Origin of the sequence: Deinococcus arboris (assembly GCF_009755355.1) — a bacterium.
Lineage (GTDB): Bacteria > Deinococcota > Deinococci > Deinococcales > Deinococcaceae > Deinococcus > Deinococcus betulae.
Genome location: NZ_WQLB01000029.1, coordinates 1 through 56,425, shown reverse-complemented (window position 1 = coordinate 56,425; position 56,425 = coordinate 1). Strand labels below are relative to the sequence as shown.

Below are 56,425 nucleotides of genomic sequence, written 5' to 3'. Positions count from 1 at the left end.
TGAACACCCGGAACTCGGGCTTCGGCGCGAGGCCTGCGCCGTCCATTACGAGGAGGGCATTGGTCCAGGTCGGGACGTCGCCGGAGAACTCCAGGTTCCATCCGCCGGCTTGCCGCTGCCGGTAACCTACCCTGACCGGTTGCCACCGGGGGCCGCTGTGGTCTTTCGACTCTGCCATTACTGCCGCACTCTTCATGCCGCTTTTCACCGCGCGGCGTGGCCCGCAGGGTCCGCCGCGCGCGGCAGGGTGCAGCTGGGCCCACGCGGCCGAGTTCAAGTGCCCCTCGGTCCGGGCGCCGCGCGCCGGTCACGCCAATGCCTTTGGGTGGGAGTCACCAGGGACCTCAGGTGTTCGCCTGCCCACGCGGCCCAAGTTCAACCCCACGACTGGTCTGGTGCGGCGTGGCCCCGTAGGGGTCCGCTGCGCCGTGTAGTCAGCGCGCGCTGCGCCTCGGCGGCCGCTGCTTTGAAGAGTTTTGGGCTTGAAAGGACCCGCGGGGGGGGTCGCACCACCACCCCTGGCAGCCGCAAGAGGCTGTGTGGCAACAAAGGCGTCTGGCCAGGCATATAGGCCTTTTCAAAACCCGTCACGCATGCCTAGGACTGGAGGAATTCTGAAGAATCTTCATCACCAACCTCACCACGCTTCTCGGTCTTCTTCCGTGAAAGGTGAGAGCCACTTTCTGGGGTACCTGAGGGTTATTTGACGCTTTGAATGGCCCTCTCGTCTTCTGATGCTGTGCCTTCAGAGGTGTCAGTAGCTGATCCTGATTGCTAAAGGGTCGAGGGGACAGACGGGTGGTGGGGTGCACTCGCCCCTGGCTGAGCACTACGCCACGTTACAGGAATAGTCTACACTTCTGCGCGCGGGCCGGCGGTCGGGTGGTGGTGTACCAGCGGCGTGCCCCCGTTACCTGTGGCAAGAGTAGGTCAGTGTCACTGGTGAACCACTCAAGGAGAGCTGGTTCAAGTGACGGTCACCTGTGGTTCGGGTCTTGCCGTCGGGTGGTGAAGTGCCAGCAGCGTGACTGCTGGTTGCTTGCCGTGCGGCTGGGTCAAGAGATGTGAAGCCAGTGGTGTGACGCTTGGTCGGTACGACTGGCAGAGTCATCGTTGCCAGGGCCGCGCCGGTCTAGGACTCCGCCGAGCAGTGTCGCCCGGAGCTTAGGGGAGCTGCGCTGTCAAGTTGGGGCAGTAGGAGAGGGCCAGCTTGATGATGTCGCTGCCCGTGTGACTGGCTGATTCTGTGGAGAAGTCTAAAGTCTCAGGGCCAGAGTCCACCTGCATCCAGAGACTGGGCTGTTCACTTCAGAGCTGGGCGGGCGACGAAGGAACAGGGGCTTCCCGAGTCAGGGCAGTGCATCTCCTCAGACAAGGTCGGGTTATGGTCAGTGACAGAAGAGGACGGACTCTTGACCAAGAGTACAGGTGACACGGCGCGGGCCTGACCACCAAGCGCTGCTGACATGACTGAGCATCCAGACTGACCAATACACCGACGCACGGTTCTGCTGTTGACGTTCGGGGAGAGCGCCACCGCCGGGAGTGTCCAACGGCCAGGCTGCTCTGCGGGTGCAGGTATTGGAAAGAAGAGATGCTGCGCTCGGTTCGGTATGAGCGGTTTGGCTTGGTCACCGAGCCGAGTTCGATGCTCGCAGGTTTGGGATCTGAAGAACTGCATGCCCCAGTGACGCGAGAACTCGGCAAGCGAGAGCCTGCTCGGGTTGTGGACTCAGTCCAGCAGGCGGGGTCAGTGTGGAGCTGAACGCACAGTGTTGACCACAGCTCTCTGGGGTTGCGGCTTCGAGCAAAGCCCCTAGTTCAGGCGACCGCTCTGGCGCTTCGGTCACGTCAGTGGTCTGGTGTCATGACGTGAATGGAGGCGCCGCAGCTCTGAGTTGACTGTGGTGAGCCAAGTGGCGTTAGGTGGTGTGGGTGTACCGGCTGGGTACAGTGACATTCGGATGTCGGTGACTACACTGCTGAGGTGACACCTCCTGAGCAGTGACTTGGCTGCTCAAATTGCTCGGGTCGAGACACAGGGCGTAGGGTGAGGCGCAAGCGAGTCGTCTTGAGAATGCTCAGCTTCATCTAGTCTGAGGTGCTGCCCCACTGTTCAGGTTGGGCGAGGTTCTGCCTCAACTCAGCCCGCCTCTTCCTGACTCAGCAATGCGGGCCTTCTGCACGACCGGCGTTCTAAGCTGCGCGTTCCATAGGTGCGCGCGTACACTGGCCGCTGATAGGAACCCTTGAAAGTGAATTCGACCTGCGGAATTGATCCCGCTGATTATGCCGACAGAGGAGCGGTGCGAGGTCCACCGCACCACGGCCAGCAGGGGCGTCACAACGTTCAGTCGCGTGTTGGGCCAGACCGGTCAGTCACTCCAGTGCATAGGTCGGCAAAGTAGGTTCGTGGGGTGGGCGCAGATTAAGGCGGTGGTCAATGCGTTTAACGACAGTGGTGAGCAGAGTCTGCAAGAGCATCTCCGGACGGCCCTGCTGAGTTAGCCGGCGGTCAGCATGCCGCTTGAGCAGCTCTCGGCTCAACTTTTGGAAGTGTTAGGAGCCCTGCGCGGCAACCTGACTGACCTGCCGACGTAGGTCAGTGGCCTAGGAGAGCGGCGGCTCACTGCAGAAACGCAGTGGCCTCAGATTCAGCGTGAGGTACTGACCAAGACGGGTGAAGTGCTACGGCTTGTGACGACTCTGAAGCGTGAGCTGGCACAGGCCAGAACACCGTCTGCTTGCTACAGGAACATCTTTAGCTAGGGCCTGTGCGGCTGAACTCACAGCGCCTTCTCGGATAGGCTGACATCATGGCGCAGCCGAGAAAACGTCGTGGCTACCGCTCCATCACGGTCGACGGGCGACACTACACGTGGCGTTTTCAACCTGAGCAAGATGCAGGTGTATTGACGGTGCTCGGTCCTGAGAAACGGGCAAGCCGCTTCATCGTGCATCTTCCTGACGCTCCGGATCCCTGGCTTTCCAAGTCCCCACCTGAAGTGATGCTCGCTGTTACGCCAGCTGTTGTCGCTGTCATTCTCCGAGCGGCGATCCAAGGCGGTTTGACTATCGGCCAGTCAAACGCAGCGCACAGGATGGAGTGGCGCGATGGGCTTCTTCATAGGCGCTTCCTGGATATCCCAGCCACAGCGTGATACAGGCCAAGAGCACAACCGCGTAGAACGATCGACCTCGCTTCTCATACCGGGTCGCGACCGCACGAAAATCTTTGAGCCGATTGATGCATCGCTCGACAACGTTCCGTCCTTTATAGGCTTGAACATCGAAGCTTGGTGGCCGTCCGCCATTTGAGCCTCGGTTGAGTCGCCATTTCTTGGCATCTTCCCGCTCTGGACACACGCACTGCGTACCACGCTGCCACAACTGACGACGGTACTTTGAAGCACCGTAGGCTCGATCAACTCGAACCAAAAGCAGTCGCTTTCGTGGTCGGCCGCGTCCACTGCGTGGCACTCGAATGGCATCGAGAACGGGGAGGAGAAAAGGCCCATCGGCCCGTTGACCCTCACTGATGACTATTGAAAGCGGCCGGGCGTCACCATCCGCGCAGAGATGGATTTTGGTGGTTTGGCCTCCTCGGGAATGGCCGAGCCATTCCCCTGTGATCCATGGCCGCTGATCGTTCTTGAGGCAGTGCTTGCGTGCTCCTGTTGAGCTTCGGTGGGCCCGAATGTGGGTACTGTCAATCGCTGCACCGTGCCAATCAATGTCTCCAAGGGCATCTGCTTCTCCCTGGAGCTGCTGAAGGATGCGCAGCCAGGTACCATCACGTTCCCATCGGGTTAAGCGGTCATGGCATGTTCGCCATGGTCCGTACTGCGGTGGAATATCCCGCCAGGGTGTACCCAACTTGAGGCGCCACAGGATGCCATTGATCACGCGTCGATGGTCGGCATACCGGTGACCTCGCAGCGGATCACTTGGAAGGAGCGGTTGCAGGGCCAACCACTGGCGGTCACTCAAATCTGTTCGTGTACACGCTGACTGACCCTACACTCCGTCTCTGAGTTCAGTCGCACAGACCCTAGAACATCGAACCAAATGATCGCCCCGCGCCATCGACCTCGTCTTCACTGCAGCGTCTGGGAACCACGCACAGGGCCGCCATCTTGACCATACCAAGACGTTGATTGAAGAGACGAGCGTGCTCTGCATCCGCTTCCACGATCTGCGGTACACCGCAGCCATCTTGCTCATTCGCCGGGGCGTGCCGACCAAGATGATGGCTGATCGCCTCGGGCACGCGAACGCCATTTCCACTCTAAAGGCTCATACCTATGTCTAGGACGATCGGCACGCCGCTGCCGCACTGTCTTTGAAGGAACTCTTGGGCGAGGTTGGGGGGGCGAGTCCACAGCTTCTCCAGCCGACATTGCTTTGTGGCGGCAAGAGCTTGGTTACGCAGCAGTGCGCGCGGCCCTGACGAGCCGAGCCTGTCAGGTGAGCAGCGTGACCCTGACCGAACTGGAGGGCAAGTTGATCGGGAAAGGGGACTACACTCATGGGCAAGGGCAAGCTGCGTGGGGCCATCTGGCACCCCTGGTGTCCGAGCTGGCATTTGATCGGGCACGGGCCACCTTATTATTACGAGCGCAAAAATCCGTGCAGCCTGAGTCTTGGTGACGCGGCCTGTCTAGGGACGGCCGAAGCACATGGGCTGACCGTGCTGACGGCGGAGCAGAACTGGGCCCGGCTGCCGGACCTTCCCTTCACGGTGGAGTTGATCCGGTGACGCTTGATCTCTAGAGGCACGGACAACTTGCGCCGTCCCGAGCCTGGGTGGCTTTGGCGCCTAAGGAACGCCGTCGCCGGGCCGGGGCCGCTGTGGCGGAGCAGGACGTGTCTACGTTGCTGGCCCTGCTGGAAGCGCACCCTGTCCGCACGCATGGACACGTGAGTCTAGGTCGTGTCGGCCAAGGGTACGCGTGAACGCAGGTTGTTCTGAGCCAAACTGAAGTATGGGTCCGTACGACTTTGATCTGATCTTGCGAGGCGGCGAGCCTCCCTTCACAGGGAAGGTGCTGGAACAGTTAATGGGGCTCGAATACCGTTTTGGGGACCACGTGACGTTCCCCGACCAAGTCTTCGCCCTGGTGGAAGGCCAGTGGTGGCGAATGATGATTGATGGACCCATGCTTTATCTCCAACACTGGGACCAGGCGCCTGAAGCCTGCGAGATTCCAGAAGAAGACATGTTCTGGCTCCTGCGCGACTTGGGCGAAGAGTTGTCCCTCCGTGGTGAGACACTCACTGGCTGGTCTTACGGTGAACGCAACCATGTCCCGTCCCTTTCCCTGAATTTCCAGAATGGCCGGCAAGTGACCTTTCTCAGTATTGATGGGGACGGCTGGTCATCGCTTGAAGTCACGCGATGGGAAATCTCGCATCTGAAGTGATTCGCTGCTCATCGAGCACCCTTATGCCTGGGTGGTGCTCAAGACTCATAACCACAGCAGCACGGCAGCGACGGTCACCCACCCTTGAAAATTTACCGCGCGCTTGTCATAGCGGTTGGCGACTCGCCGATAGTTCTTGAGGCGGCCCACCAAGGGCTCGATCTTGTTGCGCTCCTTGTACACGGCAGGATCGAATCAGAGATCCAGCCCTTGGTCCTTCCGCCTAGGAATGGTGATTCGAATGCTGCGGCGGTGGAGATACGTTCGAGTCGTCGTGTAGCTGTCGCCTGTATCACCCATCACGCGCTCAGGACGGATGCGCGGGCGTCCTCGTCCCGAACGAACCACAGCACCCGTTTCCAGCAGTGGTTGCAGGAACTTCGACTCGTGCCGTTCGCCGCCGCTCAGGACGAACGCCATTGGCTTGCCGTGTCCTTCAGCACGCAGATGAATCTTGGTACTGAATCCACCGCAGTATCGCCCCAACCCTTCTTCTTTCTGGCCTCCACGTGCGCCAGCAGCGCAGTGATGTGCTCGAACCACGGTGCCGTCCACGCAGTGCATCGACCAGTTGAGCTGTCCTTTCAGGTCAGCTTCACGCTGTCACTGCGCCCAGATGGCCTGCCAGAGGCCGTTCGTGGTCCAGCGACGGAAGCGGCTGGACACGGTGGTCCATTTTCCGAATCGGTCGGGAACGTCACGCCAAGGCGCGCCGGTCCGAAGCACCCGGACGATGCCACTGATAATCGGCCGATGGGCCAGATACGGCCGTCCCAAACCGACCAAGGGTGGCAGAAGGGGTTCGAGACGTGTCCACTGTTCATCGCTGATTTCTTCGCGCCACAGCAGCAAAAGATAAGCCTATAACGCTGTTTACTCCCTTTACCCACACGCCGTAGCCGGAAGATTGGTGACCGCCGCAGCCGACGTGGGCGTGCTAGATAGGTCATATCCACACTCATCGCAAAATGCGATACCGGACAGGTTGCTGTGGCCGCAGTCAGGGCAGGTTGCCATAGCTCTTATTGTCTTGAGAAAACTCTTACGGTCTACTCAGAGACAACGATACGCCCACATTGTTAAACGACCTTTACGTCAGGCGGCGCGCTGCCCAAACATCCAAAAGTGCCCGCGCAAGTGACCGTACATTGAAGTCCTCACCCACTCCGTTCGCATCTTCAGCGGCATTCTCGATGGCCGGCAAGAATACTGGATCCATCGAAAATGTTGCTGCTAGCATCGCGGCTTTCCGCTGCTCCGCCGGTGCAAAATTCAAATGACCGTCAATGAAGCTCCGCTTCCACGACGGATTCACTGTTGCTGCTGTGATGCCCAATTGAAGCAGCGCCTCATTTAGTTCCGCCCCCAGGGTCGCGTGTTCCGCCACTTCGCGGAGCTCATCCTCCGTATATACGCCCTCCAGCAAGCCTATACCTCGGTTAATTTCGTCTTCGTCATCCCCGTGGAAGTCCACGAAAGTCAAGCCCAGTGTCTGGATGACCTCGGCCCATATGTTAGGGTCGCCGGCGCTGACGTACACGTAGCGCGCGGCTAATGTTTGGTCGCCCTCCTCGCTCTCCCAGTCCATGACAGCCCAATCACCCGCTCGCAGAAACAAACTGGCGCTCCACGCCTCGGTCTTCAGAAGTACACGACGACGGGGCCGTCTCCAGGCGTTCGCCTGTTGGCTCTCAGCTGTCCCCTTGACCAGCGGACTGACCCAGAACGCCGCCTCTTCCACAGGTGCGGTCAGCGCGGCTTGAATCAGAGCGCGGCGGCGCTGGGTCAACGTCTCGGCAGAGGGAGGCTCCCCTCGCTGTTCTGCTCCCGCTATGTCTTCAGAAGCGGGCGCACTGGCTGGCCCTCGCAATGGGTCTCCGCCGGAGTTTAGGACCCTCAGGAGTCCTGCACTGTACGCCTGAATCTCAGGGTCTTCGTCCTGTGAAGCCGCCTGCATGGAGGGGAGGAACACAGGGTTGACCGCGAGGGTAGCGGCCAGGAGCGCGGCGAGACGTGTCTCTCTAGGGCCCTGCCGAATGTGCCCTTCAATGAAGGCCTGCTTCCAGGCGGAGTTATGGGTGAGCGCCGTCACACCCAGCTTGAGGAGCAGGGCCTGAAGCTCGCCCGGCGTCTGCGCTTGCTCAGCAGCATTTTGCAACTCTGTTTCGGTATACCCCTCAAGTTGCTCGGCGGCCGCTTCAATCACGTCAGCGCTCTTGCCGTAGAAATCTACGAAATCCAGCCCTAATGTCTGATCTTCTGTCGCCACAGCAACCAAGGCTTCATTTCCATTAAAGACGTGGATGAGCCTGGTAACGGTCGTACGTCCATCAGACTCTTCGTATTTTGCATCGACAAGCTGCCAGTCCATGCCTTCAAGAACGAGATGTGCATTGAAGTAGTCCATATCCCGTAGAAGAACTCGCTGACCAGGTTTTGGGAATTGTGGTGCGATCATTTTTTCAACCTATCCGTTTCGAGAGCCAGGACACGAAATCTTGATTAGAGGCGAACATCTGTTTTTTCGAGGCCACCAACCATTGACGCGCCAGGCCAGCCGTCCTCCGCTCAAATTCAAGGGCCTGAGGCGTGGCTTTCGGTTGGGCTGCGGTCCCGTCTGCATTGGGTGGTATGCCCTTCAGAATCGCACTGAGGCGCTGCTCGAAGACCCGCGCGCCACTTTCCCCACTCTGCATGGAGAAGGGATAGGCCCCGCCTCCGAAGCGTGTAAACTGCCTTCCTTCAAATGCTTCCCTAAACGTCATTTTTCCAGCGCCGATCAAGGCCAGGACCATGCCCTGTGCTGCAAGGTTAGTCACTCCACGCGAAGACTCGGCGCCAGACAGCACACTCATCAGGGCAGTAACCTGACTGCGGAATGGTTGAAGGGCCGGCGACAAAACGCGTGTCCGTGAAAAGATACTCAGGCTCTGGCTGAGTTGCTTCTCGGTGATTCCAGCGCTTTGACAGATTTGCCCGATCTCCTGGCACATCAGGTCCGTCGGCTTGTGATGCCCGCCTGAGTTCTTGACGGAGTACGAGCCGCCCTTGGTCACGAACAGGGCGATCCGCTTCGCGAAGATCTTGCGGGCATTCGAGATCACGAGATCCATTGCCGGCGTCTCTGCCTGCGCCGTCGGTTGATGATGAACGGTGACCTGTACCTTCAGGTTGAACTTCGCGGGCAGCTCCTTGGCAGCTTTGTAAATCCCCTCGAACGACTCGCCCGGGCCCAGATGAACGGTCACCGTGGCCATGCCTTGGTTTTGTCCTGAATTGGCCGGCAGCTGCCCCTGGATCTGACTGGTATGCCGAGCCGTGTCCGCCTGAAGTTTGGCGTACGCCTTCGAACTGTGAACGGCCTGCAGGATCAGCTGGTTCAGCACGCCGTCCGACACTGGCGTCCCGGCAATCGTCACTCCCCCTGTCCGGTGCTGTGCCTGCTCAATTGCCTCGTATACAGTGATTAGAGCTTGACGTACCCGCTGCACGACGCTGTTGGCTTGTTTCTTGGGATCAGCTGCACCTGTACCCATATGTGAGGCTGCCCCAGCCTGACCTATGGCCTGAGCGATGCGCCGTTTCTCCTGATTGATGACCGCAGCCGTATTGGCCAGACCCTGACGGACCCCCGGTTGGGCATGCACGCCCAACCGGATGCACTTCTGACGCAATCCCAGAAGGTGCCTCATCGCATCAGCTGGGGTAGACGCCACCATGATCACTGGCTGGCGGCCTTTCATCTCGACCCAGACGCTATGCTTCTCCTTGCCAACTTGAAATTTCGCAACCGGCGTGATGATTCCTTTAAGCTTTGCTACCACCGTGCTCGCCGCGGCTCTTCCCTGCTGAATGCCATTGGCCGCCAGGGTTCTGCCGGTTCCCACCAGCTTTTTGAGGCGGACCATGACAGTATTGATGAGCCGGTCAATGCCCAGCTTCTGTCGCATGCCCCTCACCAGCTTCCTGATGCGCGCCCCGATGTTCCCAATCCCCAGGAAGTTCGCCGCGAAGCTGAACATCACCGGCAGGGCCTTGCCGACCGTCTGTTCGACGTACCGCGCCGCGCCCGCTACATTCCCGCTGGCAATCTCGCGGACGCTGCTCAGCGCGTTCATGATGACGCCCATAATCTGCTGCCCTTTGTCAATGACGGTCTGAATGGTGCTCCAGGCCGTCATGATCGCCCCGATCGCCGCGCCTGCCGGATTGAACATCAGGGCCACCCGCTGAATACCCTTCTTCACCAGCGTTTCCGTCACCTCGGTCTTGATGCCGCCGATGACCTGACCGCCCAGCTGGGTGGCCACGGCTTTGAGTTCCGGGGCCTTGCCGACGTTGCCTCTAAGCTGGCCCAGCGCTTCACCACTTTTTTCCAGAAAGGCGATCTTCTTCTCCGAGCCCGGCCCCAGCTCCTTGACGAGGCGGGCGCGTAGGGCGTCGTAGCCCAGGTCCATGATGCTCAGAGCCGTCATGAGCACGCCCTCGACATTCAGATTCTTGGGGAATTGGACATTGGCGCTGCCCAGTAGCCAGTCGCCCAGCCCTTTCTGAATCCACTGTCCAGACCGGGCCACGAAGCCCATGAAGCCCTGCTTGAGGGCATTCATCAGGTTTTTGGCGAACTGGCCAGGGTTCTTCAGCACCTGGGTGATGACGTCGCCTGCCTGGCGCAGGCTGGCCATGATGCGTTTCCCTGCTGGACCAAGCCCGGCGGTGATGGCCGTCAGGGCAATGTCGGCCAGCTTGCGGGCGGATTGCGCTACTAAGGCTCTGACCCTGTCAGTGGCAGTCACCAGGATGCCCTTGGCCTTGCCCAGGTTAGGCAGGCCACTCAGGGCAGCCTTAACGTCAGTGACCACCTTGCCGAGCTGGAGTCTGGTCAGTTCACCCTTGAACCACGTCCAGGCCTTGCCCAGCAGGTTCTGCTCGCGCACAACCTTGACCATGTCTTTGAAAGGGCCAGGGATGAACTGCCCCAGAGCGGTCAGTAAGGCGTTGGGATCGGCTCTGACAGCCTTGCCAGCCACGGGATCGAAGCCCAAGGCCATCGTCAGCGGCCGGTAGCCGGGGATAGTGCCGGCCAGTTCGCTGAGCTTGTCACCGACCAGGCTGCGCTGGATGGTCAGGTCCGGGTGGCGTTGCAGGGCGCGCAGCGGCGTCAGAAGGGCGTGACTGGCGGCTGCGTCCTGCACGCGGGCCAGGGCAGCGCGTGGACTATAGATGCCAGGGGCATGGGAGCTGGGCAGCATCAGGCTTTTCGGGCTGGGCATGGCCTGGGCCAGCTTGGCGCCCATCGTGCGGGCTTCGCTTTCCAGCCCGGCGTCGGGGTCAATCCCTTTGCCCACTCGGCCCTGAGACTGCTGGACAGTATGGGTGACCTCATGTGCCAGGAGTTCCAGGCCGCTCTTCGTGTTGGGGCTGAATTTTCCGCTCTGGAAAAAGATGTCGGTGCCCGTCGTAAAGGCGATGGCATTGACACCTTTGGCGAGCGTGTGGGCTTCGCCGTCGTCGTGAATCCGCACCTTGCTCAGGTCGTGGTTGAGGCCCTGTTCTAAGTGGCGCTGGACGGCTTCCGGGAGAGGATTGCCGCTTCCACGTCTGGCCTGAATGCGTTGCAACACGGGCTGCGTCGCCTCTGCGTCCAGTTCCGCCAACTGCCGCTGAAGGGCGAGTGCCCGCAGCGCTTGGGCGTCCTGTGTGGCCTGGGCCTCATGGCGCTGCACAGCCGTGTCCACAGCGCGTTGCAGGGCCAGTCGCTCCCCACTGGGGACCAGGCCCAGCACCGCCCGCGAGACCGGCGCGCTGACGGGATGCCGCTGCAAGGTCGCCAGATGCTCGCCGTACGTCTCACAGCGGGCTGTCGCTGGGCCACGGTCTGCCCTAAAGCCCTGAGCCAGCGTCTGCGCCACCTGCCGCTGGAGGGCGGTGAACTGGGCCGCCGCACGGGTGTCCAGCGCCACGCCGTCCACCTCTTCGGCCCGCGCGCGCATGACCGTCACCCACTCGCCGGGGGTCTGGGGCTTCGTGGGGACCGGTGCAGACGGCTGCACTTGACGCTGAAGGGCCGCCTCCGCCCCACGTGCCGAAAGGGGCAGGGCGGCCAGCTGGGTCTGGGCGGCCTGGCGCTGTCCCTGAAGGTATGCAGCCTCCTGACATTCCAACGCGGCGGCGCGCAGCGGGGCCTGAACAATCTGGCACTGGGCTGTCACCGGCCGGACGGTATGCCGCTGAAGGGCTTGTTGCGCCTGCTTCAGTTCGGCTTCGGAGAGGTGCGGCAAAGAAGGTAACAAGACGGACCGCTGGGCCAGCTTGGGAGTGAATTTTCGGCGCTGCACAAATGTCATGAACGACCTCCCGAATCTCGGCTCAGTCTACCGAGAGGACGGAGTGCTTCGGGAGGCAAATGGAGCGTTTTTTGAGTGAAGGGAGCCGCTTCCCCCAGTCAGCGCACCGGCGTCAGGGTTGCGGTGCAGACGAAGCTCGTCCCCTGCGGCGTGCAGCGGGTCAGACTGAGAGTGAAGCCGGTCGGCACGCCAGACGCCACGGGCAGGGGGGCCGGGGCCGGCGCCACCGACCTGACGGGCACGTTCTGGAACGAGATCAGGGTGTTGAGGTTTAGTGCTACGCCCCGAAAGGTGGTCACTGAAGTAGGCACCGCTTCAAAGCGGTAAGTCAACTGCACGGGGATGCCCGTGGGCAGCGCCACCCATTCTGGACCCGTCCCGGCCTGCCCGCCGCCCTGAAACGACACACTGACGTAGGTCGCGCCTGCAGCGTCATAGGCTTTGGTCTCCCCTGCCCGAATCAAGACACTTTGAGCCGCCTCCCGACCGGTGTAAGTCATGGTTAGTCGGCAGTCCACTGTCCCCCGGCTGACCACCGTGCAGGCGGGTGGCGTATAGGTGTAATCACCCTTTTTGACTGTCTGGGCGAGCGAAAAGGAAGGGGGCAGGAGAACCAGACTGGCAGCCATGAACCGCAGCAGTGTTTTCATACTCTTGTTATAGCAAGACTTGTCTTAGCAAGTCGCTCAATTGTGTGCCTCCGGTCAGCCTGAACGGGATGTCAGGACCCACCGAGCACACGGCGACGCTGCAGGCCATCGGGCATCGTCTCCGGGCGGCGCGCGAGCAACTAGGACTCAATCAAGATGATTTCGCCGACCGGGCCGGCGTCCACCGCTCTTACGTCGGCATGCTCGAACATGGGCGCAGGGACTTCCGCATCAGCATGCTGTACCGCCTGGCCGAGGCGGCCAACCTGTCGGTGGCGGCGCTGCTGGGCCTGGAGGGCGATGACGAGTCCATTGGTCTGCCTGCCTCTACACAGCCGCGCTGAACTGTCGGGACTCACTCTGGCGTCCAGTCGCCTCTCCCCTGTGCGCTCCTTGCCTTGAGCAGGGCGGCCCTGGTGAACAGTTGGACCGTGCGCCCCTCTACCTGCACCGTCACGTGGCCCGCTTCTGGATCGTCCAACAGCGCGAGGACGGCGGCCTGGCCCTCCGCGGTGGCCCACAACACCTCGGTCACCGGATTGACCGAGGTGTGTCCACCAGGGCGCCTGGAAGCTGACAGCAGCAGGTCAGCCGTTCGGCCGAGCACCTCAGCGCCCAACCTGGCGAGCCACCTGACCAACGTCCAGCTCACCGGCTCTCCAACACGACGAGTTCACAGTTGTCACCGCGGGTGTCGCCAGCTCTCAGGGCACACAGCTGGAGTTGCCCTTCGACCCACCCGGCCAGGAGCAGGGGGCAATCACGGGTGACGAGGTGCAGCGCCTCCGCACGCTTGAACCAGGCGAGGCGGGCCGCCTGGTCGGGACACTGGTCTTCGGGCACCGTGATCCAGTGGCCGACCCAGTCCAAAGTCGCGTCGAGGTGCCCAAAGGCGTCGGCCAGCCCCAGAACGTACGCGGGCTGGAGGGCGAATGGGGCAATCGTGTCGGGACTGCCGAGCGTGACGGCATGGACACGCAACAGGTCGCCCTGCCGGGTGCCGAAGAGCAGGCCGGTGCGTATCCCAGGCACCGTAAGGAAACGGCGCAGGGTGCGCTGCGCGGATGGACTGAGCTCAAGCTGCTGCAGGTCAGTCACGTCACTGGCCTGAGCGAGCGGCAGAACGTTCAGGAAACGCAGATGGGCGCGGGTGAGGGGCGGGACGTACGCAAGTGGAAGGGACATCGACACCTCAGAAAAGAATGGGACAGGCGCCGGAACGCCAGGAGGAGACTCTCCCCTGTGCTGCTCTCCCAGCAGGCCGCGGGCCTCAGGCTGCCCAAGGACCTGAGGCAGCTCAAACTCGAATTTCCACTGGCCTTGAATGTGCCGGAGCACGCGCCGCAGTACGACGCGGGCCTGCTGCTCCCGTACCAACTCAAGGAGTGAGTTGTCCAACCGCCAACTGCCTTCAAATCCATCGTGGAAGCGCTCGTCCCGCCGTTTAGCTTTCAGACGCTGGTCCCGGACACGTACTGGCGAGATGAGGCTTCCTCTCTCATCCTGAGGATGCACAGTCAGGCAGGCAATGCCTACGACAGCCTGGCCTACATAGGAGCGGCCATCCTGTATGACGAGAGCCAGGATGATCCGCTGCGCCCGTTTAAAGCCTTGCAGACAGGAACTATTCTGGGCCACCGTCAATGCGGGCGTTGTGCTGCGTCCTGCCCTGTATGACGCTATCGGCCTGGCCGAACGCCGTGCTTTCCGTCCAAGCACGGCGGCCTTGCACTGGAATACAGTGGTCCGTTGACCTCACAGGTAAGCTGACCAAGGCTGCACAACGAATCGCAATTTACCCAACCGCACTTCAGCACTATTAGGATCAGAACAAACATCTACACTCTCAATTCTCAGATTGAGCTTGATCGGCGAGTGTTTAGCCCCCGTTCACGGCGTAACTCATCCGCCAGTGGCCTTGATACTTCATGGCTTGTTCGAGCCTCTCAAGTCGTGCTTCCGTCACCCAGCGTGCCAGCACACTCCGGTCAAGGCCGACAGTGACCTCCAAACCCGGCCTGAGATACGCCCGAACGCTTTCCGGCAATCGCAGCAGATCAAAAAAAACATTCACGGCGTCGTCGAGCGTTGTCGCATGAACGACCCCAAGCTCTTCGCGCCAGCCCTCACCCGTTGCGGAGTAGTTGAAAGACACCGTATAAACCGTCATTTTCTGCTCCTCAAAATTTGCCGAGGCCGCGCCTGTTTCGGTGCATCCCAGAGCCAAGAGACCGGGCCACTTCGTCCAATTGATTCTGGCGAGGCGCCTCAGTCCAGAACATTGGTTGATGAATGTGCCTGCTCGTCAGGCGGGAAGGTCAACAGTTCAGCGGGGCTGAGTTCAAAAGCGGCGGCGAGACGCAGCAACGTGCTGTAGCGCAGGTCAATGAGTCCCACTTCGATCTTGTGTGGGTACGACCGGTTGAGCCCCGCCTGGTGGGCCAATGTGTCCTGACTCCAGCCCCGGGCGGTGCGGAGTGCTCGAATGCGGGCACCGAGGTGCTGCTGATGACGGTCAAGGGCGTCTGGCGAGAGGGGCTGACCCATCGCCTCAGCCTGGAGAACCTCCTTCCCATGTTGTCACCCACTAGGGTGTCACCTGATAAGGTGAGATTAGATGATGTCACCATCCAGCGATTCATTCAAGTCGGCGGATTCCACTCACCGAGTGCGGAGCGTCCGGGTATGCTTTGAAACCGACACCTTAGCTCCGGTGTCATCGGTTCTCTGGAGGCCTGGCCTTACTCGACGGATGTTTGATCAAGTGAGCCTCCATCTGGGACAGCCACTGCCCACCCGATGGGCGCCGGAAGCCCCCCGAAGAGGGCGGTTGAAAGGCCTCATCTCTGACAAGACGGCCAGAGACCCCGCTCTGCGTGAGCCGGTCCATTCAGGCGCGAACACTCAACGTGCAAGGTAATTCAGCTCCAGTCACTCGGTGTGCCGTGAGTGTGAAAGCCGCCCTCCTCCTGGTCCAGCAGTCAGCGCTGACCACACCGCGTCTGCGAGGCCTGCTGTTCGGGTACCAAAGCGGCACCACCATGCATGTTCTGCTGGCTTCCTCACTGGGCTCACCCACTTGGTATGGACGCTCATACCAACGGCCGACCGACATAGACCTCCGGTTTGCCGCGGGATGGAGTGAGGCGCTGTTTGAGCTGTTTGACGAGCGCCTGACGTGCATCGGCACCTGGGCGATGCACCCGGATGGCGACTTGCAGGATCAGGTAAGGGATTTACGACTGTTCGGCTCGGGGCGTGCGCCAGGACTTCTGAATGAGGCTCACCTCTTACTCGCTGTCGGCCTGTATGAAGGCAGCACCGCCGCCCGTGCCTATATCTGCCGGCGGGGCCATGACTACCAAGAGATTTCCTGCGATTTCGGCCTTCAGAACTACGGGAACATTTTGAAGCAGTGGCTCTGAATCGGAGACGACAGTGACCGCATGCTGTTTAAGCAGGTTGAAATTCAGCGTTGATTTACCTATCCGGAGAGCTCCACCTTCCTGGTTTCAGCTCTCTTGTCATCATCCTGTAAGGTGTCGCCTTATAAGGTGAGAACGAGGTGTGAGTGGTAGCACCCGAGGAACGCGTCGAAGTCACCAGGGCACCCACTGCACACAGCCAAGCAACGCCTTTTGACACGCCAAAGGAACCCATGAAGAAAAGCAGCTCCTCCCTCCTCCTGGCCGCCGCCCTTACTTTGACCTCTTGCAGCAGTGGTGGTGGAGGGACCGTTCCTCCCACAGTGGAGGCCCCGCCCCCACCACCTTCTATCCCTACGCCTGCGCCAAACCAGCTTTCCGTCCAGTTTGAGCCTGGCACGGTGACGCTGGCCCCTGGACAGTCGGCCACCGTGCAGGTCAAGTTGGACGGTGGAAGTCCAAGCGACATCCTGAACTACAGTTGGAGTAGTGGCTTGACGCTGGCTTTCGGCAATCGGCAGTTCACCGTGACCAATGTTGCCGCTCCACGAGGGACGTCCTCCGTCAAGGTCACCTATGGGCGTGAGGCGACGGCGACTCTGAAGGTCATAGTGCCGCCCACGGGGCGAATTCCAGTGTCAAGTCTGGCGGTCATCGTCGATCCGGCACTTCCTGACGTAGATACGCGAACCAGTACTATCCCTGAGATCACACGGCGGCTTTATGCCGAGTACCGCGATGAAGCCGACTTCATTTTCCTGGTGATGAACCGCACGACCAAGCCAGACTCAGCGCCTTACGGGATGTATTTCCCAGTCAAGAATGACACCGAGGGCCTCGGCATCACGACCTTCGACCAGACTGCTGACTACGGCAGCGCTGGAACCTTGCAGGGTGTCATGTATTTTCCGTACCGGGCGGGCATTGAGAGTGGGCCGAGTTTGCATGAGCTGGCCCACCGCTGGGCGAACGACGCCGTCGAATCCGACCTGCCCAGCCATTTCGGCTTCAGCAGTGCGGGGCGTCAACTGGGAGGCTTTGACGATGCCACCTTCAACGATTTGGGTAACGGGCAGTATCAGGCCAGCATCACGGGCCGCAAAACTTTCGGCACGGTGGCCAACGGCGGCAATTCAGTGGCCTACAGTGACGTCGAGCTCTACCTGATGGGTTTGCTGGCTCCTTCCGAGGTCAATCCTTTCCGGGTGGCCAGAAACGCGGCCTGGGTTGACGCCGCCAACGGCGTCTTTCGTGCCGACGCCGTCATTGGCCAGAGGGTGCAGGACATCATCAGCCAGCATGGAGCGCGGTCCCCTGCATTTGGTGACGCCCAGAAAACGTTCCGCCTGCTTACGGTGATGGTATCGAAGACCACCCCTTCTGAGGCCGAACTGCTGGACGTTGCAGAAGGGCTAGGCACGCTGACATACGTCGGTGACGATGGGAACCCCAACAACTTCACCTTCAACGAAGCCACCCGTGGCCGTGGTGTGCTCCGAGTGCTGGCGGCCCCAACCCTGCGGAAGTAACGCAGGCAGATCGCTAGCGCCAAGAGATGGAGCGCCACGGCGCAGATGAAGGGGCGTTGGAAGGATCCAGCCAGTACTGACGACGAGTCAAACCTCGTGAGGCAGCAAAAATTCGGCGCCTGTAGCGTGTTTACGTGCTGAAGACACAGATACGTCAGGGCCGATAATCGCACGATCGCCTGCAGACCGCGCTGAAAGAGCCGCAATTCCTATTGAGGCGCGCCCGCTCGTGGCACCGATCCTGGTCATAGGGCAGGCACGCAGCGTCGCGCTGTAGACATTCAAGCCTTCCAACTTGTTTGAGACGTGATACCAGCGATTGCCTCGCTTCGTCCACTTTGCGTTCCCTGACCACTTGTTTGCGCGCTTCACCGCTCCTCCCGAACGGCGAGCTGCACCCGATCCTCGGCCGCACCAACTGGAAGCTGGGCCAGTGGGTCATCGATATTCTTCTGCTCTCTGCGGTCTGGGATGGTGTCTGCGGCTGATGTGGACTCTGCTCCCTCACGGGGGAGCAAGCTCGCAACAGGTGCGACTTGCTTTCTCCAGCGGTCAATGGGCGGCCTGTTGGCAGACCGCAAATTTATCAGCAAAACATGGTTTACTTCCTCTACCAGCACGGCACTGCGCCCTGTGTTCGTCTCCCCACTAAGGCCACCATTGGGACTGACAAACTACCAGTCTGGCCATGCTTCAAAAAGCTGCAGACGGGCAAGATTCGCCGCCGTCACCGTTCTGTGGCCGTCTACGGCGTATCCCTGCGTCTGTGCGCGGCCAAGAACGCGGCGGGCGAAGTGCTACACCTGGCCTACCGCGGCCACGCTTCAAAGAATGTGCGCCGCTCTGCGCAGCACTAGCAGGCAGAAAATCCGCACGCCGCCTTCAAGACCCAGGAGTTCAATCTGGAAGGCACTGAGCTGACGCCAGCAGAGCGCGTGTCGACCTTGCTTAACTCCGTGTTCGCCGCCCTACCTTGCCCTGCGTCACGGGCCAGCTCCTGGCCGCCAAGCAGCCCGTGAAACGTCAAGAAACACGGACACCGTACAGTATCCGTGTTCCGACTCACAGCAGAATCCAGAGCGGTTGAGGGGTCGGGTGAGGGATGCGGAGTGATAGCCCCAATCTGCGGGAACGGAGTGTGCAGGCCGTTCGTGACGGGGTGCCACAGGCTGAGGTCGCCCGACAATTTCGGGTGAGTCTGGCGACGGTGGAACGGTACTGGGCGCGCAACCCAACCGGGGGCGCCCTCCCCGGGTCCTTGGCCCGCAGCAGCACGCGGTGCTGTTGCGGCAACTCCCGGCACACCCCGATTTGACCCTCGCGGAACACGCCGCAGTGTGGCGCGACGCGCAGGGTGTGGTGTCGATTCCGATGATCGCGCGCCGCATCCGCGCGCTGGGATGGACGAGCAAAAAAGACGATTCAAGCCGCTGAACGCGACGAGGCGTGGCGCACCTTGTTTGCCCGTGACCTGCTGGAGGTCGCTCCAGGCGACCTCCTCTACCTCGACGAACGTGGTTCCAGATCAACATGACCCGAAGCCACGGGCACGGTGCCCCGCAACCGAGGTCGCAATCTGACCCTGCTCTGTGGGGTGACGCTTCAGGGTCCCTCTGTGACGTGGGTCGTTGACGGCAGCGTCGGCGATGTGTTCGTCACCTATGTCCAACAGCTTCTGGCGCTGCCCATCCACCTGTCTCAGGTGGTCGTCATGGACAACCTTGGTACGCACCGCCGCGCAACAGTGACCGTGCTGATTGAAGTTCATGGCGCTGAGTTGATCTTTTTGCCGCCCTATTCGCCGGATCGCAATCCCATTGAGCTGATGTTCTCGAAACTCAAAGCGGTCGTCCGAAGGTTGGAAGCCCGCACCAAGACTGGCGTCCTGACAGCGATCCGCACGGCGCTCAATGGCGTCACGCTCGCCGATTGTCAAGGGTGGTTCCAACATGCCCTGTTCCCTCAATGCCTCTGATTCCTGCTGTCAGTCTTGATCATCTTCAGGACACATACTCCTGTATCCATCTGGCGTGTCCTGGCTTGGTCACACTTGTGCCGCGTTTTGAAGGGTAGTCAGGCACCACCTGAGGGACAGTGGTTTACCTCACCGGCCACAGTCAAGCGGGCAGCCTGCCTACTCGCGGCGTTTGCTGTGGGTCCGGGCGTGGGCCTGACTGACGGCCCGCTTGCGAGACAGCGCGCCGTCACCGGCGTCCATCGCGGCGCTCAGGGCCCCGAAGTCCTCTACCTCCTGAAGTCTCACCCCGGGAGCCATGGGCGCGGCCATAACCGCCTGATATGCCTCGTCGACCCGGCGGCGGGCCGAGGCCTGATCGCCGCGGTCCAGAGCGTCGACCGCTTCGCGCTTGAGCCGGGCCGCTGTCAGCAGGGCCTGAACTTCCAGAACCACCGGATCGTCGCTCAGCGTGCGGTCCTCTTCAGCCGACACCACCGGCAGATTCAACTGCGTCCGGAGCGTGTGGCGCTGGCTATCCTGGCCGGTCCAGGCCAGCCGCACCCGGGTCACCCCCAGCGCCTGGCCCACCTGCGCCTGAGCTGGGATGTTCAGCGTGACCACGACGTCAATCGCCTGACCACCGACCAGGTTCGGCACCTGGAAACGGCCGTAGGCATTCTGGTCAAACGCGTTCAGGAGACCCATGACGGTGACCCCGTGGGCTGGGTTGGGTTCAAGGCCCAAACTGACCAGCCGCCCGGTCGTGCGGGTCAGACCCAGAAGTTCCTCCTCGAACAAGGTGGGCAGCCGGGAAGGGTCTTCCACGTGTTCGAAATTCCCATCGCCGGCGGTGGCCACTGCGAGCAGCAGCTCCTCGTCGTAATGGGCCCCGAGCCCGATAGCGGAGGTGCTGATGCCCCGTTCGGTCAGGCCACGGACCTGCGCCGCCACATCATCACGGTCCGTGAGGCCGACATTGGCCTGCCCATCACTCAGCAGGATGACGCGGTTGAGTGCCCCTGACGTAAGGTACTGGGCGACCTGGGTAGCGCCTTCCAGCCAGCCACCGTGCAGGTTGGTCGAGCCCCGGTCCTCAATGGCGCGGATAGCCTGGATAATGGCCTCGCGGTTCACTACTGGCTGGCTGGGCACCACGACGTCCACCTGGTCGTCAAAGGCCACGACGCTGACACGGTCAGCCGGTCGCAGCTGGCGAACGGCGGCGAGAGCGGCCTGCCGGGCCATGTCCAGTGGCATCCCGCTCATGGAGCCGCTGCGGTCGATGACAAAGGCGAGATTGAGCGGTGGTCGGGTAGCGACCTGCGGAGCGACCGGAGCGGGATGAAGGCGAATCAGCAGCGGGAGGTGTATGGCCTGGTTGACCACCAAGCCGGAGCGGAGAGGACGGAGTTCAATACGGGGAGTGGTCATTTGGGCCTCCTGAGGCGGTCGAGGGCGTCGAGGAAGAGCTGGGTCAGGCGCTGCTGTTCCACCTGGCTTCTGGGCAGGTGAGCATCCGTGCGGACATGCAGCTCCAGGCCCGGCTGGAGAGTGAGGCGGGTGTAGGCCTCCGGCAGTGACGGGGCAGGAGAAGCGGAACGGGGCGCAGCGGGGACCGGTGAGGGTGAGCCAGCAGCGGCCGCTGGGCGCTTGAGCTGCTGCAGGTAGTCGAGGGCTGGATTACCCGGCTGGACCCTGAGCTGAGACTCGCCCATGATCAGGGCTTCCAGGTCAAGGTCGGTGCGGGCTTGCAATGTGTTCTGAAGGGCGGCCGTTCCAAAGCCGTCAGCCATGAGTTTGCGCAGGGCCAGCAGTTGCAGGAGGTGCCGGCGGGTATAGCGGGCTTCACGACCCTGCCGGAGAGATTCATCAAGGAGCCGCTCAGTGGTGTAGTGCCGGACGAGGCGGGCGTTGACTTCGTCTTTGGAACGGCCTGTTCTGGCCAGAGGCAAAATGAAAGGCAGAAGCTGGTTGGCGGTATCGACAAGGGCGTCGAGAGGGCCACTCCAGTCTTCAGGGAGGGTAAGCACGGACATGACCTACTGTAATGACAACAAACTAGATTGTCAATAACAAAATATTTTGTAGTTGTAGATCAACTCTGAGCAAGATGGCCTGCGGTGTGCAGGAGTTTCCCTTGGAATCCAGCACCTGTTTGGGGAACAGACGGCTTGGCCGGGCGATCAAGGCAGTATTCCAGGAGGTGGGATGGCATGATCCCGCTTTGGTGACCCAGCTTCAACTCCGCAATCTGAAGCGGCAACTGTCTCATACATCAAACTTCACGCTTCCTGAGGTGCAGCGAGAAGGGTAGCCAGCCTGGCTCTCAGGCGTATAGGGTATATACAGTGCAGCATGCTCGGTTGGATGATCTTCGTCTATCAGGCCCCGCCCGACCAGGTGGCCCGCAACAGCCCTGATCCAGAGCCCTTTCTGCTGGCCCATTGGGAAGCCGGACTCGGTGGACTGGCATGGCTTGATGACCTGGTCAAACTTGGAAAGGCCACGCAGTTGCGCTTTGACGGCTATCCCGCGCGGTATACCGCTCAGACTGCAGATGTGCTGCCCCAGATCACCAGTGGAAAGATTCGGCCCGCCAACTCGGGCCTGTGGGTCTTCGGGATTGACGAAGGGGAGGAGTACGTTCAACCGCCAGCCTGGCTCAAGGTGGTTCAGACCTCTCATGACCGAATAGCGGCCTGTCCACCCGACGCCCTCTTGACCATTGAAGCCTGGGATCAGAGCTAAATGGCAGTTGGCAACCTGTGCCCGGACAGGCAGTGCGGTCCAGCAGCCTCAGTCCCGGCGATGAGCGCAGCCCCACTGCCTGACGTCTGAGAACGCACACTTGATCTCAGCCAAATACCCTTCCTAAAACTTTGCCGTTTGCGACGTCACCTCTGACGCCCCTCGCGACTCCTGTCGCGTCGCCGAAGAGATAGCGCACTCGTCTACAACCCGGGACCTAGCTGAGTTCTCCTCGAATAATGGCGTAGAAGGGAGCTAATACCTGGTCTTCCCTATTTACGGAGATATGCAGCGCACACGGCCAGGTTGCCTCTCTATCTTGTCAGTGATTTGGACACCTCTTCCCAACTTGACCGCCCAGTGCCTGCATCGTCCCCACTGCCCTCCAAGTTGCGCTGGTCGTCGGCCTGGTTGTTTCCAGTGGCTACGCCGCAGGCACGGGCTGGCGTTCTCACGGGCGCCCTGGCCCTCCTGACGCTGCTGCCGGGGTGGGTGCTGAATCTGGGCTACCGCTGGGAGGTGGCTACGCGGCTCTACACTGGCCAGTCACCTGCGTTTCCTCCCCTCCACTGGTCGCATTCTGTGATGCGGCAAGGGTTGATCGTCTGTCAGGTGATTGCCCTGAGCGTGAGTCCTGGCACCGCATTGGCCCTCCTGGGTGCCAGCGCCTGGCGGCTGGGTGCCGACCTGCTTGCCCTGATCTGCTGGCTGGCAGCGGGCGTATTGGTGCTGGCCGCAGTACTCCTGGTCCCTGCTGGCATGACCCGCTTGGGCTGTGAAGGTGACCGGATGGTCTTCACTGCACCGTGGCGCCTGTGGCGAACGGTCCGCCAACGCTTGGGCGTCTATGCCTGTGCCTGGTGGATCACCGGCAGTGCGATCGGCGTCTCCTTGGGTGTCCCAGTCCTGTTGGGCAGCACTTGGTGGCCTGCCGTGCAGCGCTGGGCACACGCCTCGCCATTTGCTGGGCCAGGCCCCTTTTTAGAAGGATTCCCACTCATCGCTTTTCTGATCATTCCACTGAACCTGGTCTTTTTTTTCGTGCTGAGTGTCTGGGCCTGGCAAGTGGCGGGCTACGCATTCACCGTGGCGCTGTATGGCGCTCAGCCGCAAAGGGGCCAGACCACTGCTCCGCACGCCTGAGGCCAGAGCCTTGTCAAAAAGGCCCCTGCACATGCAGAGGCCGCCGAACTCGAGACGTTATTTACCTCGAATAGGGGTTGACAGTCAGGGCATCAGCCGCTGAGATCAATGAATTTCAGATTGTGTGCGAGGACGTTCAGGGCCACCTTCAGCCGCAGGCTCAGGGATGTCTTGACCTGGCCCCAGCGCAGTCCGGCTCCACCAAGACGGAGGACGCGGACTCCACGCACTTCCTTGCCGCCCCATATTCTGGTTTCCAGCGTGGGTCGACCTGTTTTGCATTGACTTTTGGAGGCGTCAAGCACGTTGCCGACTGGTAGCCCTTGTCGCCGATCTGTTTTGGCCCGCCATAAGCGGGCCAATCTCGGTTCATCTCGCAGAGCACGGTGAAATCGTGTTCATTCGCGGGTCGAAGCGCATACCTGACGATTTTGCCGTTCAGGGCGCTCCAGGCATGAAGTTTGAACCCATAGACCGGCCCAGCCGTGCTCAACCCGTGTCGTGCCCCTCGGAATTTGCAGCGTGGCGCGCGTTTGAAGGTCGAGACGGGCAGCGGTTGGGAATCTACAGCGACGAAGTCCAGGAACTGGACTTCGGTCGCGAGCTGCTCGACGACCGGCGTCAACCGAGCCAGCCGGATACGGGCCTGAGGCTCTGACGGGAAGTGAGGACAGGTATTGAGTTTGAGCAGTCGCCACCAGCGTCTAGACCGTCTCGTTGCGCCGCGCCAGCGCGTCACCTTGATCGCGAGTGCCACGTCCTGGCACGGACGGTGCCTCCGGCTCAGCGCCGTGAAGTCAGGCGTGGGCCGGGGGACCAACCACGTCCGCGTTTCCCCCGCGCTGGTCGGTCACTGCGGGAGGTGCACGTGGAAGCTGTACCGGAGCGCGCCACGGAACTCACTCGTGATCAGGCACGACAGGCGGCTGGTGGCCGTCCAGGTCTGCGTGTACACCTTCGAACCGTTTTCGATGCAGGCGTCGTCGAAGTCGAGCAGGTTCCCGGGTGTGGGCGTTTTGCCGGTCAGTGTGCCCACGAGCAGGGCAATCATCCGTGTGTCGAAACCGCCCGGGTAGAGCACGGTGTCCTGTGCGCCGGTGACCCAGTTGGCCGACACGACGCGGTCGCTCTGCCGAATGACGCTCACGACCCGGATCGGCGCCTCGTCGTCGATCTGGGGGCCGACGAAGTACCGCCACTCGGTGAGTTTCGGCCCCAGGACGTCCTTGCCGGCGAGGCGGCACGAGAAGCTCCTGCAGAATGTGGACTCAGCGAACGAGGACGTAGTGCCCAGCAGGGGTGCGGCGCCCGCGACACTCCAGGTGAGGGCCGCGATCAGCATGAGGGAACGCATGGGCTCAGCTTAGGCGGCGGCGCGCTCCGGGTCGTGCTTACATGCCCGTGATGAGCGAGCGACCGGACCGCAGGGAGGCTGCTGCCACACGGCTCCGCGGCAGGCACGCGCTGTCCGCACATGACGGTCAGCCGCGGCCGGCAGTCGCGGTCGTCCTGATCGGGCTCGCCAGTACGGCGGCCATCCTGGGCCTGCACCGGCTGGACCTGCTGTCAGGTCGCCTCGACACCCTGGTGGCCGGCCTCCTCCTGACGCCCGTCTGGATCATGTGGCGGGTCCGCCGGCTCGCGCCGTCCTCAGACACCACGCCTCCGGTCCGGCTTCCGAGGCGTGTGCGGCGGCGGCGGGGTCTGCCCCGCGACCAGGGCACGCTCGCCCCGGCGGATCCTGCCGAGTACTGGCGGCAGAAGCGCGCCCGGCAGGAACAGGACCGTCAGGCCCTGGAGGCGCGGGCCCGGCAGCTGGCGGCGCGGTACGCCCCGTGTCCCTGGCGCCAGTGGCACGCCCCGGCCCCGCTCGACGAACTGATGGAAGTGCCTGGACGGCCGGGGCACTACGGCGTCCCTCACGCCCGGGACCTGTGGAGCTGGGTGGACGGGGATTGGCAGCCCCTGGCGGAGGAGGCCGGCGGCATCCTGTCGCCGCCCGAGCGCGGCGCGCTGGTCAGGGTGTACGGAGCGCGGTTCGACTGGGATGAACGCCACGCCCCGGTCCACTGGGTGGAGATCGGCGCGGACGGGGTTCTGTTCCCGGCCGGTGACGCGCGCCCCGACGAGGACCACTGATCCGGATTTCGGGTAGGCCGTGACCGATCCGGGACCCGGTTGGCTGCTCACCTCTGCTCGGACGGACCGGTTTTCGCACACCGTTCAACCGGAGTTCGAACGACGCCGGGGAGGCCGGTGGCGGCAGGTGTGTGCCGCGCGGACCGGTCCGCGTGGCACAGTGGAGGACATGTCAGACCGCGTTCGCCGCTTCTTCCTCGTGTGGGCGCTCAGCGCCGCGAGTGCGCAGGCGGCCAGGCTGGAACTGCCGTCGTTCCTGCAGACCGCGCGGCAGATGCACAGCGTGGACCTGATCGGCGACACCGTTGATCTGTGGTTCAACCCGCTCATCCTGATGCCACCCACCGGGACTCCCACTGTGCAGGACAACGCCAACGCGTACGTCCGCTGGGGTGACCACACCGGCTCCTTCGTGGAGGTCGCCATCTGGCGGACGGTCGGCGGGCGGGCCATCGTCGGCGTCAACGCCGTGAAACCGCACGTTCAGCTGTGCGCGGACTTCCCCTGCGGACCAGCTGCGGCGTTCATCGGGTACGACGGGCGGGCATACGTGCCGCCGAGCGCCGCCACGCTGGGCCTCGAAGTGGGCTGCAATGGCCTCCTCCCACTCCCGAGCAGGACGGACTCACCTGCCCTCAGGGCGGCGCTGCACGCCGCTCAGGCGCGACTCAGGAGTTACCGGGTGGCACTTAAGGACCGCAATCTGGCGTCCGTCATGTGTGTCTTCCCACGGTACGGCACGACCGTCACGGTCGCTGTGCACACGACGGACCTCGCGGCGGCTCGGGGCCGGATCTTTCCGCTGTACTACTTCAGGTTCGACCAGGTCCGTGGGACCTTCACGCCCAGCGCCGAGCCGTGACCGTCGTGTCCAGTTCGTTCTGCGGCGCGCCACGGCAGGTGCGGCCGCGCGGGCGGTCGGGTCACGCTTCGGCACCCAGGGCGCGCTACTGCACCCGCATCTCACCGACGAGCCGGTCGAACAGTCCTGCGCCCCGGGTGCCGAACAGTTGCTCCGAGTCCGCCGGGTCGAGCGCCTTGCGCAGCCGCGTGGCGTAGTTCTGCACGAGCGCCGCTCGGTAGTGCACCGCGTCGTAGGCGCGCCCCCGCACGGGCGTACAGGTCAATGCGTTCGCCCACCCGGAAGTCCAGTTCGGCCTGCCACGCCACGTCCAGGTACGCTTCCTTGCGCTGGGCGCGCGTCTGAGCGTAGTCGGAGTGCGCCTTGCCGATGCGAACGCGGGTACCCACGTCGACGTTCGTGAAGTCGCTGGGAGGTCTCTGCAAAGGCCGCCTGCACGCCAGGCACGTCCCCTGGAGCAGGGCCCGCAGCGCCGTTCGCAGGAAGGCCGTGCCGTACCGCTCGGACCGGCTGGACTCGAAGGACGCCCCGCTGAGGTCCAGCGTGCCGTCGTAGCGCAGCAGCGCGTTGATGGCTCAGCATGGCCTGCGCGCGGCCGTCGAACTCCAGCGTGATGCCCTCCGGCTCTCCCACCGCTTCCCGCTCAGCCAGCGGGACGTGCAGGAACTGCTCCACAAGCGCGGCATCCAGGTTAGTCACGAAACCCTGCGCCAGTGGAACATCACATTTGCGCCGCTGCTCACTGAGGAACTACGCCACCGAGAACCCCGCCCTGGTTCCCGGTGGTTTTTGGACGAGGTGTGCACGAAGGTCGGAGGGGTGAAGCACTGGTTGCGGCTGGAGCAGGATGTCGAGCACGGCGCCGTGCTCGACATCCTGCTCCAGCCGCAACGGGACACCACGGCCGCCCGGACCTTCTTCACCCAGCAGCTGGGTGAGTCCGAGGTCCCAGAGGTCATCTACACCAACAAGCTCTGGAGCGACGGGGCGGCCATCCGGGAACTTCCCGTGCTGCACGGCGTGCAGCACGTCCAAGTCGTGTCTACAGGCCGTTGCAACAATCTTGTCGAGCAAGCGCATTGACCAACACGGCAGCAGCAGCGAAGTCAGCTCGGCTTTAAATGACGACGGCGAACGCAAGAATTTCTCGCCCTGCATGCCCGAGTCTCGAACCTGTACCATCACACCCGCACAACCGTTCCTGCCGACCTTCGACGACGCAACCAAACCAGGGGCCCTGCGCCTCTGGCAAGAGGCCATGGAGCAGGCGGCTTGATTTTCAAGCCGCCTGCTGCGCTCCGCTGGCCCCGCTGAAGTTAAGTTGCCAGAACCTCCCTAACTGATCTTCAGAACGTCTCTGACCGGCGTATGAGCTTACAGCCCCGGGCCTTCTCCGCTAAATCTCAAGCTGCGCTTATCACGCCGGCTCCAGCTGATAGTCGATCAGATCGGCCTCGTCGGTTGGAGCCCGGAATTTCTCGATGGCGACCAGTCTGGCTCGACTGAAGGAAAACACCTCGCCGTCGAAGTGCTCAATGCCACCATCGGGGTCAGAGTGGTAGACCGAGAAGATACGGTACTGGCCCGAGCGTTTCCCGTATAGAAACACCTCGGCGTATGAGTCTGAGCCGAGGTAATTCGATCCGGTGTACGCAGCATAGACTGGCTCGTCGCCCACCAGGTACTGCTCAATCTTGAACAGGGGGCGCTCAATGGTCGCCGCCAGATACTCTTTGGCTTCTTCCAACCAGCCGGCCGAGATCTTCTTCGGTCGGGTGATAGAGGGCACCGCCTCAAAGGTAAAGAACTCCCGGACAAACCCTGTCACGGCTGCCTCGTACTTTGTGGTGTCGAGTTCCCGGTATGCCAGTTCCCAGCAGGCGAACTCTTTGTTCAGAAACTTCTGAATAAAGCGGGTGGCGTCCTGTTCCACAGCATGCTTGTTCATCTCTCATTCTCCCAGTTACTCAGGTTCTGAGCCATTGATCCGCTCCAGTACTCAGAGGGGGCATGGTCTTCTTCGTACCGCCAGTATCCTGGCCGCTGGCCCGGTAAACCACGTCTTCGACGGCTTTGAGCACCGGCTTAAAGCGCGCAACTGCGTTGGCGAGTCTCCGTTCGGTCTTGTTAAGGGCCGTTCCCGTGAGCCCGTAGAGCCCCTTGATCTGATTCATAATCGTGATGATCACGGCTTCCTCAGACACCTGACCCCAGTCCACGTCAACCCGCAGATTGAACTGTACGATCTTGCTGGCCTTGACCCACTCAACGATCTGCTTCTCCCGCTCCCCCATGACCATTTTGTTGAAGTGGTCGCTGGTGGTGACCAGATTCAGGCTCTTTTTGTACCCGCTGCCGCCGAACCAGTTGGCGAGCACGTGCGCGCTGTTGTGATCGTAGTTTTTCAGCTTGTTGCTCGGATCCCCCGTTTTCCCTCGGCCCAGCGAGGTGAGGGCGAGGTTGAACCCTTCGGTTCTGGTGGTGTGACCACTTCTGGCAATCGTCGTCTGGAATCCCTTGCCAGTCTTGGTGGTGTAGGAAATGATGATCTGCTGACCGTCGGTGGACAGCTTGAGGTTCTGCGGCTCGAATTCGCTGTGTTCTTTCGCCTTGCTTTCCTTGAAGTTCTTGACCCATGCCTCGAGGCCGTCGCCGATATCGGGCAGCTGGTGCCGCTTCAGAAACCCCTGAATCTGCGAGACCAGATTTCTGGACGACTGGGGGATCTGCAAGCTGACCTGCGAGTCGGCGTCCACCGGCTTTTTCAGCAGGTTCCGAAGTTCCTTGTCGGCGGCGCCGATGGCCCTCAGTTCTCCGAACTGCGTTTCGAGCAGCCGGTAGGCGTCCGAATCAGCCGGGAGCGTTTTCTGGGTGGCTCTGATCACGCTGTTGTGACGGCCCACCTTGTGAGAAAGGGTGTCCCTTTTCGACGCCATGTCAAGCACCGGGACGGCGGCCTGTTTCACGAACAGGGTGTGTCCTGCGAAGGCAAGCGTCAACTCGACGGGTTTCTGCTTCTGGCTGCCAGCCGGCGTCTTCGAGCCTGCCTTCTTGCCGGGGCCCTTGCCAGTCAGCTTCTCGATCAACCCCTTGACTTTGACCACGATCTTGTCAAGGACCTGATCGAGTTTTCCCTTGACCTTGTTGATGATGGTCCTGACCTTGCCGCCAAAGTTCCCCAAGCCCACGACCTTACCCAGCCAGGCCAGGGCGACTGGAATCGCACCGCCCAGGGCGCGATCAATGAAGCCCACCGCGCCACTGATGTTGCCCGCTGCAATGGCACTGATACTTCCCAGGGCGTTCGTGATCACTGCGCCGATCTGCGCCGCCTGCTGCACCACTGTCTGGACCGTCTGAAAGGCCCCAATGATCGCGTTGATGAAGCCGCCACCTGGAATCAGCATGGTCACCAGTTTCTGGACCCCAGCCACCACCAGGCTTTTGGTGACCTCGCTTTTGATCCCACTGCTGATTTCCTGACCGACACCCCCCTGCTGGGCATTCATCTCATCGGCCTTGTGCAGGCCCCCTTTCATGGTCTGCAGGACCTGAACGGTGGCTTCTGCTTTGGAGACCTTCTCCTGCCCGCCCGGCCCCATGGCTTTCACGAGTCGGCCCCGCATGGCCTGATAGGTCAAGCCCATGACACTAAGGGCCGTGAGGAACACTCCTTGAAGGTCAAACTTCACCGGAAACGCGATGCCCGTGCTGCCGGTCAGCCACTGACCAATCCCGTTTTGTAGGTGCTTGGGGGCGTTGGCACTGAAGGTCTTGAAGCCGCCTTTGACCGCCTGCACCAGGTTCTGGGCAAATTTGACTGGGTTCTTCAGCACTTGAATAATCACGTCGCCCGCGCCACGCAGCTTGGCCATAATCTGCTGGCCCAGGGGGCCAAGGCCAGCGGTCAGGGCGGTTAAACCGATCTCAGCAATCTTGCGGGCACTCCCGACGATCAGGCTCTTGACTCCACTGATGCGGCGCGTCACGGCACTCTTGGCCGCGCCCAGATCCGCCTTGCCAATCGCACTCGCAATCTCGCTCAGGGCGCCGCCCAGGTCCAGCTTGCCCAGTTCTGCCTTAAACCACGTCCAGGCCTTCGGAATCGCGTTCGTCTCATTCAGGGCTTTGAGGACGTCTTTTAACGGCCCTGGAACCCAGCCGGCCAGCGTCTCCAGGATGGAGTTGGGATCCCCCGCCATCGTCTTGCCCGTGACCAGGTCCTTCCCGAACGCCAGGCACAGTTCCCGGTAGCCCGGCAAGGCCGTCAGAGCACCAGCAATCACCGCTTTGCCTTTGTCCGCGATCGCCTGCGCGCCGTCTTTGACCTTGTCGGCCGCCCAGCTGAAGGGATTGCCCCAGCGCTGCACCGTCTGCAGTTGCAGGTCGTACAGGGGCTTGAGGGCGAACCGCTGAACCGTGCCGTCCTGGACACGCTGCAGGGCCGCCGGCTTACTGTAGACGCCTGGCGCATGGGGGCTGGGCGGCATCAGAGTTTTCGGGCTGGGCATGACCTGGGCCAGTTTGGTGCCCATAGAGCGAGCTTCGCTTTCTAGCTGTACTTCGGGGAATATTCATCGGCACCGTCCTGGCCAGCATCTGCGATGCTGGCCCTCTTGTTGAAGCGTTCTTTGCTCCCCCGATGGACTCGGCACTTTCCGACGTGGTTTTCGCCGTTCCTCACGTTTTTTCGTCATCAGGCGCAGCGGTTCTGGGCGCCTTTGTACATTCAGGGGTTGTGCAGCGCTGCGCCTCGAAAAAGCATGCAGCCTCTGGCCGATCAGGTGGCGCCTGGCCGACACGACCACCTGCAGCACTTCATCACCGACAGCCCCTGGGGCACCCAGGGGCTGGAGCAGCTCGTGGCAGAGCGTGCCCAGCACCTGCTCGGTGGACAGAACGCTGTGTTGATCATCGACGACACGTGCCTGACCAAGTTCGGATCGAAGTCCGTCGGTGTGGGACGGCAGTATTCCGGGCAGGCAGGCAAGATCACCAACTGTCAGTGTCTGGTGTCCGTGACCCTGGCTCGTGATGAGATCCCGATTCCCCTCCGCCTGAGGCTGTTTCTGCCGACGGAATGGTCCTCCAATCCTGCGCGCTGTGTGAGAGCGGGTGTTCCTGTGGAACACCCGCTCAGGTCCACCAAGTGGGAGATCGCCCTGCGAGAAATCGATGACCTCTCGGGCACGATTCAGTACGGGATGGTGCTTGCAGACGCCGGATATGGCGTCAATGCGGCCTTCCGGCGAGCCCTCACGGCGCGTGGCCTCCGTTGGTCGGTTGGTACGGTCAAGACGCAGCGGGTGTATCCCGCGCACGTTCGCCTGATTCCGATTCCACAACATTTCCGGGGTCGTCCTCCACGGCATCCAACGCCTTCAGAAGAGACCGAATCCATCGAGTCAGTGCTCAGCCAGGAAGCCTGGACACGGGTCATGTGGCGCCACGGTACGAAAGGACCTCTGATCGGCACGTTCGCCGCAAAGTACGTTCGACTGGCGGACGGAAACGAAAACGCCAGGGGACAGCACCTTCCAGGGGAAAGTGCGTGGATCATCGGTGAACAACGTGCTCGAGGGGAAAAGAAATATTACCTCTGCAATTTGCCGCCTGAGACGGCATTCGAACACTTGATCCAAATCACGAAGCAACGCTGGGCCTGTGAGTTGGGACATCGGGAACTCAAGCAGGACGTGGGGCTGAACCACTTTGAAGGCCGGAGCTGGCAGGGCCTCCATCATCACGCGGTGCTCTGCTTGGTGGCCTTGCTCTTTCTGCAGTGGTTGCGTCTCTCACAACCGGATGATCTGTTCGGAGAGACGGTACCAGCGATTCGACGGGAGATCGCCGGGGATACTCCCCGGCGATCCTGCCCCCATGTTAGATATTGTTCGTCCTGCACAGCACTATTCAGCGGACCGTGAATTTCCCCGAAGTACAGCTAGGAATATTCAGTGAATAGAGGAGGCGACTTGGGAACGTTATTACCCTTACCGAATCTTTTGAATCCGGTGCACCATAACACGCAAGAGCATGCGCGACTACACTGCTTACATCAATTTTCCTAATCTTAGGTTATCTGCACCAAAGATAGTAAGATTAAATTGCCCAAGAATCATTTTCTATATTTACTCACCGCGAATCGGGTTGTTATGACGGGCAGATACTAAACTTCTCACCTAAACATCTTGATTGCCATCAAACAACTCGTCACAAAAAATATCATGAGAAACATGCTTATAGCGACTGCTTCCACGGGCCATGATTGACCGCTGACCATGCTTATGATCACGACAACAAATATTATCATGATTAAAATATTCAATTTCGCTGCAATATGACCGACCTCCCTTGGAGAAAGCGGCTCATCATATGGCATATTCATTACACCCGCCTTCCCGGCTTGAGATAGAACAAGATAGGCAAAAGACATAATAATCGGCATGAACACGATTCGCCACTCGCTACCCAAGCTCGCCTTGTCATCAAGTCGAATCCGAATGTAGACTTGATTAGGAGACACAATAATATAATACATTACCCATAAGATCATGGAGATGACAAGAGCTATCGTAACGGACTGAAGTAAGCTCTCTTTATTGAAAACCATCTGACGCATGATTTACCTCAACAATAGCCGCAAATACTCAACACTATAAATTAGGCATGATGATATTGCCAAGAAAGACGCTAACGAGACCGTACCAGATATTCGCATCCTGTTTGTGAAGCGTAGAGGGTAACTACTAGCGCGACATCCAACCCTGCGCTGAATAGTCTGCACATTTCAACTCTACCGGGAAAGACAAATGCGTGTGGCGTTTGTCTGGCGGGCCCTGCTGTTCGTGACGCGCGTGCGTTAAGCTCAGGGCACCCGGACATCAAAAATGTCGTCCTTAGTGGGCAGTCAAGAACGGTTTGTGACACTGCTTCCTGTCGCTCGCAAGCCCACAACAACACGTCAGATTGACGCAGGAGTACCGCTGCTCCTCCAGAGCACACAGCAGGTCGCGTCCTCTTGTCGCACGACACCTGCTTGACTTCCGGGTTGTATCAGGGTTTATATAGGAATCCGATAGAGAAACGCGATATCTGGAGGCCTATGACACATCCTGACCATCCCCATCCCAATCTGCTGCGTGGCCACCTTGACCTAATCCTCCTGAGCATCATCCAGGGCCGCCCTAAATACGGGCTTGAAATCAGCAAAGAAGCCCAAGACCTCACCGGCGGCTACTTCGACCTCCGCGTCGGCAGCCTGTATCCCGCCCTCCACCGCCTAGAAAAAGCTGGCTTCATCCGGGGCGAACTGCAGCAGGCGCCCCGGGGTGGCACCCAGGTCAAGGTGTACGCCCTGACCGATCGTGGGGGCCACGAACTAGAGACCCGCAAACGTGAATTTGAAACCTTTAGCCGCCAACTTGGCCGGTTATGGCACTGCGGAGGAGAAGGCTGATGACGCACACTGAACGGTACTTGAGAGCGGCGACCCGGGGCCTGTGGGGCAAGGAACGCCGCACCCTACACACCGAACTCAAGGGTCATATTGAGGTGCGCATCCAGGAGTTACGCCTTGCTGGGCTGAGTGAAGAAGACGCAGAGGGTCAGGCCCTACGGGAACTGGGTGGGGCTGCTGAAGTGCGCACTGGCATGTTCGGGGTCCATACCTTGCCCAGGCTCGGGAAAGGCGGGCTGCTCGGCCTGATGGCCGTCACCCTCCTAGTCAGTACCCTCCCCCACAGCCAGGCTCAAGTCAGCAGTATTTTCAGCACCCCCGGGCGATATGCCCCAGCAGCATACGTGGACTTCGCTCAGCTTCAGCTCGAACTCCAGAAGGCTGGAGGAAAACTGACGGGAACAGCCGCACAGCCCATGGTCACCCTCCCAGGGACGCCCCACTCGCCCTCTCCGGTGCACACTGGCCCTGGGCTCCTCAGACAGGAGGGAAGGACCTACATTCCTGCATCGGCCATTATGGCTGCACTGGCGAACACGGGCGCCGACGTCCAATTGCGTGGTTGGCTCAACCCTACCATTCAAGCGGGCCAGACGGTCATCCGGCTTCAGACTGCGGACCCCCAGGTCTCCACCAGTTTGTACGGTTCGACCCTTTCCGGGGACTGGGAGTTGCAGAACGGTGCGCTGCTAAACGTACGCCCGTCCACGTTCGCGAATCAGACTGTGACATTCAGAGGCAACGTTCAGGAAGGACAGGTCTATGCACTTGCACTTCCAAGTTTGAGCCGGTGGTATGCGAGTTATGAACACGGTCCTCAGGACTTGAGTGGGAGCGTCATCTTGAATGTCGCAATCAATGTGGCGCAGAAGGGCGAAGTTACCTTCCGGATCCAAGAAGATGTTCGGTTCTTCAAGCTCAGGGCAAGTGTTGGGGAGATGCAACTTGCCCTTGACCCTTATCGCGATCTGGCACCCGACAAACTTGTGGCATGGAGCCCCCAGCGTCCGGCACCGGCGACTCTCTTGGAATTGAAAGGTCGCTTTGGTCCGGGGAGTTACAGCGTGGTCTCTCCACAAGACGTTCAGCGCCGTTAAGCGTGGTGTCGTTCATAACGAGCATTTCACGAATACGGTTTCGTTGGGGCCGATGCTGAGCGCGGCTGTTGTGGGGGCAGCCTTGACGCCCCATTAATGGGGCGTCAAGTTAAGTTTGTCTCTGGTCGAGCCCGCATAAGGACCGGTTAATGGTTCAGGGCAAAGGCCACGCCGCTCGGAAACACGTCGCGCCACACCGCCTCGTCATGCCCCCCTACCCGCACCTCCAGGTGTGTGGGATTCCCCGCAAGCCGTGTGTTCGCTGCGTACGTGCGCGCTGAATTCAGGAACAGGGGTTCCAGGGTGCCCGCCTCGACAAAGACCCGAGTTGCCGGATGTGGCGCGTTTTGAGCACCTCCACTGCCCGGGCTCATGGCCACGACGCCACGGAAGACCTGTGGATGGCGGGCAGCCATACTGATGGCCCAGGCAGCCCCATTGGAAAAGCCAGCCACCACCCGGCCCTGCGGACGGGTCGAGAGGTGATACGTCTGTTCAACGTGAGGTAGGACCATGCTGAGGACAAACTGCTCGTGGGCGGCAAAGCTGGCCGCGCCCCCAGGGAGTCCTTCGAGGTACTCCAGAGCGCGGTGGTCCTTCAATGGGTCGCTACCGGTCACCCCCGTGGACTGTGCACTGGAAATGCCGACCAGGATGACCCGAGGCGCGGTCCCGCGCGCCATGGCCGCTTCCAAGGTCCGCGCGAACTCCTCTACCGCCTGACCGTCCGCCATGTAGACGGCGGGGAGACGCTCTGCGTTCGTCCAGCGGGGTGGCGTGTAGACACGGATATCTCGTGGGCCGATCACACTGTCCGATGTCAGGCTGAACCGGTCAATCTGCCCAGCAAGGACGCCTGGGCGGGGCACTGGCGCTGGGGCCTGTGGGCCGCGCCAGACGGTTGTTGGTGTCAGCGGGCTGTACGCCTCTGTGAGCACTTGCAACGAGATGACCGCTCGGTTGAGGTTGTTGACTTTCACTGTGGCGGCCCAGACGTCTGTGCTTGGAAGAGGCGCCAAAGGAATTTGTAGGCCGCAACACAGAATGGGACGGCCCGTACCCGCAGCCGCCCGGTACAGCACGGTGAGTTGATTGGTGCCAGGCACGATTTTGAATTGTCCAGTGGTGGGCAGCATGGTGCCCGCAGGGATGGGGACACGGAGCCGGCATCCATCGGTCAAGGTGGGGGCAGCATGACAGTCAATGGGCCACGGCGTGACCGCCGAGAAGTCTGGCATCAGGGCGCGCGGCCCACCGGCGCCGCCAGCGAACGCCGGGGTCAGAAGGGTCAGACTCAACAGAGCGGCACTGAGGCGAATGGGGGACACACGCATAGTGACGAGCATAGGGTGCTTCTCTCGAGCGCATTGCCGCACATCGACAGACCAAAGTTGACAGCCCATTAAGGCCTCTTGGGATGAACCGGCCGCCCGCCGCGTGACTCCCTAGCGCATTCGCCTCTCCGTCCATCCGGAACGGCCCGGACAGCGCGACGCTTTGGCGCATCCTGGCTGCAAATGCGTGCGCGCCCGGCGCCGCTCCCGGGTAGGGTATACGGGTGACTGTTCGCTTCCACCTTTTGATCTCCCTGTGCGCCGCTGTGATCACTGGAGGGGCCCAGGCGGGCAGTGCCGGTGCGCCCCCGCTGATGCCGATCCAGGTGGGGCAAGTCTGGCAGCTGACCACTCGCCCCGCAGCGGGCCAGCCGGTGACGGCCGATCTCCAAGTCGAGCGTGAGTTCCTGCCAGGTGGGTCAACCTCGCGCACCTTCGCATTGACCTCGCCTGACGCGGGCGGCGACCTCTATTTCAGCCCGTCCGATCGGGGCCTTGCGCTGAGCCTGCTGTATGGCAAAGATCGCGTCTACCGGTGCTTCGGTCTGTGGCCGGTGGGCGCGCGGCAGGTCAGCGGCGTGCTGCTGAGCGGGTCGGCGGAGCGGACGAATGCCCAGCTCGCCCAGGCGCAGCGAGGATCGGACTACAGCTTTCCGTCCCTGATGGCTTCGATGCGTCGGGATGGAGCCGGGACCTGCACTATCACCCTGCGCTGAGCGGGTGCGGAACAGGGGCGGATCACGCAGCCTCGGATTCCTCCTCGCAGGAAACGAAGGCTGCGGGAGATCGGCTGAAAGGCTCACTTTCGCCGGAGGTCTAATGTGTCAAGAGGCAAGTTACGCAAATGCTCCTGCGCCGCTAGGTCGCCCACAGTGAGGGCAAGGCTGAGCACCGCCTACGCGTACTTCACGGCCTGAGCCTTTTCGCGGCTCCAGCCCCCGCGCGGCTCTAGGAGCGTCGCCAGTGTCCGGCCCTCCCGAATCGCACTCAGCATCTCGTCCGCGTTCACGAGAGCGGCCAAGGTGCTCTCAGGTACCGTGCGGCGGCCTGGTAGTTCAACCTCCCTGGTCCGCAGGTCATACGGCGCACTCGCCCAGTTCCCCACCACGGGGCGCATCCGCCCGCCCCCACCCTCGCGGCGCTCCCTTGGCAATTCCTCTAGCCTTCCCTGCCAGACCCGCCAGGTCCGCAAAGCCTGGTAGTAGCCTTCTGCGGCTTCTCGCGCCGCGCGCTCGCGTTCCCGGCGGTTCTTGCCACTGAACTCATCGTGCACGATCCGCGTGTGCGTCTGGCCGAGCGGGGGCGCAGGCGGCGGGGGTGGACCAGGCTTCTGGTAGCGCCGGCCGGGGCGACTGATGGTCAGCAGGGCGCTCTGCCCCGGCAGGGCCTGCACCTGTTCGCGCTCGTACTGGGTCGGGTCCTGCACGTTGCGGGCCCGGGCGGCGCGCTCCTGGGGACTGATGGTCCAGTCCTGGGCCTGCTGGGCTGTGAGGATCTGGCGGTACAGGGCCCGCAGCTGGCGTCGTAAGGTTGGAGCGCCCGCTCGGCGAGCCCGCCACATCGCCCGCACCTGACTGCGGCGAGCGTCCTGAAGCCCCGCTTCGGTCGGGTCAAGCCACTGGGCGCGCACGCGCTTCTCGGCAGCGTCCAGGCTGGGCAGGAGGGGGCGGGCAGTGGCCGGGCGGTTGGACATCGGAACCTCGGGGCGGGTGGCGTGGGTGATGGCGGTCAAGGCTGGCTCCTGTGATGGGACATGTGGGGCCGTGAGGGCCTCATGCGGCACCTCGTCCGGTCAGGCCGGGTCTGGCCAATCACAGCGGGCTGCATGTGCGACCTGGCCGAATGCACGGCTGTGATAGGAAGAACCTGATGGAGTACTTCAGGCGCCCCTGGTGGTGGTATGCGACCGTTCTCACCCTGCTGATCGCGTCGTGGGGTGCGAGTCGTGTGCTGGCCGACGTCTTTCCAGCGGGTGGGACAGGCCAGGACATTCCAAGGTTCGCTGCCCTGACCCTGCTGACACTGACGACCTTCCTCTTGGGCGCGCTGCTCACTGACGCGCCCAAACAGTTGGGCAAGACCTGGTGGGTAGCCACCCTGATCGCCTGCGGCGTACGACTGCTCCTGGATGTGTGGCTCGGGATATAGCCCAGCCCTGCGGGTGTCCTGCTCGCTCTGCGGGCGTACTTGCCTGAGGGTCACGCCGCTCTCCTTCTAGATCTGCGGATGACTGGTGGCAGTTGGCGAGACACGTCCGGCCCGCCCAGCACCTTCGGGGTCAACCCCAGGTCGTAGAGGTAGTGGCCCTTTAAGTCACCTACCCGCACGTACCCCCGCCGCAGCCGCAGATAGGTCGCCGTGATCAGGCCGCGCAGCACCGGATCGTTAGTGGCGGCTAACGCCTGTTCGTATTCGCGCTCCATTTGCCATCGAGAAGGGGGTTTCACCTCTCCCTTCCCCCGTTGGGCAGGCCCCGCAATTCGCACAGCCAGTCCCGCAAAGCGTCCAGTGCATGGGGCGCCAGGCGGTTGTACTGGGTGCCGGCCCCCGTGGCCAGCAGGTCCGCTCCACCATCAGGCGTGGCGCGCAAGGTCACGGTCCCCTGGAATTCACCGGGCAGGGTCAGGGGCGCCGGAATGATCAATAACTGGGTGCGCACAGTTCCTCCTGAGCGGCGGCCAGGGCCTGGTCAAAGGTGTAGGCGACGGTCACGCGAAAGCCGGCGAGACGCAATCGGGCATGGGCGGCCAGTTGGGCCTCGAAGGGCTTCTTGCCCGGCTGCCTCAGTTCCAGGAAGAACAGCCGGCGGGGGGCGCGGTACACCTGCAAGTCCGGCCAGCCCGCCGTGGTCCAGATCACGCCGCACTAGCTCCCCAGCAGGGTCTGCTGCACCGCCCACCCGAAGGCCGTCAGGTTCCGCACCACGTCCACCCAGGAGAGCACTTCGGTGAGGTAGCCGTTGCTGTGGGTGGCCGGTAGGTAGGTGTCGCTCATCCTGGCAGGCAACGTGGTCAGCCCCAGGTCCTGACGGGCCTGCGCGCGGCGAGCCAGGTCGATGATCCGCTCCAGATACGCCTCGGCATCTGCCCGCGTGCTGAATGCCCCGTAGCGGCCCATACTCCCTCTCGACGGCGCGCCGCCTTTCGATCTGCTGGACCGCCTGCTGCACCTCACGGGGCACAGCGACTGAGTACTCGCCACCCATGACTCACCTCCCGGTGCCGACCTGGAAGGGATGAAATCTCCCAGGGTCGCGCCGGGCGGCGCGGCGGGTGAAGCGGAGGTTGCCCCCATGACCCAGCCTCCCTCTGGCCGAAGAAGGTTCAAGCCCTGGAACACCATTACGGCGACGTGTTCCGCGATTTCATAATGGCCACGTGTGTGCAGTTGCAGTGCGCGGGAAGACGAGTACTGCCGCACCGTGCAGCGGTATCTCTATGCAGAACTGGAGACGCTCTGCGAGGCCTTCGGAGATGTGCTGGGCCACAAGCTGTGGAACCCCTTTGATGACGTGTCCGGCGAGACGTACATGGACCGCGTCAGCCTCATGACCTGGCAACGCCTGGGCGAAGTCCACACCCAGAGCACCGTCGCCAGGCTGATGGCGCGTCTGAGTGTGCTCTCCCGAGCCCAGCCGCACACTGACGGCTGCAGAACCCGCTTGCGACATCTTGGTGCTCGCCTTTGCCGAAGCGCTGGAGGGACTGGACGCCAGTCGGCTGCACCTTCAAGTCCAGGCCGCCGATCTAAGCCCTTTGGCGACCGATATGGCCCTGATCACTCTGGGCCTCACGGGCATGCCGACCATCGTGCAGCACAGTAACGCTCTAACGAAAGGATGTGTTCAACGCCCATCAGACACCAGCTTGGCGCTTCACCCGGTCATATAGTGGCGAGCCGCAGCGGCTGTCGGGGGAGACCTGCTGACGATGCTCCGCGCCACCGTGCCTTTTCCCTAAGAGGCCGCACAGTCCAACCCACTCCCTGAGCAGGGACACCCGGTGTCCCCGGATCAACCTCGGCTTGAACTCGTCCTCTAGGCGGAGAAATTCAGCAATCCGACCTGAGGGAAGATGGAATGTCCAAACCCCCTCTGAGCAGTGCGAAAGGCAAGTCGCTTCTTCAGGTCCGGCTTTCTTAATAGTGGGCCATGGTCTACACTTGCTGCCAACCTCTTCTGCCGGAGACACCCGGTGTCCCCAAACGATAACCTGCCAGAATCTTCCGTCCAGGTCGTCAGTTTCTGGTTGCTAGTTAGAGAGGGGGGGGGACGGAATAAACGTGTGCGTAGCCCTTAAAGGAATGCGCAGCTTTAACTCTTCCTCGCTCCGCAATTATTTCGCAAAAAAGGCACCTCACCGGAACGGGAAGGTGGTGCTCTCGGGCCCTCCATCTCTAGACGAAACTTGAAAAGGTTGTACAACCTTTATAAACTGAGGCAGTGGAGAGTGATCTCAGCTGCAAATCCGCAGCCCTGCGCTCGCACCTGTACACCACGCTGGAGCAGGTCAGCGCGGGACAACGGGTGGTGATTGAGCGACACGCCGCGCCGATGGCGGCCCTGATTCCCATGGCCGACTATTGGGCCCTGATGATGCACCGCGCCCGCGCTCGCCGTTCCAAGGAGGAATTCATGCCCACCCAACGCCTCGTCATTGCCAACGCTTCCGGAGGTGAAGGTAAATCCACCGTGGCCCGTGAGTTGGCCTACAGCCTGGCCCTGCTGGGTTACAAGGTGGCCCTCTTTGATCTGGATCCCCAGGCCAGCCTGACCAAGGCCCTGGGGCTCCATGACGACCCCGCGTCCCCGGCCCGCCAGGAAGAGGCCACAGTCAGCCGGGTGTTCAGCCGCGACGAGCCGCTCCCCCTGCCTGATCCAATGCCCGTGCACGGCGTCGACGTCTGGCCGGCCAACGACACGCTCAACAGCGTGGACAGCATCCTGAACAACGATTTTTCCCGCGCGAGTAACCTGCGCGAGGCCATTGACGCACGGCTGGCCGCCATGCCGGAGCCCTACGACTTCGTGATTCTCGACACCAAGCCGCAGCGGACCAACTTCCTGACCGCCAGCGTGGCGGCCGCCGATCACCTGATCGTCCCGGTCTCTGGCATCAAGGGGCTGGAAAACCTCGACATCCTCCTGAAGATGGTCAAGGTGGCCCGGGGCATCGCCCCGACCCTGAAACTCACGGCCTTTGTACCCAACCGCATCCGTGAGGACGTCAATCACCACAAGGTCCTGCTCGAGCACCTGCACGGGGAACTCAGTCAGCTGGCCCCCATCACGCCGAATGTTCGCGACAGCCTGGCCACCATGGGGAGCGCCACGGAACTGCGCTTGCCGGCGGTGCTGTGCAAGCCCAAAACCAAGGTCAGTGAGGATATCGTCACCATGACCCGGCATCTGCTGGGCCTGCTGCACGTTCCGGTGCCCGCATGACCAAGACGCGCCGCAGCCTGAGCCACCTGGTACCGGCCGTGGAGGACCTCGCGGCCATCACGAATCAGGCGGTCTACACGACGGTGCCCCTGGGGAGCGTGCAGGTTGAAGCCGGCTTCAACCCCCGGGGCCGGTACACCGCGGACGTGTTCACGCCGGAGTCTCTGGAAGGCCTTGCCGCGTCCATCCGCGAGCACGGCATTCTGCAACCTCTGTGGGTGCGCATCGTACCAGGGGGCTACAGCCTGATTGCAGGGGAGCGCCGGTACCATGCCGCACCCCTGGCTGGTCTGGCCCAGTTGCCCGTCCTGAACTTCGGTCAGGTCACGCCCGAGCGGGCCGAGGAACTGGCCCTGATCGAAAACGCCCAGCGGTCCAATCCCTCCATCATCGACCAGACAATGAGTGGGTTCAAACTGATGGCGCGGCGCACGGGCCTGGGCCAGGACGAGTTGGTCCGCTACCTCAACGGAGTGCGCACGGGCAAACAGGACGACACCCACGGGCTGGGGGCCTGGCTTCAGGCGACCTACGGCACTGGCGTGAGCGTGTGGTCGCAGCAGCGCAGCAAGATCCTGAACTTCACGCCGGACGAACTGGCCGCCGTGGAGCGCAGGGCTCTGGACGTGAAAGCGGCCTACGAGCTGCAACGCCTGGTGGATCCAGAAGCCCGCGCGCAGCTGCTGACCGAGGCCGTGCAGGGCCAGTGGTCGGCGGCTCAGGTGCGCGAAGCGGTCTTGACCTGTCAGGCCCCCCCACCGCCCGTGCGCCTCTCGGTCAAGGGCCTGCGGGGTGACCTCGGCAAGCTCGAAAATCTCAGTGGCGTCCAGGCGGACAAGGCCATCAAACTGATTGAGCAGTTGCGCGCCCTGTTGGCGTGATGGGCACGGAAAATCCATCAACAGGGGAGGGGAGAGGCCACAGGGCTTTTCCCGCTCGTTTTGGTGGGAACCTGACCCTTCCTAAGCTGCGGCATGCGCCCCACAGCCTTGCTTGGGGCGCGCGACGTTGCTCAGAAGGTACCCTATGTCCACCCCACACCCCCGTGTGCTGGCCTTCGACGGTCTCTGCGGCCTGCTGGCGCTCGCCGTGGTGCTCACCCACGTCGCCGCGCTGACCTTCCTGCCTAGGCGCACCCAGCCCAGCTCGTTCGACTACCTGCTGTGGCACTTCGGAGCTCCCGCCGTCGACGTCTTTTTCGTCCTCAGTGGCCTGGTCGTCGCCCGCAGCTATGTGCGCCGGCCGGCCCTGTGGCCCTATACGGCCGCCCGCCTGCGCTGTCTGGCCCCCCTGGGCCTGCTGGGCGCCGTGCTGGGCCTCGGCCTGGCCCGCCCCGCTCGCTGCCAACCTGCCCGTTGATCTGACCCCGCACGGGCTCTTGCCCATCCTGACCGGGCTGGCCATCAAAGGCGTGCTGACCCTAGGTGGCTGGTTCGAGGTCAACCGCATCAACCCCCCGCTGTGGACCCTGTCCCTCAAGCTCTACACCAGTGCGCTGCTGATCAGCCTGCCCTTGGCATTCGATATGGTCTTCATCTTCTGGCCCTCGATGGTCATGCCCATGTTTCTGTTGGGTGTGCTGCTAGGCCTCCTGGGCGGCGCGCTGCTGTGCCGTCACCTGCTGGGCAGTGACGGTCCGTTCCTGCGCTGGCTGATCGCCTTGGGCGCCGCCAGGCTGCTGTTGGCCTTTGAGTGCTTGTGCCCTCACTTCTATTCAGCAGCGCTGGACCCAGTGGCTGGGGGAGCGCAGTTACGCCCTGTACACCGCCCATTTTCCCGTGCTGGTGGCCGTCGTATGGCTGGGCTGGACCCACGTGGGCGTGACCGGAAGTGGCCTCCTAGGAGTGCCCGTCTGCTTTCTGGTCGCCCACCTGGCCCATCACCTGACCCAGGGCCTGCCGGCCCAGCAGGTCCCTCGACTGCTGCCTGAGGTGTCTCATGACTGATCCACAGTGGATTGACCGCCCTACGCTTGACCAGAACGTGCCCCACGGACTCGCTCCAACTCTGTGGAGCGAGTCCGTGGGGCACGTTCCTGGAAGTGGAGGCGGTGCAGCCGGGCGTGACCTTCGTGGTGATGGGCCGCCACGGCGGGTACCACCTGACGCCGGCAGTGAACGTAGCCATCCCGGCTTCGGTCCGGTGCGAGGACGGCTGGCATGAACGGGATGTGGCTGCAGCGCTCTGCGCGCGCTTTGTGCCCTTCCCCGATGCCGACCTGGCCTATGGTGCCCTGGTGCGGGACAGTGCTACCCGGACCCAGACATCCACACGGCGCCGGTGGAAGACACGCCGCGCGCCGTACAGTGACCGCATGCATGCCTCGTTCGCCCAGCGCCTGTGCCTGACCTTCACGCTGACAGGGGCCGGCTCCGCTCTAGGCTGCCTGCTGGGCTAGCCCGAGCGGCTGGTTCCCCTCATGTCATTCAGAGTGTCGGTACGGTCTGGCTGGGAGTGCTGGACTGACGGGATGGCAGACTAGCGCCGCGCCTGATGCGCTCCAAGGCAGCGTCACCGCTTTCCTGGCCAGCGCTGGGGGCGCCCTGTGCGCCCAAGCATCCCACACCGCCCTAGCCCTCGTCTGGCGTCAGATTCAGGACCTTGCTGAACTGGGGGATGGGGCCGGCTGGGCAGGGGTTGGCCATACTGTACGTGGCGGTCATTGGGGCCATGCTCAAGGTCCGGCCAGTCATGTCCAGAGTGCTCAACGGATGAACCAGACCCGAGGTAGCCAGCAGACGCCTGCCGCCTATCGTAAGGTTTGGGCGGTTTGAGGAGCCGTCTAGCTCTGAAAAGGAGGTCCGAGCCCCTACGCTGCGTTTCCCCCTATCGTAAGGTTTGGGCGGCGGGAGCGAGTCTAGTTCATCCCTGGAACGGAGAAATCTCTTCCTAGTGCCAGAAAATCATATGTGTCAGACGGTGTCGCCAGGTATCGTAAGCTTTGTCCGTTTTGGTCAAGGCTGCATCGTAAACTTCGTCCAGCCAACCCTCGTAAGCTTTGGGCGCTTAACAGAAATCTGCGCTCTGACACGGTAAATTCAGTTCTGACAGTCAAGAAAACAGCGGGGCTCGTGAGGTTTGGGCGGTTCGCCCACTGAGCCTCGTAAGCTTTGTCCGTTTCTGTCCCAAAACCTCGTAAGCTTTGTCCGATTTTGAGGAAAAACCTCGTAAGCTTTGGGCGGTTTTTGCCAGAAAATGTCGTCTAGAACGCATCCTTACCCCCGCCATGTTGTTGTTCTTTATAGTAGTTACAAGAAGTTAAAAACACACAACACCCCGCAGGAGTCCGCATGAAGAAGCTCAACGACGCCACGCCGCTCACGGCTGAGCGCTTCGTTGCCCAGGTGGGCATCATCAGCATCCAGAGCCGCATCGAGGAAGACAGTCCCCTTAATCGGCGCTGGACTATACGCTCTGAAGTCGGTGATACGGTCTACACCGTCGACGGCTATGCTGGCGATTTCGGGCGGCCGCGAGGCGCTGACACTGACATTCTGATGGCGCTGGAGACGCTGTTCCTGTTTCAGGGGTGCCCGGCCAACAACACGGTAACGACCACGGCGTACGAGATCGTGCAGATGGTGTACCAGAATACCTCCGGCGTGCTGTACAAACGGCTGCGCGAAAGCCTGCTGCGCCTGTGGCGAGTAGGATTCATGGTGGCGCTGGGGGATGTCCCTGCAGACAGCACCTGGGGCCGGTTTTCCAATACATCGCTGAGCCTGATCAGCTCGATTCAGTTTTGGACCCAGGGCAGACGGCACGACTCCCCTGAACTCCATGACCTGGAAGCACACGGCAAACTGGTGATTCGACTCTCTGAACCGCTGGCCGCCAGCATTCGCGCTGGGTACTACCAGAACCTTGACCGCAAGCTGCTGATGGACTGCAAACAGCCGGTCGCCCGGGCCCTGTACCGGATGTTGCAGGCGCACCGGCCGGCCGACGACACGCTGACCTGCCGGGTGGCAGATTGGGGTGGGCGGTGCGGCATCATCAATACAGACCCACGGAAGATCCGACGCACCCTGGAAAGCGCCCATAAGGAATTGCAGGCCCTGGGCTACCTGGCCGGCGTGGAATACACCGGCCAAGGCGCCACTCAGGAAATCACCTACCGGTTTACGCCGGTTGAGACTGCCCCTGCTCTCCCCCCGCCAGATGCCGAGGGGCTGCAGCTGCTCCTCGAGGTAAAGGTGGCACGCGACCGGGCTGAAGAGGCGGCCCGTGACTATTCCCTGGAGCAGATCCGGCGAGCCGTGACCTATGTCAAGAGCCGGAAAAACCTCCGCAGTTCAGGGGGGCTGGCCCTCGACATTCTCCGGAACCCTGACAAGTACGAGTTGCCAGAAGTCATGCCGACGCGATCGGCAGAAAAGGTGAAGCAGGCTGCCCAGGTAGCGACCCAGGTCCTGGAAGCGAACCACGACGCTGAGTTCCAGGCGCAGCAGGCCACGCTACTGGCCCTGGATTCAGTGAGCCAATGGGAGGGAAGCAAGTCCACTATCCGCTTCCTGGCCAAAGGCGTGCTCTCAGAAGCAGGTTTTGATCAGCTTGAAGGACAGTGTCGTGCAGGGCAGATCAGTGCCGTCGAATTCTCGCGGCAGCTGGTGGCCCGCACGCAGAAGGCCGATTTAAAAGCATATCTGCTGGCTTTTGCAGAGGAGCATGGTTTGGCGACCGTGGAGGCCGCTCGCCGGGCGGCGCAAGGGAGGCCCAGAGGATAGTCCTGCACCTCACTGAAGCTGTCGATACCTGCATAAGTCGGAAACAGCGAACATATGGACGGCGATGAATGAGCGATTTCTGACGGCTTACCAACGCTTAGGATGTGACGAACCCAACAGGAATCAAGAGTATGGTCCGCAACGTCCAGACCCTCTTTTTTGATGGCGTGATCGCGTTCACCCCACCAGGAGCTCCAGAACAGCATTGGCGTCCAGTTTTAGGACCACACACAGGGCGCGGAGTTCGAAGTCGTACATGCTCCGCTCTCCCCGCTCAATTTTGCTGATGGTTGTTGCAAACAGTTCAAGCCCGTACTCCTATGCCAGCGCGGCGCTGACTTGCCTGCAGGTAACGGCACTCATCGGCTCCACCCGAGGCAGTAGAGATACAAGGTGATGGCCTGAAGAGCTGGGAGGGGAGGGCGCTGGCAGGGGTGAATGAAGTTGGAGAACCGCATGTTAAGCAACACGCCGGGTAGGAGAATGCTCAAATCAGGTGTGTCTCAGCCGACTCAACGCCTCACGCTTCTTCGTTGGAGTCTTGATCTCTCGCTGCTGTTCACCATCCTGACCGCCTGGGGCAGTGTGGGATGGCCAGCCATGTCCGGCATCGGTAATATCGTGCTCGGCGTCATTCAGATTGGTTTCATGGTGCTCTCTGTGGCTGCCCTCTTTGTTCTGCGCCAGTGGCTCAGCGCTCTCCAAACTCAGGACAGGACATCGCTCGTTGGCGCAGACCGAGCTGTCCAGCAGATCTGGCGCTGGCTGCCTTGGGTGTTTGCCCTTGCGGTTTTGAGTGGCGCAGCGGTGCCCGGGGTTGAACAATCCGTGTCGAATGGGGCGGTGCTGCTGGTACTCATTCCAGCCAGCATTGGCTTTGCGGTCTGGTGGTATTTCTCGGAGGCACTGCGCGACTGGATTCGCAGTGCCACTCAGGCTGCTCTCAATCCACCTGAAGGCATCGCTTATGCGGTGCGGAACCGTTTGCTGATCTGGCTGACCTGGGGACGCGTCCTGAGTGTCGTCAGCCTTCTGATGTCGGGGGTCGTGGTCATCTTTCGGTTCGGTCTTGAGCCGTTTCTGGTGCCGCAGTTCCCGGCCTTGATCGCACAGGTCATCACAGTGTTGCTCTTTTTCTGGGCGCACCCTGTCGTAGACAGATGGAACACTGCATCTAGAGTAAGGTCAGGCGGACTGGACCATGTGACCCCACTGGGCTGACTTGCCCACGTTTCGGCAGGGGGTTTAAGGTGCCCGCGCCTTAAGATCTGGGAGGGAAGTGCGGTAGGTCAGTGTCAGTGAGCGGAGTGTTGCAGCGGGCCGTGGAGACAACTTGGCTGTCCTCCACAGGGTGGAGGACAGGCAGTGCCCGGATGGCTACTCCATAGCTCTGCAGCTTGTCAGTGTGGATGACCTCTAGCGCGTTGTATTTCCCCAACAGACGGATGAAAAAGGACTTGGCGGCCCTGGTGTCTTGGTGTTCCTGAAGCAAGATGTTCAAGACGGCCCCATCTTCATCCACAGCCCTCCACAATCAGTGCGTGAGCCCATTGACCGTCACGTGCATCTCGTCCGGATGCCACCGGGAACCCCGGCGGGGTTCCCGGTGATACCATTCTTCGGTCAAGAGTGGCGCGAACTTGATGTTCCGTTGCTGAAGGGTGTCGTGACTGACCGCACTGCCGCGCGCGTGAGGCAGTTCCTGAACGTTTCACTGGTTGAGGGGGAAGCGGTGAGAGAGCCACAGAGCGTACCCGACGACGCTGAGAGGGAAACGGTGGCGGGAAGGCTTCTGATTAGTCACAGCTCACCAGCCTACCAGTCTTAAGTTGCCAGAACTCCCGTTGGCAAGGCTAATGCTCCTATAACGGAGGGAGTCGGTGACCATTCTGGCTGGCCTCGTCCATTTGCAGACGCTTCTTCAGGTCGTCCACGAAACCCTGTGCATCGAATGTGGCCAGGCGGCGGTAGGCCTCCTCCAGTAATTGTGCTGGATCAACTCTCCCCCGAACCATGAGATCACGCAGCGTGTCAAGTTCTGACACCGAGAATTTCCGCGCATAAAGCAGAGAGACCCGTTTCATGGCGAACGAGGAAGCGCCCTCCTTGTCCATCCGCGCCAGTTCTTCTCCCCAAGTAGGCACCGGGGGCTCCTCCGTCTCGGGCCGGGCTGCCACCGCCGCTGAACTCGTACGCGAAGGGACTACACGTCCTTTGCGAGGATCAGGATACTGATCAATGTTCTTGATCAGATGGACCAGCGCATGTGCGGCCGTTTTCCGCACCGTCAACTGCCGGGCCTGCACTAAATACTCAAAGAGGTCCACCCGGCCCATCAGTACCGTCGAGGAGTATTGCCGCGCAAGTTGACGCGACACCCCATCAGTCACGCCATGCAGACGCAGCCGGTGAAGCAATGCTGGACTCACTGGTGTGAACTCCGGCGAGAACTCATACCGCAACTGCTGCTGTCGCCCCCGCCCCTCAACCGTCACATTCTTTAGATAGCCGCGCCGCAGCAATTCCTGATGCGGACCTTCTAATGCCCGCCGCACGGTGTCTGGTCGGGCGCTCGGCAGTTTGCACAGCTCCGCCCATTGGATCAGCCCGACATCGTAGGTATCCGTCAGTTCATCTGGCTCCTCTGGATTGTAGCGCATCGCGTCCAGAAGTCGAAAAATGATGCGGGTTCGCGGGCGCGACAGCGATTGCATGAACTCAATGTTCAGCGGCTTGGTGTATCCGCTCCGCAACGACGCCACCAACGGCTCTGCCAGGCGTAAGCGCAGCACCGTACGCTCATCAAAGCGGCCCGACTCGCCCTGGTGGGTGTACTCAAGCAGCTCGATGAAGTGAAATTTGGCCGTCGTCCAGCGGCGATTCGGGTGATCCCGCCAGCCACCACCAATCTCGTAAGAGGTAGTGTGCAGCCGGTCCAGGCTGACGGACAGCATCTCACGGTACTTGCCATTGCGGTGAAAACCTGCGAGTTGCATCAGTTCCGATACAGCGATGGTCATAATTCCGTCTTCTGGCAAACCGACACTCAGGTAGTGATCGATCAGCGCACTGCTGACGTCGTTATCTACGCCATGGGGAATGCCCAGTTCCGGCAAAGCGCGGCACGATACTCGGACCAGACGCGATCCCTCGTGATACATGGCCTTCCAGGAGTTCTGATCGGTCACCTGATCTTGGGCCGAGACGAGATTCAGTCGTCCCCAGTTCAGATCATCGAAACTGCTTCGCTGTTCCCCCACATCGCCTCCGTCTGGTGTTGATTCAAAGGATACCCTCTGAAAGAAGATCTTTTGAAAAAGAATTGGTGAAAAAACACCACCAAGCGCTGAGAGTAATTGCCTTGCTAGACAGCGTTTTTCGCGCGAATCCCACAGGTATGTCTCAGGAAACCCCACGAGTGTGTCTCAGGAAAACGACCTAAACCCCACAGGTATGTCTCAAGAGAAGCCAGGAAGTCCCACGAGTGTGTCTCAGCGAATTCCATCAGTGTGTCTCAGGAGCTCCTTAAGACATACCTGTGGGACTATGCCCAAATCCCACAAGTATGTCCCAGGAAGAGTCCTTCAAACCCCACGAGTGTGTCTCAGGGAAAACAACTAAATCCCACGAGTGTGTCTCAGTGCAAGAGGCTGAATCCCACGAGTGTGTCTCAGGTGGTTGTGGCAAGCGGTTGGGGTAGCGTGACGCTGTGCTGAAGGGTTAGAAGCCCCCTAGCTATCGTTTTTCTCTCGCCGTGATCGGCAGGTCACTCAAGAGTGACCGGGCGGCCGACAGTCGGGCGCGCATGCTCCTGGGCACTAACTGCTGACCTTCAAGGAACCGGACGTACCGGAAGCTGCCGTTGGGGCTCAGGCGGACCCCTGCCTCTAAGGCCCAGGCGAGGAACACCTGCACACCGGTGTGATAGGCCAGCAGGGCGTACTTGCTGCTACGGGCGCCGCAACCGCCGCGCAGCACAACGAACACTTCCCGAAGACTGGGTTCATGGCCACCGCGGCCTTTTGCGTCAGGCAAATCAGGCTGTATCAATCATTAGCACCCTCAAAATCGCGTGAAAGAGAAGCCAGCGTGCGCTGGCGCTCAATCACGAGTCGCGTCTCGTGAACCTCACACAACGCCTGCTGTCAGTCGCGCCTGGCTTGCTGAGAGGCCTGACATCTCTTGCGAGCCATCTCTCGGCTCTTCCGAGCCTGTTGATAGAGCGACAGCATGGAATCGGTCATGCGTATCCCGACCATCGGCGACAGGAAGTGGAGGGCTGGGTCGTGGTTCTGGCCTATGGTCTCAGGAGTCCAGGTCGTCGCCGTGTCTCTGGGAGACCCACACGAGTACGAGACGAGAACGTGTGGGCGAGCACTCATGACGATAAGTGTTTTCGGGCGAATGTGGTTATTACCTGGACACAGGGTTTTCTCAACTTGCACGCCCGCATCACGAATCTACACCATCCGGCCCGCTCCACCGTTCCCACTTCATCACCGTCGTTCGCAGCAGAAACAGGCGTTCGACGTCTGGCGCACAGTGGCACAGGAAGCGGCCTGAACTTCAGGCCGCCTGCGTCTCTCTCGCTGCTCCGCAGCCTTGAGAACAACTGGCCACAACCCATCAAGACTGCGTTCGTGAAGCCGTTATTGGATGTCCCGATGGCTGAGAGAAACGCTCATGCAGCCATCGGGTGTAGCAGAGCAACGGGGGCAGTAGGGTGTCCAGTCCCTGCTCATCCGCCCGCCCACGTTCACTGTCCAGAATCCCTGAGGCTCTCAGGGATTGACGGTGAACTTGAGAATGGAGGCGACATAGACTGAGGGGTGGCGGTCGAAGTATGCATCGGTCAGCACCGCCAAGAGGGCACGGCCATCCGGCGTGAACCTCAACGACTCAACCGCCGTCTCTGTACGCGTCATCGTTTGCAGCACCTTTCCCGTGGCTGCATCAAACACTTGGATCACTTTCCCCCGCGAATGATCTGTAATCTTACCGCCAGCGCGTTGGAAACCAACCACAATCTTCTTACCATCTGGGCTGAATGCGAGTGCACTGACCTCCTCTGCGGTGGGCACCGTAAATTTCACCTTGCCAGACCAGACGTCAATCACTTGGAGTTGCTTCTTGCCCAGAGCGATGAATCGCCCATTTGGGCTGAAGACCGTCTCAAACGCCTCACTGGCCACGGTGGACCGAATCTCCCGGACACTTTGCCAGGTCTTCGGGTTGACGACAGTCAGTCCAGTTGGACTCTCGGTCACCAGCACCGTGCCCTTCGGAGAGAATGCCAGGGGGTACTGCACATTCGTCATGGCTGGCAGCGCCAGCGGCGACTTCGCCTTGATTCGCAGCGCCGTGGCGGGCCGACCATAATTGGTGGCGATGACGTAGGCGCTGTCAGGGAAGGGGATAAAGGCGTCGTATTCCTCAGACAGTGCCTGGGGTTCGTGTGCTTCGCGGGCTTTGCCCGTCAGTACATCCACGACATTCACGCCAGTGCGGAACCCGAAGGCGGTGACCAAGGTGCGGCTGTCTGGCATGAACGTGTAGTTCCCGGGCGCTTGCAGCGGCAACTGGCGTAACTGGCCCGTGCGGAGGTCAAGCACAGTCAGATACGATTTCATTTTGTCCTGGGCGGTCAGGCTAACGTAGCTCATGACCATCCAGTGGGCGTCCGGGCTCAACAGGGGATCGCTGATGTAATCGGCTTTGAGGCGGTGCACTTCCTGGGCTGGCCCAAGGAAAGCGGGGGTGGCGAGTGCCGGGCCCGTGAGCAGAACGGCGGTCAAAAGCCAACGGCTGAGGGTCGGCATCAGCGTGCCTTGCACAGCATGGGAGAGGCCGTAGGCATGGAGGTCATACGCTGCACTGTAGCCGATAGGGTTTGATGACTTGTGGCAGGTGTTGGGGGAGGGCAATGCGATGCTGAACGGCCGGAAAAAAGACTGGGAGCGGCTCAGCTCTGAGGTGCAGAGCCGCTTCAACAGCAAGGAGCCAGTTGATGGAACAGACGCAGACCTTCAGCGCCCTCGCGGTCCTGCATAACCTTTTCTAGATATGGAGACGCTGGTGCAGACGATCTGTAGGCCTCATGGCGGTTCAGCTCTTCCTCTGTTGGTATAGAGGTCGGGGCTCATGCAATCGACGTTTCCCTGTCCTAGGCGTTGATTGGATCAGCTAGAACGGGTAGGACGGTGTCCCTCTCCCGCCAGGCGACTCAAGTCCGTTGGAAGAGGGAAGAGAAGTGGCGAGAGGTCACATCCAACGAGGAGCCGAGGAGCACCCCATTCAGGCTGTGCGGTAGCGCTGCGCGAGTTGCGGGGCCTGCGCGTGAAAGGCGACTAGATCAGCCCCAAAGACCGCGTCCAACAACTCAGCGCGTTCGACGCCCGGTGCACAGACCACCTCACTCAGGGCCAGGCCCCGCAGGCTGGCCGTCACCACGTCCTCGGCAGACATGCGCGGCATGGCGCTCAGGTCGATCCCCTGACGCTCGTGGAACTCGGTAGCGACGACCCCAGGACACAGCACCTGAACCTGGACCCCCTGCGGCCCCAGTTCCTGATGCAGTTGCTGGGACAGCGCGACGAGGTGGGCGAGCGTTCCCGTGTACACGGCCCGGCCCTGGGCCGGTGCCGGGCCACCAAAGGCCACCATCCCCGCCACGTTAATGATGATGCCCTCGCCCCGAGCCACCATGCCGGGAACCGCAGCCTGCATCAGCAGCGTAGGCGCGACCACCTTCACGTGGAGGAGCTCGCTGGCCTTGTCAGCAGGGAGCGCGGTGAACGGCATGTAGTGCGCGACGCCCGCGTTGTTGACCAGCAGACTCAGGTGCTCGCTGGCGCAGACCTCGGCGACTGTCTGCACGCCTGTGTCGGTGGCGAGGTCCGCCACCACGGGACGCACGCTGACGTTCGGCAGTGCGGCGACGAGTTCTTCAAGGCGCTCGCGGCGGCGGCCCACGACGATGAGGTTGTACCCCTCAGCGCCGAGGCGATGGGCGAAGGCTTGACCGATACCAGAGGACGCGCCGGTGACGAGGGCCAGCCGCTCGCGGCTGGCTGGGGTTTGCGCGGCTTCATTTCCAGAGGCATGAGCTGTCATAGGTGTTCTCCTTGCTGAGTAGAGGGACAGTGAACGGCAAGAGGCGGGCTATGGTCAGCGACAACGCTTCGGAAGGCAGTGGAGAACGTCTCAGCAGCGTTGAAGGCTCAGGTGAGCATGCGCCAGAGGGCATTGAATCCAGCCTCGCAGTGCTCATCGGCCTTGGCCGGGTCACGGAGGATGAAGTCAGTCGTGGTGTCCGCCAGGGCGCTCAGCAGGGCCAGCACGAACGCCAGCGGCATGTCCTGCATCGGGCCGTGTGCACGGCTCGCTTCCAGCAGTCGGGCGATGCCCGCCATCATTTCGTGCGCTGTCTTCCGGCTCTCCGCCGTGATCTCATCCGAAACGTCAAGATGCGCGAGTGTCCGGCGCTTCTCGGGAGAGGACGTGGCCCAGTGGAGCCAATGCGCCCACATGAACTGCAATTGCTCGCGCAGCTCTCGGTCCGTCGGGAGGCCCTTCAGGGCCGCCCCCGCCATCTCCGCTTTGAGGTCGAGATAGAGCGTGTTGAGCAGGTCGGCTTTCGTCTCGAAGTATGTGAACAGTGACCCGTTCGAAACCCCTGCGGCTTGAGCGATCACCGCAGTCGACACGCTGGGTCCCTGCGAAGCGATGGTGTGGAGAGCACCAGACAAAATCGAGCTACGTTTATCGGCACTTCTTGGCCTAGCCATGTCGTCTCTGCACCATCTCTATGATTCTATAAGAGAGTGTCCAGTCAGTCAAGTTAGTAGTCGGTCGGCCAATTCCGATCAACACCTCGGATGGAGAAACGTCAATTTCAGTGGCTCCGACCGCTGTGCCAACGACAGGAGTGCCGAACCGCCACAAGGCCTAAAGATCGTCTCTGCCAGCATCCCAGTGCCTCCATATATTGGAAAATATTGTGCAGAACGTCGAATTTCGCTTGGCGTACAATTTTGCGCCAATCGTGTACGCCAATGGTTCGGACAGTTTTTGCGGAGCGCATCGTGTTGCCGCGACACTGTAGCTATGGTTCTGGCAACTTAACCGAGCGGGGCCACAGGAGATCAGCGGGCGGCCCGATGTTCAGGCCGCCCGCTGTATGGCTTCCTTCCAGAGGAGAACCGCTGTGGATTGGTTGCCTCTTGTGGTGGCAAGGACAGTGGTTCGAGTGTAGCGGTGAAGATTCGAGACTCGGGCGTGCAGAGCGAGAAATTCCTGAGTTCGCCGCCGTCGTTTGAAGCCGACCTGACTCCGTTCCTGCTGCTGTGTCGGTCGATAGGACTGTTCCACAAAGTTGTTGCAGCGGGCGGTGGAGATGACCTGAACGTGCTCCACAGCGTGGAGCACAGGGAGTTCCCGAATCGCCGCCCCATAGCTTGTCGGTGTGAATAACCTCCGGAACGTCGTATTCCCCCAACAGGCGCACGAAAAAAGATTTAGCCGATTCCGTATCGCGATGTTCCTGAAGGAGAATGTCCAACACGTCCCCGTGTTCGTCGACCGCTCGCCACAACCAGTGCTTGACGCCTCCGACCTTGACACACACCTCGTCCAGAGGCCACCGAGAACCCCGGCGGGGTTCTCGGTGGCGCAGTTCTTCGGTGAGGAGCGGGGCAAATGTGATGTTCCATCGCCGCAGGGCGTAACCGATGACGCTGAGGGGAAAACGGTGGCGGGAGGGCTTCCGGTCAGTCACAGCTTCCCAGCCTACCGAGCTTAAGTTGCCAGAACCCTTAAGCATGAAGTCTAATCTTTACTTCTGGGATCCGAAATTCTTAAATGACCTGCGGTTTGCCAGGATGCGAATGTTCACTAACAAGTCATATGAGGCATTCTGTTCATTTTTCGCGCCGTGTGATGGATCGCGTGTGATAGTGAATCGTAAATGCGATCCTTCATCCTCACGGTCTTCCTTCTCAGTGGTAGCTCGGCGGTTGCCCAACTGCACCCAGCTCCAGACGCCATGACCTGTGAGCAGATCGTCGCCCCTCAACCGTATCCGATGCCTCCTGCCCTCACTACCGCAGTGCAGAACACCATTAACGCGTATCAGATACAGAGAGAACAAATGTTACAACGCTCAATGAGTCGGGCGCAGACCTCGACCGAACGCCGTGACGCTGCAGTGCTCCGTCAAGATATCGATGACTACCTGCGCCGCCTCCTCTCCGCCTATGGGTGGCCGACCGATTTGAGGCTGCGTGCCACGCTGGCGGCCGCTCTCGATGAGCCTGAGGTGCAATGGTGTGCTGGGCAGGCTGCCCTGAGAACAGCCATAACTATTGGGGAACGCGCGCAAGGAGCCCGACTGATTGATCAGGCACTGATCGGTCTGGACAGACAACAACGGTACGGCACGGTCACCAAGGTCGTGGGCCGGTGGGTTCGCACTGTGTCCCTTGAGAACGCGCAGGGTGTTGACGCTCGTCGGGCGGCCATAGGGCTTCCCCCGCTTGCACAGACCATCGCGGAGTTGCAGGCGAAATTGCTGCCCCGCCCAGCGCCTTCTGGACTCAAGCGCACGGTTGTTCTGCGAGCGGCCTGCCAGCCGTTTACGACTCAGGCGGCCCTCAACACGCCGTTGACACGAGCGCAGATTGACGCTTTGGCGGCGGAGGCCGACCGGTTGGTGGAACAGGATCAGGTGAGTCGAAAGCAACAAGTCGGAGCACGCCCTTTGTCTGAGGTAGATACCGAATCAATAGAGTGGCTCAAAATGGTGCTCCGCCGTTTCGGGTGGCCCAGCATTAATCGGAGTGAGGCGCAATTGGCTACAAATGTCTGGTTGCTCACTCAACATGCGGATAGAGCACCGGCACTCCAGAAATGTGTTGCCGACCTAATTGACCAGCAACAGAGCAGTCTGCGAGAGGCACAACATCTGGCCTATCTCACAGACCGGGTGCGTGTGAACTACGGCCAACTCCAAGTATATGGAACTCAGATAACGGTTGATGTGCAGGGCAATGCGATACCAAAGCCACTCGAAGATGGGGTAGATGAGCGTCGCATTAGAATTGGGTTGGAGCCAATCAAAGACTATCTCAAGTTATTTGAGCCTA

At 61.3% G+C, this 56,425-nt stretch carries 55 protein-coding genes and 7 pseudogenes (1 of these 62 cut by a window edge); 30 read left to right on the top strand and 32 right to left on the bottom strand.

The genetic code is table 11. From position 1 onward, the window contains the following. Positions 1 to 178: the 5' portion of a hypothetical protein gene (locus GO986_RS17445; protein WP_157460584.1), read on the bottom strand. The gene continues 164 nt to the left of window position 1, outside the view; 178 of the gene's 342 nt are visible here — the first part of the coding sequence; the start codon lies at positions 176 to 178; its stop codon lies beyond the left edge, outside the window. Positions 179 to 2,816: 2,638 nt separating this feature from the next. On the opposite strand from GO986_RS17445, the gene GO986_RS22645 reads away from it, so the two are divergent. Next, complete coding sequence (locus tag GO986_RS22645) at positions 2,817 to 3,161, top strand: hypothetical protein (RefSeq protein ID WP_198170781.1); 345 nt, start codon at positions 2,817 to 2,819, stop codon at positions 3,159 to 3,161. On the opposite strand, the pseudogene GO986_RS17440 reads toward GO986_RS22645, so the two are convergent. Then, a pseudogene (locus GO986_RS17440) lies at positions 3,148 to 3,990 on the bottom strand (IS5 family transposase); the annotation flags it as partial. The gene GO986_RS22645 and the pseudogene GO986_RS17440 overlap by 14 nt on opposite strands. 94 nt (positions 3,991 to 4,084) lie before the next feature. Here GO986_RS17440 and GO986_RS23505 point away from each other — a divergent pair. The 3 genes from GO986_RS23505 to GO986_RS17425 all read left to right on the top strand — a co-directional run bounded on the left by GO986_RS23505 (position 4,085) and on the right by GO986_RS17425 (position 5,423). Beyond that, entirely contained in the window at positions 4,085 to 4,312 is a 228-nt protein-coding gene (locus GO986_RS23505) for a tyrosine-type recombinase/integrase (RefSeq protein WP_439648719.1), read from the top strand. 164 nt (positions 4,313 to 4,476) lie between these two features. Next, a complete protein-coding gene (locus GO986_RS17430) occupies positions 4,477 to 4,650 on the top strand; it encodes a hypothetical protein (RefSeq protein WP_157460582.1) in 174 nt (57 codons plus the stop codon). A gap of 335 nt (positions 4,651 to 4,985) precedes the next feature. Next, positions 4,986 to 5,423 carry a hypothetical protein gene (locus GO986_RS17425; protein WP_157460581.1) on the top strand — a complete coding sequence of 146 codons (438 nt, stop codon included), beginning with the start codon at positions 4,986 to 4,988 and terminating at the stop codon, positions 5,421 to 5,423. A 45-nt stretch (positions 5,424 to 5,468) separates the two neighbouring features. Here the strand turns inward: GO986_RS17425 and GO986_RS17420 are convergent. From GO986_RS17420 to GO986_RS17410, 4 genes and pseudogenes are all read right to left on the bottom strand, one after another. After that, a pseudogene (locus GO986_RS17420) lies at positions 5,469 to 6,269 on the bottom strand (IS5 family transposase). 36 nt (positions 6,270 to 6,305) lie between these two features. Further along, positions 6,306 to 6,440 carry a zinc-ribbon domain-containing protein gene (locus tag GO986_RS23575; RefSeq protein ID WP_439648718.1) on the bottom strand — a complete coding sequence of 45 codons (135 nt, stop codon included), beginning with the start codon at positions 6,438 to 6,440 and terminating at the stop codon, positions 6,306 to 6,308. A gap of 73 nt (positions 6,441 to 6,513) precedes the next feature. Continuing rightward, entirely contained in the window at positions 6,514 to 7,830 is a 1,317-nt protein-coding gene (locus GO986_RS17415; RefSeq protein WP_157460580.1) for a hypothetical protein, read from the bottom strand. A 55-nt stretch (positions 7,831 to 7,885) separates the two neighbouring features. Beyond that, the gene (locus GO986_RS17410; protein ID WP_232337867.1) at positions 7,886 to 11,080 is read right to left on the bottom strand and encodes an eCIS core domain-containing protein; all 3,195 of its coding nucleotides are present in this window, start codon (positions 11,078 to 11,080) and stop codon (positions 7,886 to 7,888) included. A 271-nt stretch (positions 11,081 to 11,351) separates the two neighbouring features. Between GO986_RS17410 and GO986_RS23275 the strand changes: the two genes are divergently transcribed. Then, complete coding sequence (locus tag GO986_RS23275; RefSeq protein ID WP_255449407.1) at positions 11,352 to 11,480, top strand: hypothetical protein; 129 nt, start codon at positions 11,352 to 11,354, stop codon at positions 11,478 to 11,480. 388 nt (positions 11,481 to 11,868) lie between these two features. Here GO986_RS23275 and GO986_RS17405 read toward each other — a convergent pair whose 3' ends face one another. Then, positions 11,869 to 12,420 (bottom strand): hypothetical protein, encoded by a 552-nt coding sequence (locus GO986_RS17405; RefSeq protein ID WP_157460578.1) that lies wholly within the window; start codon positions 12,418 to 12,420, stop codon positions 11,869 to 11,871. A 68-nt stretch (positions 12,421 to 12,488) separates the two neighbouring features. Between GO986_RS17405 and GO986_RS17400 the strand changes: the two genes are divergently transcribed. Next, a complete protein-coding gene (locus GO986_RS17400) occupies positions 12,489 to 12,764 on the top strand; it encodes a helix-turn-helix domain-containing protein (RefSeq protein WP_157460577.1) in 276 nt (91 codons plus the stop codon). Positions 12,765 to 12,775: 11 nt separating this feature from the next. Here GO986_RS17400 and GO986_RS17395 read toward each other — a convergent pair whose 3' ends face one another. Together GO986_RS17395 and GO986_RS17390 are read right to left on the bottom strand one after the other, a co-directional pair. Continuing rightward, positions 12,776 to 12,946, bottom strand: a complete 171-nt coding sequence (locus GO986_RS17395; RefSeq protein WP_157460576.1) for a hypothetical protein — start codon at positions 12,944 to 12,946, stop codon at positions 12,776 to 12,778. Positions 12,947 to 13,068: 122 nt separating this feature from the next. Further along, positions 13,069 to 13,605 (bottom strand): hypothetical protein, encoded by a 537-nt coding sequence (locus GO986_RS17390; protein ID WP_157460575.1) that lies wholly within the window; start codon positions 13,603 to 13,605, stop codon positions 13,069 to 13,071. A 57-nt stretch (positions 13,606 to 13,662) separates the two neighbouring features. On the opposite strand from GO986_RS17390, the gene GO986_RS17385 reads away from it, so the two are divergent. After that, positions 13,663 to 13,809 carry a hypothetical protein gene (locus tag GO986_RS17385; protein ID WP_157460574.1) on the top strand — a complete coding sequence of 49 codons (147 nt, stop codon included), beginning with the start codon at positions 13,663 to 13,665 and terminating at the stop codon, positions 13,807 to 13,809. 490 nt (positions 13,810 to 14,299) lie between these two features. On the opposite strand, the gene GO986_RS17380 is transcribed toward GO986_RS17385, so the two are convergent. Beyond that, positions 14,300 to 14,590 carry a hypothetical protein gene (locus GO986_RS17380; RefSeq protein WP_157460573.1) on the bottom strand — a complete coding sequence of 97 codons (291 nt, stop codon included), beginning with the start codon at positions 14,588 to 14,590 and terminating at the stop codon, positions 14,300 to 14,302. Positions 14,591 to 14,688: 98 nt separating this feature from the next. Then, the gene (locus GO986_RS17375; RefSeq protein ID WP_157460572.1) at positions 14,689 to 14,967 is read right to left on the bottom strand and encodes a helix-turn-helix domain-containing protein; all 279 of its coding nucleotides are present in this window, start codon (positions 14,965 to 14,967) and stop codon (positions 14,689 to 14,691) included. A 398-nt stretch (positions 14,968 to 15,365) separates the two neighbouring features. Between GO986_RS17375 and GO986_RS17370 the strand changes: the two genes are divergently transcribed. From GO986_RS17370 to GO986_RS17360, 5 genes and pseudogenes are all read left to right on the top strand, one after another. Then, positions 15,366 to 15,845: a hypothetical protein gene (locus GO986_RS17370; RefSeq protein ID WP_157460571.1), complete on the top strand. Its 480-nt coding sequence runs from the start codon at positions 15,366 to 15,368 to the stop codon at positions 15,843 to 15,845. A gap of 401 nt (positions 15,846 to 16,246) precedes the next feature. After that, a complete protein-coding gene (locus tag GO986_RS17365) occupies positions 16,247 to 17,374 on the top strand; it encodes a hypothetical protein (RefSeq protein WP_157460570.1) in 1,128 nt (375 codons plus the stop codon). Between the two features lie 179 nt (positions 17,375 to 17,553). Then, a pseudogene (locus tag GO986_RS23055) lies at positions 17,554 to 18,438 on the top strand (transposase family protein); the annotation flags it as partial. Between the two features lie 247 nt (positions 18,439 to 18,685). Beyond that, the gene (locus GO986_RS23270) at positions 18,686 to 18,808 is read left to right on the top strand and encodes a hypothetical protein (RefSeq protein WP_255449406.1); all 123 of its coding nucleotides are present in this window, start codon (positions 18,686 to 18,688) and stop codon (positions 18,806 to 18,808) included. Between the two features lie 118 nt (positions 18,809 to 18,926). After that, positions 18,927 to 19,349 carry a transposase gene (locus GO986_RS17360; protein WP_157460569.1) on the top strand — a complete coding sequence of 141 codons (423 nt, stop codon included), beginning with the start codon at positions 18,927 to 18,929 and terminating at the stop codon, positions 19,347 to 19,349. A gap of 159 nt (positions 19,350 to 19,508) precedes the next feature. Here the strand turns inward: GO986_RS17360 and GO986_RS17355 are convergent, their stop codons facing one another. Continuing rightward, a complete protein-coding gene (locus tag GO986_RS17355) occupies positions 19,509 to 20,762 on the bottom strand; it encodes a vWA domain-containing protein (RefSeq protein WP_157460568.1) in 1,254 nt (417 codons plus the stop codon). Beyond that, positions 20,759 to 21,367 (bottom strand): MerR family transcriptional regulator, encoded by a 609-nt coding sequence (locus tag GO986_RS17350; protein WP_157460567.1) that lies wholly within the window; start codon positions 21,365 to 21,367, stop codon positions 20,759 to 20,761. Before GO986_RS17350 ends, GO986_RS17355 begins: the two co-directional genes overlap by 4 nt. A gap of 319 nt (positions 21,368 to 21,686) precedes the next feature. On the opposite strand from GO986_RS17350, the gene GO986_RS17345 reads away from it, so the two are divergent. Next, positions 21,687 to 22,079, top strand: a complete 393-nt coding sequence (locus tag GO986_RS17345; RefSeq protein ID WP_157460566.1) for a hypothetical protein — start codon at positions 21,687 to 21,689, stop codon at positions 22,077 to 22,079. A 330-nt stretch (positions 22,080 to 22,409) separates the two neighbouring features. Further along, complete coding sequence (locus GO986_RS17340) at positions 22,410 to 23,222, top strand: hypothetical protein (protein WP_157460565.1); 813 nt, start codon at positions 22,410 to 22,412, stop codon at positions 23,220 to 23,222. 92 nt (positions 23,223 to 23,314) lie between these two features. On the opposite strand, the pseudogene GO986_RS17335 reads toward GO986_RS17340, so the two are convergent. Beyond that, positions 23,315 to 23,922, bottom strand: a pseudogene (locus tag GO986_RS17335) (transposase); the annotation flags it as partial. 150 nt (positions 23,923 to 24,072) lie between these two features. Then, positions 24,073 to 24,576: a hypothetical protein gene (locus GO986_RS17330; RefSeq protein ID WP_157460564.1), complete on the bottom strand. Its 504-nt coding sequence runs from the start codon at positions 24,574 to 24,576 to the stop codon at positions 24,073 to 24,075. A 50-nt stretch (positions 24,577 to 24,626) separates the two neighbouring features. Between GO986_RS17330 and GO986_RS17325 the strand changes: the two genes are divergently transcribed. Beyond that, complete coding sequence (locus tag GO986_RS17325; protein ID WP_157460563.1) at positions 24,627 to 25,361, top strand: hypothetical protein; 735 nt, start codon at positions 24,627 to 24,629, stop codon at positions 25,359 to 25,361. A gap of 169 nt (positions 25,362 to 25,530) precedes the next feature. Beyond that, entirely contained in the window at positions 25,531 to 26,223 is a 693-nt protein-coding gene (locus GO986_RS17320; protein ID WP_157460562.1) for a hypothetical protein, read from the top strand. An 85-nt stretch (positions 26,224 to 26,308) separates the two neighbouring features. On the opposite strand, the gene GO986_RS17315 is transcribed toward GO986_RS17320, so the two are convergent. Next, positions 26,309 to 26,473, bottom strand: a complete 165-nt coding sequence (locus tag GO986_RS17315) for a hypothetical protein (protein ID WP_157460561.1) — start codon at positions 26,471 to 26,473, stop codon at positions 26,309 to 26,311. 320 nt (positions 26,474 to 26,793) lie between these two features. Here GO986_RS17315 and GO986_RS17310 point away from each other — a divergent pair. Beyond that, positions 26,794 to 27,499: pseudogene (locus GO986_RS17310) on the top strand (IS6 family transposase). A gap of 141 nt (positions 27,500 to 27,640) precedes the next feature. Here GO986_RS17310 and GO986_RS17305 read toward each other — a convergent pair. Beyond that, a complete protein-coding gene (locus tag GO986_RS17305; RefSeq protein WP_157460560.1) occupies positions 27,641 to 28,171 on the bottom strand; it encodes a hypothetical protein in 531 nt (176 codons plus the stop codon). Between the two features lie 19 nt (positions 28,172 to 28,190). Then, positions 28,191 to 30,758, bottom strand: a complete 2,568-nt coding sequence (locus GO986_RS17300; protein WP_157460559.1) for a DNA/RNA non-specific endonuclease — start codon at positions 30,756 to 30,758, stop codon at positions 28,191 to 28,193. A 69-nt stretch (positions 30,759 to 30,827) separates the two neighbouring features. On the opposite strand from GO986_RS17300, the gene GO986_RS17295 reads away from it, so the two are divergent. After that, positions 30,828 to 32,150 carry an IS701 family transposase gene (locus GO986_RS17295; protein WP_157460558.1) on the top strand — a complete coding sequence of 441 codons (1,323 nt, stop codon included), beginning with the start codon at positions 30,828 to 30,830 and terminating at the stop codon, positions 32,148 to 32,150. Positions 32,151 to 32,401: 251 nt separating this feature from the next. Here the strand turns inward: GO986_RS17295 and GO986_RS17290 are convergent, their stop codons facing one another. Beyond that, positions 32,402 to 32,845, bottom strand: coding sequence for a hypothetical protein (locus GO986_RS17290; RefSeq protein WP_157460557.1), 444 nt, complete (start codon positions 32,843 to 32,845; stop codon positions 32,402 to 32,404). 483 nt (positions 32,846 to 33,328) lie between these two features. On the opposite strand from GO986_RS17290, the gene GO986_RS17285 reads away from it, so the two are divergent. Together GO986_RS17285 and GO986_RS17280 are read left to right on the top strand one after the other, a co-directional pair. Continuing rightward, positions 33,329 to 33,682 (top strand): PadR family transcriptional regulator, encoded by a 354-nt coding sequence (locus GO986_RS17285; RefSeq protein ID WP_157460556.1) that lies wholly within the window; start codon positions 33,329 to 33,331, stop codon positions 33,680 to 33,682. Continuing rightward, positions 33,682 to 34,779: a permease prefix domain 1-containing protein gene (locus tag GO986_RS17280; RefSeq protein ID WP_157460555.1), complete on the top strand. Its 1,098-nt coding sequence runs from the start codon at positions 33,682 to 33,684 to the stop codon at positions 34,777 to 34,779. Before GO986_RS17285 ends, GO986_RS17280 begins: the two co-directional genes overlap by 1 nt. Positions 34,780 to 34,925: 146 nt before the next feature. Here GO986_RS17280 and GO986_RS17275 read toward each other — a convergent pair whose 3' ends face one another. Continuing rightward, on the bottom strand, positions 34,926 to 36,113 hold the full coding sequence (locus tag GO986_RS17275; RefSeq protein ID WP_198170777.1) for an alpha/beta hydrolase: 1,188 nt from the start codon (positions 36,111 to 36,113) through the stop codon (positions 34,926 to 34,928). Between the two features lie 224 nt (positions 36,114 to 36,337). Here GO986_RS17275 and GO986_RS17270 point away from each other — a divergent pair, with 224 nt between their 5' ends. After that, positions 36,338 to 36,829, top strand: coding sequence for a hypothetical protein (locus tag GO986_RS17270; RefSeq protein WP_157460553.1), 492 nt, complete (start codon positions 36,338 to 36,340; stop codon positions 36,827 to 36,829). 179 nt (positions 36,830 to 37,008) lie between these two features. Here GO986_RS17270 and GO986_RS17265 read toward each other — a convergent pair whose 3' ends face one another. Next, positions 37,009 to 37,845 carry a hypothetical protein gene (locus GO986_RS17265; RefSeq protein WP_157460552.1) on the bottom strand — a complete coding sequence of 279 codons (837 nt, stop codon included), beginning with the start codon at positions 37,843 to 37,845 and terminating at the stop codon, positions 37,009 to 37,011. 137 nt (positions 37,846 to 37,982) lie between these two features. On the opposite strand from GO986_RS17265, the gene GO986_RS17260 reads away from it, so the two are divergent. Beyond that, positions 37,983 to 38,261, top strand: a complete 279-nt coding sequence (locus GO986_RS17260) for a hypothetical protein (RefSeq protein WP_157460551.1) — start codon at positions 37,983 to 37,985, stop codon at positions 38,259 to 38,261. A gap of 50 nt (positions 38,262 to 38,311) precedes the next feature. Here GO986_RS17260 and GO986_RS17255 read toward each other — a convergent pair whose 3' ends face one another. Genes GO986_RS17255 through GO986_RS17240 form a run of 4 tightly spaced genes read right to left on the bottom strand, consistent with a single transcriptional unit; the run spans position 38,312 to position 39,230 of the window. After that, positions 38,312 to 38,560, bottom strand: coding sequence for a hypothetical protein (locus tag GO986_RS17255; RefSeq protein ID WP_157460550.1), 249 nt, complete (start codon positions 38,558 to 38,560; stop codon positions 38,312 to 38,314). Continuing rightward, positions 38,557 to 38,772 carry a hypothetical protein gene (locus GO986_RS17250; RefSeq protein ID WP_157460549.1) on the bottom strand — a complete coding sequence of 72 codons (216 nt, stop codon included), beginning with the start codon at positions 38,770 to 38,772 and terminating at the stop codon, positions 38,557 to 38,559. The genes GO986_RS17255 and GO986_RS17250 overlap by 4 nt, the downstream gene beginning before the upstream one ends. Continuing rightward, entirely contained in the window at positions 38,754 to 38,972 is a 219-nt protein-coding gene (locus tag GO986_RS17245; RefSeq protein ID WP_157460548.1) for a VRR-NUC domain-containing protein, read from the bottom strand. Before GO986_RS17245 ends, GO986_RS17250 begins: the two co-directional genes overlap by 19 nt. Before the next feature lie 6 nt (positions 38,973 to 38,978). Beyond that, a complete protein-coding gene (locus tag GO986_RS17240) occupies positions 38,979 to 39,230 on the bottom strand; it encodes a hypothetical protein (RefSeq protein ID WP_157460547.1) in 252 nt (83 codons plus the stop codon). Positions 39,231 to 40,554: 1,324 nt separating this feature from the next. Here GO986_RS17240 and GO986_RS17235 point away from each other — a divergent pair. The 7 genes from GO986_RS17235 to GO986_RS17205 all read left to right on the top strand — a co-directional run bounded on the left by GO986_RS17235 (position 40,555) and on the right by GO986_RS17205 (position 47,504). Next, the gene (locus GO986_RS17235) at positions 40,555 to 41,556 is read left to right on the top strand and encodes an AAA family ATPase (protein ID WP_157460546.1); all 1,002 of its coding nucleotides are present in this window, start codon (positions 40,555 to 40,557) and stop codon (positions 41,554 to 41,556) included. Continuing rightward, on the top strand, positions 41,553 to 42,437 hold the full coding sequence (locus tag GO986_RS17230) for a ParB/RepB/Spo0J family partition protein (protein WP_157460545.1): 885 nt from the start codon (positions 41,553 to 41,555) through the stop codon (positions 42,435 to 42,437). Before GO986_RS17235 ends, GO986_RS17230 begins: the two co-directional genes overlap by 4 nt. Positions 42,438 to 42,582: 145 nt before the next feature. After that, a complete protein-coding gene (locus GO986_RS17225; protein WP_157460544.1) occupies positions 42,583 to 42,915 on the top strand; it encodes an acyltransferase family protein in 333 nt (110 codons plus the stop codon). Positions 42,916 to 43,244: 329 nt separating this feature from the next. Then, positions 43,245 to 43,502 (top strand): hypothetical protein, encoded by a 258-nt coding sequence (locus GO986_RS17220; RefSeq protein WP_157460543.1) that lies wholly within the window; start codon positions 43,245 to 43,247, stop codon positions 43,500 to 43,502. Between the two features lie 26 nt (positions 43,503 to 43,528). After that, positions 43,529 to 43,954, top strand: coding sequence for a DUF7007 domain-containing protein (locus GO986_RS17215; protein ID WP_157460542.1), 426 nt, complete (start codon positions 43,529 to 43,531; stop codon positions 43,952 to 43,954). A gap of 892 nt (positions 43,955 to 44,846) precedes the next feature. Beyond that, positions 44,847 to 46,283 carry a replication initiator protein A gene (locus GO986_RS17210; protein ID WP_157460541.1) on the top strand — a complete coding sequence of 479 codons (1,437 nt, stop codon included), beginning with the start codon at positions 44,847 to 44,849 and terminating at the stop codon, positions 46,281 to 46,283. 438 nt (positions 46,284 to 46,721) lie between these two features. Then, positions 46,722 to 47,504, top strand: coding sequence for a hypothetical protein (locus tag GO986_RS17205; protein WP_198170775.1), 783 nt, complete (start codon positions 46,722 to 46,724; stop codon positions 47,502 to 47,504). Between the two features lie 61 nt (positions 47,505 to 47,565). Here GO986_RS17205 and GO986_RS23050 read toward each other — a convergent pair. The 7 genes and pseudogenes from GO986_RS23050 to GO986_RS17170 form a co-directional block, all read right to left on the bottom strand. Beyond that, a pseudogene (locus GO986_RS23050) lies at positions 47,566 to 48,087 on the bottom strand (IS6 family transposase); the annotation flags it as partial. 58 nt (positions 48,088 to 48,145) lie between these two features. Beyond that, positions 48,146 to 49,699, bottom strand: coding sequence for a replication initiator protein A (locus GO986_RS17195; RefSeq protein ID WP_157460538.1), 1,554 nt, complete (start codon positions 49,697 to 49,699; stop codon positions 48,146 to 48,148). Between the two features lie 319 nt (positions 49,700 to 50,018). Continuing rightward, on the bottom strand, positions 50,019 to 50,270 hold the full coding sequence (locus GO986_RS17190) for a hypothetical protein (protein ID WP_157460537.1): 252 nt from the start codon (positions 50,268 to 50,270) through the stop codon (positions 50,019 to 50,021). Positions 50,271 to 51,064: 794 nt separating this feature from the next. Then, entirely contained in the window at positions 51,065 to 52,279 is a 1,215-nt protein-coding gene (locus GO986_RS17185; protein ID WP_157460536.1) for a WD40 repeat domain-containing protein, read from the bottom strand. Positions 52,280 to 52,577: 298 nt separating this feature from the next. Beyond that, on the bottom strand, positions 52,578 to 53,396 hold the full coding sequence (locus GO986_RS17180) for an SDR family NAD(P)-dependent oxidoreductase (protein ID WP_157460535.1): 819 nt from the start codon (positions 53,394 to 53,396) through the stop codon (positions 52,578 to 52,580). A 107-nt stretch (positions 53,397 to 53,503) separates the two neighbouring features. Then, positions 53,504 to 54,070: a TetR/AcrR family transcriptional regulator gene (locus GO986_RS17175; protein WP_157460534.1), complete on the bottom strand. Its 567-nt coding sequence runs from the start codon at positions 54,068 to 54,070 to the stop codon at positions 53,504 to 53,506. A gap of 376 nt (positions 54,071 to 54,446) precedes the next feature. Next, positions 54,447 to 55,059: pseudogene (locus GO986_RS17170) on the bottom strand (IS6 family transposase). Positions 55,060 to 55,389: 330 nt separating this feature from the next. Here GO986_RS17170 and GO986_RS17165 point away from each other — a divergent pair. Next, a partial coding sequence (locus GO986_RS17165) for a DUF6624 domain-containing protein (protein ID WP_157460533.1) occupies positions 55,390 to 56,425 on the top strand: 1,036 nt, incomplete at its 3' end.

Coding starts and splice junctions, on each gene's coding strand:
- GO986_RS17325 (WP_157460563.1), top strand. CDS start 24,627: ATGAGCGAGCGACCGGACCGCAGGGAGGCTGCTGCCACACGGCTCCGC.
- GO986_RS17345 (WP_157460566.1), top strand. CDS start 21,687: ATGCTCGGTTGGATGATCTTCGTCTATCAGGCCCCGCCCGACCAGGTG.
- GO986_RS17355 (WP_157460568.1), bottom strand. CDS start 20,762: ATGACCACTCCCCGTATTGAACTCCGTCCTCTCCGCTCCGGCTTGGTG.
- GO986_RS17320 (WP_157460562.1), top strand. CDS start 25,531: ATGTCAGACCGCGTTCGCCGCTTCTTCCTCGTGTGGGCGCTCAGCGCC.
- GO986_RS17180 (WP_157460535.1), bottom strand. CDS start 53,396: ATGACAGCTCATGCCTCTGGAAATGAAGCCGCGCAAACCCCAGCCAGC.
- GO986_RS17275 (WP_198170777.1), bottom strand. CDS start 36,113: ATGCGTGTGTCCCCCATTCGCCTCAGTGCCGCTCTGTTGAGTCTGACC.
- GO986_RS17290 (WP_157460557.1), bottom strand. CDS start 32,845: ATGCGTCAGATGGTTTTCAATAAAGAGAGCTTACTTCAGTCCGTTACG.
- GO986_RS17380 (WP_157460573.1), bottom strand. CDS start 14,590: ATGACGGTTTATACGGTGTCTTTCAACTACTCCGCAACGGGTGAGGGC.
- GO986_RS17230 (WP_157460545.1), top strand. CDS start 41,553: ATGACCAAGACGCGCCGCAGCCTGAGCCACCTGGTACCGGCCGTGGAG.
- GO986_RS17330 (WP_157460564.1), bottom strand. CDS start 24,576: ATGCGTTCCCTCATGCTGATCGCGGCCCTCACCTGGAGTGTCGCGGGC.
- GO986_RS17425 (WP_157460581.1), top strand. CDS start 4,986: ATGGGTCCGTACGACTTTGATCTGATCTTGCGAGGCGGCGAGCCTCCC.
- GO986_RS17280 (WP_157460555.1), top strand. CDS start 33,682: ATGACGCACACTGAACGGTACTTGAGAGCGGCGACCCGGGGCCTGTGG.
- GO986_RS17305 (WP_157460560.1), bottom strand. CDS start 28,171: ATGAACAAGCATGCTGTGGAACAGGACGCCACCCGCTTTATTCAGAAG.
- GO986_RS17285 (WP_157460556.1), top strand. CDS start 33,329: ATGACACATCCTGACCATCCCCATCCCAATCTGCTGCGTGGCCACCTT.
- GO986_RS17260 (WP_157460551.1), top strand. CDS start 37,983: ATGGAGTACTTCAGGCGCCCCTGGTGGTGGTATGCGACCGTTCTCACC.
- GO986_RS17350 (WP_157460567.1), bottom strand. CDS start 21,367: ATGTCCGTGCTTACCCTCCCTGAAGACTGGAGTGGCCCTCTCGACGCC.
- GO986_RS17400 (WP_157460577.1), top strand. CDS start 12,489: ATGTCAGGACCCACCGAGCACACGGCGACGCTGCAGGCCATCGGGCAT.
- GO986_RS17295 (WP_157460558.1), top strand. CDS start 30,828: ATGCTGGCCCTCTTGTTGAAGCGTTCTTTGCTCCCCCGATGGACTCGG.
- GO986_RS17205 (WP_198170775.1), top strand. CDS start 46,722: ATGAAGTTGGAGAACCGCATGTTAAGCAACACGCCGGGTAGGAGAATG.
- GO986_RS17225 (WP_157460544.1), top strand. CDS start 42,583: ATGTCCACCCCACACCCCCGTGTGCTGGCCTTCGACGGTCTCTGCGGC.
- GO986_RS17300 (WP_157460559.1), bottom strand. CDS start 30,758: ATGGGCACCAAACTGGCCCAGGTCATGCCCAGCCCGAAAACTCTGATG.
- GO986_RS17390 (WP_157460575.1), bottom strand. CDS start 13,605: ATGTCCCTTCCACTTGCGTACGTCCCGCCCCTCACCCGCGCCCATCTG.
- GO986_RS22645 (WP_198170781.1), top strand. CDS start 2,817: ATGGCGCAGCCGAGAAAACGTCGTGGCTACCGCTCCATCACGGTCGAC.
- GO986_RS17175 (WP_157460534.1), bottom strand. CDS start 54,070: ATGGCTAGGCCAAGAAGTGCCGATAAACGTAGCTCGATTTTGTCTGGT.
- GO986_RS17240 (WP_157460547.1), bottom strand. CDS start 39,230: ATGGGCCGCTACGGGGCATTCAGCACGCGGGCAGATGCCGAGGCGTAT.
- GO986_RS17415 (WP_157460580.1), bottom strand. CDS start 7,830: ATGGACTACTTCAATGCACATCTCGTTCTTGAAGGCATGGACTGGCAG.
- GO986_RS17375 (WP_157460572.1), bottom strand. CDS start 14,967: ATGGGTCAGCCCCTCTCGCCAGACGCCCTTGACCGTCATCAGCAGCAC.
- GO986_RS17405 (WP_157460578.1), bottom strand. CDS start 12,420: ATGAAAACACTGCTGCGGTTCATGGCTGCCAGTCTGGTTCTCCTGCCC.
- GO986_RS17210 (WP_157460541.1), top strand. CDS start 44,847: ATGAAGAAGCTCAACGACGCCACGCCGCTCACGGCTGAGCGCTTCGTT.
- GO986_RS23575 (WP_439648718.1), bottom strand. CDS start 6,440: ATGGCAACCTGCCCTGACTGCGGCCACAGCAACCTGTCCGGTATCGCA.